The organism is Leptospira haakeii (genome assembly GCF_002812045.1).
GTDB classification, from domain to species: Bacteria; Spirochaetota; Leptospiria; order Leptospirales; family Leptospiraceae; genus Leptospira_B; species Leptospira_B haakeii.
Genome location: NZ_NPEG01000001.1, coordinates 460,722 through 518,392, shown reverse-complemented (window position 1 = coordinate 518,392; position 57,671 = coordinate 460,722). Strand labels below are relative to the sequence as shown.

Annotated in this window: 52 protein-coding genes, 1 tRNA gene and 1 riboswitch (2 of these 54 cut by a window edge); of the genes, 27 read left to right on the top strand and 26 right to left on the bottom strand. The window is 39.3% G+C overall.

The genetic code is table 11. The features are described from left to right. The 5 genes in view from cysD to CH377_RS02510 are tightly spaced (at most 33 nt apart) and all read left to right on the top strand, a layout consistent with a single transcriptional unit that may run on beyond the window. Positions 1–43: the 3' end of a sulfate adenylyltransferase subunit CysD gene (gene cysD / locus CH377_RS02530; RefSeq protein WP_100704992.1), read on the top strand. 866 nt of this gene lie to the left of the window's left edge; only the last 43 of its 909 coding nucleotides appear in the window; its start codon lies beyond the left edge, outside the window; the stop codon is at positions 41–43. After that, complete coding sequence (locus CH377_RS02525; RefSeq protein WP_100722254.1) at positions 43–1,284, top strand: sulfate adenylyltransferase subunit 1; 1,242 nt, start codon at positions 43–45, stop codon at positions 1,282–1,284. Before cysD ends, CH377_RS02525 begins: the two co-directional genes overlap by 1 nt. 9 nt (positions 1,285–1,293) lie before the next feature. Continuing rightward, on the top strand, positions 1,294–2,070 hold the full coding sequence (cobA, locus tag CH377_RS02520; RefSeq protein WP_100722253.1) for a uroporphyrinogen-III C-methyltransferase: 777 nt from the start codon (positions 1,294–1,296) through the stop codon (positions 2,068–2,070). Next, positions 2,067–2,666 (top strand): precorrin-2 dehydrogenase/sirohydrochlorin ferrochelatase family protein, encoded by a 600-nt coding sequence (locus tag CH377_RS02515; protein WP_100722252.1) that lies wholly within the window; start codon positions 2,067–2,069, stop codon positions 2,664–2,666. The genes cobA (CH377_RS02520) and CH377_RS02515 overlap by 4 nt, the downstream gene beginning before the upstream one ends. Before the next feature lie 33 nt (positions 2,667–2,699). Continuing rightward, positions 2,700–4,385 (top strand): NADPH-dependent assimilatory sulfite reductase hemoprotein subunit, encoded by a 1,686-nt coding sequence (locus tag CH377_RS02510; RefSeq protein ID WP_100722251.1) that lies wholly within the window; start codon positions 2,700–2,702, stop codon positions 4,383–4,385. Positions 4,386–4,428: 43 nt separating this feature from the next. Here the strand turns inward: CH377_RS02510 and CH377_RS02505 are convergent, their stop codons facing one another. Both CH377_RS02505 and CH377_RS02500 read right to left on the bottom strand, forming a co-directional pair. Next, positions 4,429–5,526, bottom strand: a complete 1,098-nt coding sequence (locus tag CH377_RS02505) for an SMP-30/gluconolactonase/LRE family protein (RefSeq protein WP_243401936.1) — start codon at positions 5,524–5,526, stop codon at positions 4,429–4,431. Next, the gene (locus CH377_RS02500; protein ID WP_100722249.1) at positions 5,526–6,440 is read right to left on the bottom strand and encodes a M23 family metallopeptidase; all 915 of its coding nucleotides are present in this window, start codon (positions 6,438–6,440) and stop codon (positions 5,526–5,528) included. Before CH377_RS02500 ends, CH377_RS02505 begins: the two co-directional genes overlap by 1 nt. A gap of 79 nt (positions 6,441–6,519) precedes the next feature. Between CH377_RS02500 and CH377_RS02495 the strand changes: the two genes are divergently transcribed. The 7 genes from CH377_RS02495 to CH377_RS02465 all read left to right on the top strand — a co-directional run bounded on the left by CH377_RS02495 (position 6,520) and on the right by CH377_RS02465 (position 17,190). Continuing rightward, positions 6,520–7,380, top strand: a complete 861-nt coding sequence (locus CH377_RS02495; RefSeq protein WP_100722248.1) for a CPBP family intramembrane glutamic endopeptidase — start codon at positions 6,520–6,522, stop codon at positions 7,378–7,380. Further along, positions 7,380–8,174: a hypothetical protein gene (locus CH377_RS02490; protein WP_100722247.1), complete on the top strand. Its 795-nt coding sequence runs from the start codon at positions 7,380–7,382 to the stop codon at positions 8,172–8,174. Before CH377_RS02495 ends, CH377_RS02490 begins: the two co-directional genes overlap by 1 nt. A 9-nt stretch (positions 8,175–8,183) precedes the next feature. Then, positions 8,184–10,034 carry a chloride channel protein gene (locus CH377_RS02485; protein ID WP_100722246.1) on the top strand — a complete coding sequence of 617 codons (1,851 nt, stop codon included), beginning with the start codon at positions 8,184–8,186 and terminating at the stop codon, positions 10,032–10,034. A gap of 270 nt (positions 10,035–10,304) precedes the next feature. Then, complete coding sequence (locus tag CH377_RS02480) at positions 10,305–11,870, top strand: OmpP1/FadL family transporter (RefSeq protein WP_100722245.1); 1,566 nt, start codon at positions 10,305–10,307, stop codon at positions 11,868–11,870. A 136-nt stretch (positions 11,871–12,006) separates the two neighbouring features. Beyond that, positions 12,007–13,299, top strand: a complete 1,293-nt coding sequence (locus CH377_RS02475) for a sterol desaturase family protein (RefSeq protein WP_100722244.1) — start codon at positions 12,007–12,009, stop codon at positions 13,297–13,299. A 118-nt stretch (positions 13,300–13,417) separates the two neighbouring features. Beyond that, positions 13,418–15,523, top strand: a complete 2,106-nt coding sequence (locus CH377_RS02470) for a mucoidy inhibitor MuiA family protein (RefSeq protein WP_100722243.1) — start codon at positions 13,418–13,420, stop codon at positions 15,521–15,523. An 8-nt stretch (positions 15,524–15,531) separates the two neighbouring features. Next, positions 15,532–17,190: a mucoidy inhibitor MuiA family protein gene (locus CH377_RS02465; RefSeq protein WP_100722242.1), complete on the top strand. Its 1,659-nt coding sequence runs from the start codon at positions 15,532–15,534 to the stop codon at positions 17,188–17,190. A gap of 4 nt (positions 17,191–17,194) precedes the next feature. Here CH377_RS02465 and CH377_RS02460 read toward each other — a convergent pair whose 3' ends face one another. The 6 genes from CH377_RS02460 to CH377_RS02435 all read right to left on the bottom strand — a co-directional run bounded on the left by CH377_RS02460 (position 17,195) and on the right by CH377_RS02435 (position 22,378). Continuing rightward, positions 17,195–18,283, bottom strand: a complete 1,089-nt coding sequence (locus CH377_RS02460) for a vWA domain-containing protein (RefSeq protein WP_100722241.1) — start codon at positions 18,281–18,283, stop codon at positions 17,195–17,197. A 94-nt stretch (positions 18,284–18,377) separates the two neighbouring features. Next, on the bottom strand, positions 18,378–19,019 hold the full coding sequence (locus tag CH377_RS02455) for a histidine phosphatase family protein (protein WP_100722240.1): 642 nt from the start codon (positions 19,017–19,019) through the stop codon (positions 18,378–18,380). Further along, complete coding sequence (locus CH377_RS02450) at positions 19,004–19,816, bottom strand: adenosylcobinamide-GDP ribazoletransferase (RefSeq protein ID WP_100722239.1); 813 nt, start codon at positions 19,814–19,816, stop codon at positions 19,004–19,006. The genes CH377_RS02455 and CH377_RS02450 overlap by 16 nt, the downstream gene beginning before the upstream one ends. Positions 19,817–19,871: 55 nt before the next feature. Continuing rightward, entirely contained in the window at positions 19,872–20,915 is a 1,044-nt protein-coding gene (gene cobT / locus CH377_RS02445; RefSeq protein WP_100722238.1) for a nicotinate-nucleotide--dimethylbenzimidazole phosphoribosyltransferase, read from the bottom strand. 67 nt (positions 20,916–20,982) lie between these two features. Then, a complete protein-coding gene (locus CH377_RS02440) occupies positions 20,983–21,822 on the bottom strand; it encodes an LIC_13355 family lipoprotein (protein ID WP_100722237.1) in 840 nt (279 codons plus the stop codon). Positions 21,823–21,856: 34 nt separating this feature from the next. Beyond that, entirely contained in the window at positions 21,857–22,378 is a 522-nt protein-coding gene (locus CH377_RS02435) for a hypothetical protein (RefSeq protein ID WP_100722236.1), read from the bottom strand. Positions 22,379–22,572: 194 nt separating this feature from the next. Next, positions 22,573–22,699, bottom strand: a riboswitch (adenosylcobalamin (AdoCbl) riboswitch). 238 nt (positions 22,700–22,937) lie between these two features. On the opposite strand from CH377_RS02435, the gene CH377_RS02430 reads away from it, so the two are divergent. Next, positions 22,938–24,278, top strand: a complete 1,341-nt coding sequence (locus tag CH377_RS02430) for a flavin monoamine oxidase family protein (RefSeq protein ID WP_100722235.1) — start codon at positions 22,938–22,940, stop codon at positions 24,276–24,278. A 39-nt stretch (positions 24,279–24,317) separates the two neighbouring features. Here CH377_RS02430 and CH377_RS02425 read toward each other — a convergent pair whose 3' ends face one another. The 4 genes from CH377_RS02425 to CH377_RS02410 form a co-directional block, all read right to left on the bottom strand. Next, entirely contained in the window at positions 24,318–25,154 is an 837-nt protein-coding gene (locus tag CH377_RS02425) for an alpha/beta fold hydrolase (protein ID WP_100722234.1), read from the bottom strand. Positions 25,155–25,298: 144 nt separating this feature from the next. Further along, positions 25,299–26,117 (bottom strand): SH3 domain-containing protein, encoded by an 819-nt coding sequence (locus tag CH377_RS02420; RefSeq protein ID WP_100722233.1) that lies wholly within the window; start codon positions 26,115–26,117, stop codon positions 25,299–25,301. A 47-nt stretch (positions 26,118–26,164) separates the two neighbouring features. Then, positions 26,165–28,309 (bottom strand): toprim domain-containing protein, encoded by a 2,145-nt coding sequence (locus CH377_RS02415; RefSeq protein WP_100722789.1) that lies wholly within the window; start codon positions 28,307–28,309, stop codon positions 26,165–26,167. After that, positions 28,306–29,691 carry a DNA gyrase subunit A gene (locus CH377_RS02410; RefSeq protein WP_100722232.1) on the bottom strand — a complete coding sequence of 462 codons (1,386 nt, stop codon included), beginning with the start codon at positions 29,689–29,691 and terminating at the stop codon, positions 28,306–28,308. The genes CH377_RS02415 and CH377_RS02410 overlap by 4 nt, the downstream gene beginning before the upstream one ends. Before the next feature lie 227 nt (positions 29,692–29,918). On the opposite strand from CH377_RS02410, the gene CH377_RS02405 reads away from it, so the two are divergent. From CH377_RS02405 to CH377_RS02365, 9 genes are all read left to right on the top strand, one after another. Next, the gene (locus tag CH377_RS02405; protein WP_100722231.1) at positions 29,919–30,869 is read left to right on the top strand and encodes an LIC_13346 family putative lipoprotein; all 951 of its coding nucleotides are present in this window, start codon (positions 29,919–29,921) and stop codon (positions 30,867–30,869) included. Further along, entirely contained in the window at positions 30,856–32,418 is a 1,563-nt protein-coding gene (gene gltX, locus CH377_RS02400; protein ID WP_100722230.1) for a glutamate--tRNA ligase, read from the top strand. Before CH377_RS02405 ends, gltX begins: the two co-directional genes overlap by 14 nt. A 78-nt stretch (positions 32,419–32,496) precedes the next feature. Further along, complete coding sequence (locus CH377_RS02395; protein ID WP_207797571.1) at positions 32,497–33,078, top strand: ATP-binding protein; 582 nt, start codon at positions 32,497–32,499, stop codon at positions 33,076–33,078. A gap of 2 nt (positions 33,079–33,080) precedes the next feature. Then, the gene (locus CH377_RS02390) at positions 33,081–33,920 is read left to right on the top strand and encodes a DUF455 family protein (RefSeq protein ID WP_100722228.1); all 840 of its coding nucleotides are present in this window, start codon (positions 33,081–33,083) and stop codon (positions 33,918–33,920) included. A gap of 56 nt (positions 33,921–33,976) precedes the next feature. Next, the gene (locus CH377_RS02385) at positions 33,977–35,119 is read left to right on the top strand and encodes an LIC13341 family surface-exposed protein (protein ID WP_100722227.1); all 1,143 of its coding nucleotides are present in this window, start codon (positions 33,977–33,979) and stop codon (positions 35,117–35,119) included. A 15-nt stretch (positions 35,120–35,134) separates the two neighbouring features. Beyond that, positions 35,135–35,797 carry an FFLEELY motif protein gene (locus CH377_RS02380; RefSeq protein ID WP_100722226.1) on the top strand — a complete coding sequence of 221 codons (663 nt, stop codon included), beginning with the start codon at positions 35,135–35,137 and terminating at the stop codon, positions 35,795–35,797. Further along, the gene (locus tag CH377_RS02375; RefSeq protein ID WP_100722225.1) at positions 35,794–36,522 is read left to right on the top strand and encodes a flagellar motor protein MotB; all 729 of its coding nucleotides are present in this window, start codon (positions 35,794–35,796) and stop codon (positions 36,520–36,522) included. Before CH377_RS02380 ends, CH377_RS02375 begins: the two co-directional genes overlap by 4 nt. Before the next feature lie 3 nt (positions 36,523–36,525). Further along, positions 36,526–36,987 carry an LA_2478/LA_2722/LA_4182 family protein gene (locus CH377_RS02370; protein WP_100722224.1) on the top strand — a complete coding sequence of 154 codons (462 nt, stop codon included), beginning with the start codon at positions 36,526–36,528 and terminating at the stop codon, positions 36,985–36,987. 80 nt (positions 36,988–37,067) lie between these two features. Next, positions 37,068–38,063 carry a M14 family zinc carboxypeptidase gene (locus CH377_RS02365; RefSeq protein WP_100722223.1) on the top strand — a complete coding sequence of 332 codons (996 nt, stop codon included), beginning with the start codon at positions 37,068–37,070 and terminating at the stop codon, positions 38,061–38,063. 22 nt (positions 38,064–38,085) lie between these two features. Here CH377_RS02365 and CH377_RS02360 read toward each other — a convergent pair whose 3' ends face one another. Both CH377_RS02360 and CH377_RS02355 read right to left on the bottom strand, forming a co-directional pair. Beyond that, complete coding sequence (locus CH377_RS02360; protein ID WP_100722222.1) at positions 38,086–38,907, bottom strand: RNA polymerase sigma factor; 822 nt, start codon at positions 38,905–38,907, stop codon at positions 38,086–38,088. A 1-nt stretch (position 38,908) separates the two neighbouring features. Next, positions 38,909–39,391 (bottom strand): nuclear transport factor 2 family protein, encoded by a 483-nt coding sequence (locus CH377_RS02355; protein ID WP_100722221.1) that lies wholly within the window; start codon positions 39,389–39,391, stop codon positions 38,909–38,911. A gap of 342 nt (positions 39,392–39,733) precedes the next feature. Here CH377_RS02355 and CH377_RS02350 point away from each other — a divergent pair, with 342 nt between their 5' ends. Next, on the top strand, positions 39,734–41,332 hold the full coding sequence (locus CH377_RS02350; RefSeq protein ID WP_100722220.1) for a 7TM diverse intracellular signaling domain-containing protein: 1,599 nt from the start codon (positions 39,734–39,736) through the stop codon (positions 41,330–41,332). On the opposite strand, the gene CH377_RS02345 is transcribed toward CH377_RS02350, so the two are convergent. The 5 genes from CH377_RS02345 to CH377_RS02325 all read right to left on the bottom strand — a co-directional run bounded on the left by CH377_RS02345 (position 41,327) and on the right by CH377_RS02325 (position 45,067). Continuing rightward, the gene (locus CH377_RS02345) at positions 41,327–42,508 is read right to left on the bottom strand and encodes a pyridoxal phosphate-dependent aminotransferase (RefSeq protein WP_100722219.1); all 1,182 of its coding nucleotides are present in this window, start codon (positions 42,506–42,508) and stop codon (positions 41,327–41,329) included. The two genes, CH377_RS02350 and CH377_RS02345, sit on opposite strands and share 6 nt — an antisense overlap. 9 nt (positions 42,509–42,517) lie before the next feature. Continuing rightward, the gene (locus tag CH377_RS02340; RefSeq protein ID WP_100722218.1) at positions 42,518–42,748 is read right to left on the bottom strand and encodes a DUF2905 domain-containing protein; all 231 of its coding nucleotides are present in this window, start codon (positions 42,746–42,748) and stop codon (positions 42,518–42,520) included. 24 nt (positions 42,749–42,772) lie between these two features. Then, a tRNA-Ser gene (locus CH377_RS02335) sits at positions 42,773–42,862 on the bottom strand. An 80-nt stretch (positions 42,863–42,942) separates the two neighbouring features. Further along, positions 42,943–44,496, bottom strand: coding sequence for an FAD-dependent oxidoreductase (locus tag CH377_RS02330; protein ID WP_100722217.1), 1,554 nt, complete (start codon positions 44,494–44,496; stop codon positions 42,943–42,945). Beyond that, entirely contained in the window at positions 44,486–45,067 is a 582-nt protein-coding gene (locus CH377_RS02325) for a twin-arginine translocation signal domain-containing protein (RefSeq protein ID WP_100722216.1), read from the bottom strand. Before CH377_RS02325 ends, CH377_RS02330 begins: the two co-directional genes overlap by 11 nt. A gap of 103 nt (positions 45,068–45,170) precedes the next feature. Here CH377_RS02325 and CH377_RS02320 point away from each other — a divergent pair, with 103 nt between their 5' ends. From CH377_RS02320 to CH377_RS02310, 3 genes are all read left to right on the top strand, one after another. Beyond that, positions 45,171–45,404 (top strand): ferredoxin, encoded by a 234-nt coding sequence (locus CH377_RS02320; protein ID WP_100722215.1) that lies wholly within the window; start codon positions 45,171–45,173, stop codon positions 45,402–45,404. 330 nt (positions 45,405–45,734) lie between these two features. Then, on the top strand, positions 45,735–47,648 hold the full coding sequence (locus tag CH377_RS02315) for a PAS domain S-box protein (protein WP_100722214.1): 1,914 nt from the start codon (positions 45,735–45,737) through the stop codon (positions 47,646–47,648). Beyond that, on the top strand, positions 47,632–48,042 hold the full coding sequence (locus tag CH377_RS02310; protein ID WP_100722213.1) for a response regulator: 411 nt from the start codon (positions 47,632–47,634) through the stop codon (positions 48,040–48,042). The genes CH377_RS02315 and CH377_RS02310 overlap by 17 nt, the downstream gene beginning before the upstream one ends. 1 nt (position 48,043) lies before the next feature. On the opposite strand, the gene CH377_RS02305 is transcribed toward CH377_RS02310, so the two are convergent. The 7 genes from CH377_RS02305 to CH377_RS02275 form a co-directional block, all read right to left on the bottom strand. Then, complete coding sequence (locus tag CH377_RS02305) at positions 48,044–49,510, bottom strand: NADP-dependent isocitrate dehydrogenase (RefSeq protein ID WP_100722212.1); 1,467 nt, start codon at positions 49,508–49,510, stop codon at positions 48,044–48,046. A gap of 92 nt (positions 49,511–49,602) precedes the next feature. Further along, complete coding sequence (locus tag CH377_RS02300; RefSeq protein WP_100722211.1) at positions 49,603–50,799, bottom strand: molybdopterin molybdotransferase MoeA; 1,197 nt, start codon at positions 50,797–50,799, stop codon at positions 49,603–49,605. After that, positions 50,796–51,710, bottom strand: a complete 915-nt coding sequence (moaCB, locus tag CH377_RS02295) for a bifunctional molybdenum cofactor biosynthesis protein MoaC/MoaB (protein ID WP_100722210.1) — start codon at positions 51,708–51,710, stop codon at positions 50,796–50,798. Before moaCB ends, CH377_RS02300 begins: the two co-directional genes overlap by 4 nt. Positions 51,711–51,753: 43 nt before the next feature. After that, positions 51,754–52,548: a uroporphyrinogen-III C-methyltransferase gene (gene cobA, locus CH377_RS02290; RefSeq protein ID WP_100722209.1), complete on the bottom strand. Its 795-nt coding sequence runs from the start codon at positions 52,546–52,548 to the stop codon at positions 51,754–51,756. A gap of 4 nt (positions 52,549–52,552) precedes the next feature. Beyond that, complete coding sequence (gene nirD, locus CH377_RS02285; RefSeq protein ID WP_100722208.1) at positions 52,553–52,918, bottom strand: nitrite reductase small subunit NirD; 366 nt, start codon at positions 52,916–52,918, stop codon at positions 52,553–52,555. Between the two features lie 9 nt (positions 52,919–52,927). Next, on the bottom strand, positions 52,928–55,441 hold the full coding sequence (nirB, locus tag CH377_RS02280; RefSeq protein ID WP_100722207.1) for a nitrite reductase large subunit NirB: 2,514 nt from the start codon (positions 55,439–55,441) through the stop codon (positions 52,928–52,930). A 34-nt stretch (positions 55,442–55,475) separates the two neighbouring features. Then, positions 55,476–56,690, bottom strand: coding sequence for a nitrate/nitrite transporter (locus CH377_RS02275; protein WP_100722206.1), 1,215 nt, complete (start codon positions 56,688–56,690; stop codon positions 55,476–55,478). Between the two features lie 398 nt (positions 56,691–57,088). Between CH377_RS02275 and CH377_RS02270 the strand changes: the two genes are divergently transcribed. Then, positions 57,089–57,671, top strand: partial view of a molybdopterin-dependent oxidoreductase gene (locus CH377_RS02270; RefSeq protein WP_423789902.1) — the 5' portion only. Its footprint extends 2,870 nt past the window's final position; the window shows 583 of its 3,453 coding nt (coding positions 1–583); its start codon is at positions 57,089–57,091; its stop codon lies beyond the right edge, outside the window.

Below are 57,671 nucleotides of genomic sequence, written 5' to 3'. Positions count from 1 at the left end.
TGAAGCTGCAATGGAAGAACGTAAAAGAGGTGGTTACTTCTGATGGACTTATTACGTTTTATTACTGCGGGAAGTGTAGACGACGGGAAATCCACGTTGATCGGTCGTCTTTTGTACGATAGCAAATCCGTATTCCAAGACCAGTTAGAAGCTATAGAAAAAACAGGCCAAGTGAACGGTCAGATCAATTTGGCTCTTCTTACGGATGGGCTAAAAGCGGAGAGAGAGCAAGGGATCACGATCGACGTTGCTTATAAGTATTTCTCCACACCTAAAAGAAAGTTTATCATTGCGGATGCCCCGGGACATATCCAATACACTCGAAATATGGTAACCGGTGCTTCCAATTCCGAGCTTGCGATCATTTTGATCGATTCTCGTAAGGGAGTGATCGAACAAACTTACAGACATTCTTATATAGCTTCTCTATTAAAAATCCCTCATGTAGTTATCTGCGTGAATAAAATGGACTTAGTGGATTTTTCCAAAGAACGTTTTGAAGAGATTGTAGAAGATTATAAAAACTTCGCTTCTGATCTGGATTTTAAAGGGTTGGAATTCATACCGATTTCCGCTTTAAATGGAGACAATGTTGTAGATGCTTCTCCAAACATGACTTGGTGGAAAGGCAAAACTCTTCTGGGTTATCTAGAGGATCTGGAAATTGAGGTGGATGAGACCAAACATGAGCCTAGATTTCCGGTTCAATATGTGATCCGTCCTCAAACAGAAGAGCACCATGATTACAGGGGATATGCAGGCCAGGTCAGAAGTGGCGTTTTCAAAAAGGGAGACGATATAGTAGTTCTTCCTAGCGGATTACGTTCAAAGATCAAATCGATCAATACATATGAAAGCGAAGTAGAAGAGGCTTTTGCCCCAATGTCCGTTACTATCCTTTTGGAAGACGAAATCGATATTAGTCGCGGGGATATGATCGTAATTGATAAACACCAACCTACCGTTTCCCAAGATCTGGAAGCGGAACTTTGTTGGATGGATGCAAAGTCTTTGGTACCAGGAAATAAATATCTTTTAAGACAAACCACAGGTTCCGTAAAATCCGCAGTTAAGGAAATTTCCTTTAGGATTGATATCCAAACCCACGAAAAATTAGAATCTTCTCAGCTTGCTTTGAATGAGATCGGAAGGATCAAGATCAGAACCGCGAAACCTATCGCATTTGATGGTTATTCCGAAAATCGCGGAACGGGAAGTTTTGTTTTGGTGGATGAGGGTACGAACAATACCGTAGGTGCCGGAATGATCGTAGGAGCTTACTGATCTAATTTGATGAATACCGAAGTGGGAAAAGTATATTTGGTGGGTGCAGGTCCCGGAAACCCGGAACTAATGACTTTAAAAGCCCTGAGAATATTAGAAAAAGCGGAAGTAATTCTGTACGACGCTTTATTAGATTCTTCCTTTTTGGAATTTTTTCCTTCTTCTTCGATCGTTCATTATGTGGGTAAAAGGGCAGGACAACATTCCGCAACCCAAGAAGAGATCCAAGATCTGATCGTTCGATATTCTCTACAAGGTAAAACCGTAGTACGTTTGAAAGGAGGAGATCCTTTCGTATTCGGTAGAGGTGGAGAAGAATTACTCACTTTAAGAAAACATAAAATTCCATATGAAATCATTCCTGGAGTAAGCGCATTAAGTGCCGGGTCTTCAGGTGCAGGTTTTCCTTTAACTCATAGAGGATTGTCCAGACAAGTCCTGATCATGGATGGTCACACTGTCTTACAAGAAGATACTGATTGGAAATGGTTCGCTGAGTTTAAGGGAACAATCGCTCTATTTATGGGAACTTCTTCCATTGTGCAGATCTCTAAAAATTTGATCGATAACGGAGCTTCTTCTCTTGTTCCGGTGGCTCTCGTGGAGAATGCGAGTTTAAAAAATCAGAAGACGACTATAACTAGCCTGGGCAGAATTATAGAAGAAGGTTTATCCAAACAAAGTTCCGGACCTGGGATTATTTATATAGGGCCTGTTGTACATCTGATCGGCGAAAACCCTGAACTAGACTTTCAAGGATTCGCTTCTCAAGGAGAAGGAGTATGAACCAACTTCTTCCAGTTTTTATAAAATTAGAAAATAAAAAAGTGTTAGTAGTAGGCGGGGGAAATGTCGCCCTCGAAAAATTACAACATCTGAAAGATACCGGCTGCGCACTCACAGTTATTTCTAAAGAGTTTAAATCTGAAACTGTTCGTTTGCTTTCGTCCATTAAAGATGCAAAGATAGAAACGAGAGAAGTTCAGATTTCCGATTTAAATGGTTTTGATTTGGTGTATTCTGCTACTAACGATAGGCAGACAAATCGTGATTTGGTTGAATATGCTAAACAAAAAAAGATTTGGATCAATTGTGCGGATGATCCTTCTCTTTGTGATTTTTATTCATCCGCATATTTTGATAGGGGGCCGATCCGTGTGGCGGTTTCCACTCAAGGAGGGTTCGCTGGACTTGCAGGAACCATCCGCACCATTCTAGAAGAAATCCTCCCTAAGGATCATGATCCGGAATTAGAAAATTTATTAGAAATCCGTAATTTAAGTAAGAGTAAACTGGGAGATCCTGAAAAAAGAAAAGCGGCTCTCAAATTTCTTCTTGGAGAGTTCAAAGAAAAATATCTCTCCACAGATGCGAAATCATAGGAAAGCTATAATCCAAAAGGACGAATACGATCGATGTCAGAACAAAAAGAACTTAGCGAAGTCGAGCATATAAAAACCGCCTCTAGGGGACTAAGAGGAAAAATCGGTACTGCTATCGAAACGGGTGCAGATGGATTCGAGGAAGATGATAAACAATTGATCAAATTCCACGGAATGTACCAGCAAAAGGACAGGGATCGTAGAAAAGACGATGCTGGCGAATTTATAGAGAACCCAACTTCTTTTATGATCCGAGGAAGGATTCCGGGTGGAAGACTTACTTCTGACCAATATATGGTTTGGGATGACCTGGCAGATAAATTTGGTGGTGGTGCATTACGTTTAACTACTAGACAATCCATCCAAATGCATACGATCCTTCTTAAGGATCTGAAACCGATCATGCAAGCAGTCCATAAGGTAAATCTTTCCACTATGGGAGCATGCGGTGATGTTGTGCGTAACGTGACTCAAGCCTTGAACCCTTGGGGAAATAAAGAGCTTACTCAGTTGGATCCGATCGCTCAATTATTATCCGATCATTTTAAATACAAGAGTAACGCATACGCAGAACTATGGCTAGGTGAGAACCAACTCAATAAAGAGGATGAGCCAGATCCAATTTACGGAACTACTTATCTTCCTAGAAAGTTCAAGATAGCGGTTACTCTTGCAGGAAATAACTCAGTAGATCTTTATACAAATGATATGGGATTCGCAGCTACTTTAGATGCGAATGGTAAGATAGACGGTTATTTCGCTTTTGCTGGTGGCGGACTCGGAATGACTCATAATAAAGCTGAGACTTATCCTAGAGCCGCTGATTTGCTCGGTTGGATCCCTGAAAAGGATCTGATTCCAGTTGCAGAAGGTATAGTAACTTCTCATAGAGATTTCGGAGATCGTACTAATCGTAAACATGCTCGTTTGAAATATGTTTTAGCGGAGAAGGGTGTAGAATGGTTCCGCTCAGAGGTAGAACGTAGATCTGGTGCAAAATTCGATATTGATCGTAAACTTCCGAAATGGGAAACTCCAAACTATCTTGGCTGGACAGAAAGAGCAGACGGAACTCTTGCATTAGGATTTCACACTCTTTCCGGAAGGATCAAAGATTTCCCTGAAAAGCCGTTAAAGACCGCTTTAAAAGATATCATTTCTGGTTTTAACCTGAACGTGCAGGTAACTGCGGATCAGGACTTAGTTTTGATGGGAATTAAAAAAGAAGATAAAGAGAAGTTAGAAGCTAAATTAAAAGAATATAATATTAATCCTGCTTCTCCTAAACCTTTATATGATCGTGCACTTGCTTGTCCTGCACTTCCTACTTGTGGATTAGCATTAACAGAATCCGAAAGGACTTTCCCTCAACTATTGGAATCCATCCAAAAAGTGATCGATAAACTAGATCTGAACGATAGAGCTCCTATCGTGAGAATGACTGGATGTCCTAACGGTTGTGCAAGACCTTATTCTGCGGAAATTGGTATCGTTGGTCAACAAGCAGGTGGAAAATATTCCTTATTCTTTGGAGGAAATCCGGAAGGAACTAAAGTGGGCGACTATGTTGCTAAGAAGGTTCCATTCGCAGACATTGCTGTCCAACTGGAGAAAGCTTTCGAAGTTTGGAAAAAAGAAGGAAATCCGGACGAAAGGTTCGGAGACTTTGCTGCTCGATATTCCTTAGATAAGTTCAGGGAATTATTGGGAGCAATGTAATTCCCGTCTTTTCAAAAGCGCTCCAATCGGGGCGCTTTTTTGTTTAGAAAAACATTTCTAAAGTTTCAAACTTCCACTTCCATACTTTTTGAGTGGAAAATCCTGCAAGTAAAACTCCCGATCCATATTGCAAAGCAGAAGTAATCGATCCCAATTTATCCGAAGTATTATCGATTAAAGAAAGACTAATATCTCCTTCTTCATTCATGGAAAGGATATAAGCTAATTCTCCTTCTAAAGGTTTAAAGAAGAATGGCAGTGATGCGATTGCCTTTTTTAAAAGTGGAAAGTTTTGTATCTTATCGATCGCTATATGTCTCGGAGAAGATAGAGCGATCCAAAAGTTTCTCTGAGAATCGGAGCTGATCAACGCAGGGCTTCCAGGAAGATGTGTGATAAAGAACTGATCTTTACCGGCCTTCTTCCCTTTTAGCCAAAAACGAGAAACACGATGCCTATACTTTTCTCCAAAAACCAAAAAGTCTTCAGAAGAAGATAAACTGATCCCGGTTGGTTGGTATAGATCTTCTAAAACTGTTTTTACTTCTTGGGTCCTTGGATTATAAGAAAGAATTCTACCGTTCGGTTTGGATTCTAATTCTTCCAAATAGGAATCTTCGTAAGAAAACTTTCTACTAACTTCCGTAAAATAAACGGTTCCATCGGATGCGATATCCAAGCCGTACAGATTTGTTAACGGGTTTCCTTCTGAATCTTCTCTGAGTAGAACATTCTCATTTCCTTTAGAATCATAAAATGCGAGTCCTAGTCCTGAAACACAGGCGACTAAATTTTCTTTTCCATCGAAAGCGATTCCCAATACTCTCCCGGAAGTTTTGGCAAATAATTCCGTTTGTCCATCGGTCTTGATCTTATAAATATTTCCATCTGAAGAACCTGTATAAATGGATCCCCTCGAATCAATTGCAAGACCGAAAGGTTTTTCTATAGGTGATTTTTCGTTTACTACATTAGATATAAATAATATATCTCTTTCTTCTTGGCGAATAATATCATCCGGATCATGTTCTGTAGGGTCGGTTTTGGTCCAACCGAATAGAATAAAGCTCCCGAAAATTAGGAATAGAAAAATGGAAGGAATAAGTATCCTAATACCTGGATTAGAAAGAGATCGGAACATCAGACATGACCCTTAAAAATGGGCCTCTGTCTCAAACTATTTCTCAATACTTCAAAATGTAAATGAAATCCGGTGGCTCTTCCGCTCATTCCGACTTCTCCGATCAATTGTCCTTTTTTGACCCTTGTACCCGGAGAGACCAATAATTTACTTAAATGTCCATACTTGGTTTCGTAACCCAATCCATGTTTTAGAACGATCAGGCTTCCGTATCCACCTCTTGTTCCTGAAAAAGAAACCTCCCCATCTGCAGATGCATATACAGGAGTTCCTTCTTCTGCAGCTAGATCGATTCCGCCATGAAATGTGTCCTTTTTAGTGAAAGGGTCTCTTCTTCTTCCGAACTTGGAACTTAGTCTTCCTTCTTCCGCTAATGGATCTGAGAATACTAATCCATAAAAAAAGTTTTTCTCTTCTTTAGGTAATCCTCTTCCTGGAACGAACCAGGATTTTCTGAGGTCATCATAGTATAAGAATTTGGGAGAGATCCGAAAACGGGCCGCGACTTTTTTGCGCGAGGATTCGTCCGGAGAATGTTCTTCCGAGTCGTAAACTCCTCTCATGTTCGGGATTAAAAGTTCCATCCCAGGAAATATGTCTTGGGGAGAAGCTAATTCGTTCACTGAAGAAAGAGTGTCCAAGTCCATTCCGGTCCTGGCCATGATCTTAAAAAAAGTATCCTTGGCTCCAACTTTGTAGACTAGGAATCTAAGATGGACCAGATCTTTTTGGTCCAAGTTGGAAACTGAAATTTGAAGGTTATATTTTATTTCTTCTCTGACTCGGATGATCTTAGTATCCGAATATTCTAAACTTTTTAAGGGAAGACGATCGTAGACCGCTTGGACCTCGCTCAGAGAGATTAGTGTGAGTGCAGATAACAAAATTATGAGATGTCTTTTGAAGGAAGGCATATCTTTTCTATAGTCGGCAGATTATAAAAAAACAATGACGCAAAAAATCCCTCATAAATGATTGGAAGGGCCCTTTGGAATGGATTTAGAAAAGGAAGATCAAAAACTTGCACCCGGCAGAGACGTTTTGCTTATGGGTCTGATCCAGGTTTTCGTACTGTTCATCGGTATGTATTCCTATATGAGGGTAACCCGCTTCCAAGTGGAGAGCACCTTATCTCTCAAAACTCCTAAACAAAACTTCGTTAAAACAAAAGAAGTAGTAAACACGGTATCTTCCGAAGTGGCTTGGAATGAACCTGCCTCTGCCGAAAAAGCTATTCGAGAATACACAGAGTTTGTAGTTACTAAACGCCCTTGGTTATTGTCCTTGGACAGGATCATCTGGGGATTATGCTTTTTAGTACCTTCTTACTTTTTTATCCGAAAGATCGCAAGGATAGAAACTGCAGAATTCACCGATTCGGCAAATGGAAGAGATATACTTGCGGGTATTGCAACTGGATTTGCCACATTCTGTTTTGTGAATGTAGCAAGTAGTTTGATCTTTTTTATCATAGGCAAACCTCAATCCAATTATTTAGAGATCATTCTCACTAAAAACCTTTACATGAATTGGAAGCTATTAGGATGGACCGTGCTTGCGATCGCTTTCGGGGCCGGGATTTTTGAAGAATTTTTCTTTAGAGGATTTTTATTAAAATACTTTGAGGAAAAAAACATAGGTTCCATCGGACTTATCATTACTTCCGTCATATTCGGAGTGGTACATTTTAATGGAGGATCTTACGTGGCTCCGATCCTTCTTATATTTGTGGGACTTTCATTCGGAATTTCTTATTTAAAAACCGGTAATATATGGGTGCCTGTGACTGCACATATCACTTATAATGCATCCATGCTTTTGGCCGGATTTCTGCTCGGGGATCGGATCTCTTAATGAACATGCAAAAAAGATTTAAACATAAAATCCTAAAGACCTTATTTCTATTTTTCTTTTTGTCTTCTATCTCTTCTACATACGCTGGAGAAGTTTTCGAATTAGAAGGTGATCCAGGGGAAAACGATACAAGGCTTCTATCCGCATTGAATCGACTGACTTATGATAGAGTATTATCTAATCAAAACACGAAAGGTTTTGCATTTAGATATACTTCAAAATGGTATTCTCCCTTGCAGCTGGATGTATTCGTTTTAGGGCTAGCAAAAAGAGAGAAGATGAGTTTAATCCGAATTGAATCTTCTAAAAAGGGGACCGAAAGAATTTTTAGAAATTTTCTACAAGAAGAACTTACTAAAAAAGAATTAACGGGAGGACTTACGAATTATACCGATGTTTCGGAAGACGCAAAGTTCGAACCTTATCGTAAGAGTTATTTTTGGAGTGAGTCCTTGGCGATAGTCCATCCTGCTGCCTCTGTTTTTTATAATTCTTATAAATCTCCGGTCTATGGGGGTTCAGATAGACTCAAAAGTATGTTCGGCTATATCGGATTAGATCTTTTACTTGCAGGTATCGGATATTATTATGCGACCACTACGATGGAAAAGAATAGTGCTCTTGAATCTTATTTCCTTAAGCCTACTGCTTCTGGAAACGTAATGGATTCGCCAGGAGCACCTGTGTTTATAGGTTTATTAATCCTTCCTAGATTATATAGAATGATCGGCGGTTGGCAGGATACTTATACCCACAATCGGATCATGGAAATTTCGGTTTCCAAATCATTTTAAAGATCCTTTATGTTCGGAAATATCTACGCTGAATTCCGGCAAAGGCCAATCTCATCTTATTTCACAATTAAGGGCAGAAGGTCCTTATATTTATATTGTGTTCTGACAGGGATCGTTTCCGGCTTAGGAGCCCTGCTATTTTCTAGGGCGCTTGCCTGGGCGGAATACATTTCTTTAGAATCTATATCAGGTTTACATAATACACATTCAGGTGGAGAGTATTTTGTTTCTCTCGAGCCGATCACGTATATCTTTTTAGGAAGATGGGCACTTCTGGTTCTTCCCATTTTGGGAGGTTTGATCGCAGGTTTAGTTATCTGGAAATTTTCTCCTGATTCAGCCGGCACTGGAACAGATTCGCTGATCGATTCTTTTCATAATAAAGAAGGTAAAGTAGATCCTAAGGTCCCTTTAATCAAGTCAGTCGCGACTATATTCACATTATCTTCCGGAGGAAGCGGAGGTAAAGAAGGTCCTATCTCTCTAATTGGTGCAGGATTCGGTTCCTTGGTCGCAAACTTGACTAAGGCAGGAGCAAGAGCAAGACGCACCTTATTACTCGCGGGAACTGCAGGTGGGCTTGGTGCAATCTTTCATGCTCCTTTAGGAGGTGCGTTAACTTCCGTTGAGATGGTATACAGGGAAGATATAGAAAGTGATACATTGGTTCCATGTATCATTTCTTCCGTGACAGCATTCTTAACATATTCTTCTTTTAATGGGTTCGGTTCCGTGTATAAGGTTCCTGAGATAGGATTTATAGAGTATAAGGAACTTATCTTTTATTTGTTTTTAGGGATTGTTTGTTATTTGAACGGAGCCTTTTTAATTAAGGTATTTCAATTCATACAAGAATGGTCTAAGTCTTTGAAACTTCCAATGTGGCTAAAACCTGCATTAGGTGGAATCCCTGTAGGTATCATCGGTTATTTTCTGCCGGAAGTACTCGGGACTGGAGCAGGCGTTTTACAAGATGTATTGGAAGGCAGTTTTCAATTTCCAAATTACACTTCTTATCTAACTCAGGATTTGCAGATCATAATCTTCTTCCTACTACTCGCTTTTTTAAAAATTATTACTACTTCATTTACGATCGGTAGTGGTGGATCTGCCGGAATGTTCGGTCCTTCTTTATTTATAGGCGGGATGTTAGGAGGAGCTCTTGGAACATTTGCAAAATTAGTCTTGGGCTACCAAGTATCTGTCGCTTCTTTCGTGCTTGTGGGGATGGGGGCATTTTATGCGGGAATAGCGAGTGCTCCAATTGCTGGAATGGTGATGATCTGCGAGATAATAGGGAGTTATTCTCTTCTTCCACCTTTGATGATTGTTTCGATCACCACTTTTGTCCTTTCTCATAAATTGAATTTGTATAAAAGCCAGAAGAACACTCGCTTCCAATCTCCAGCTCATGACTGGGATATGAATCGTGATTTATTAGAAGGTATCCTCATCCAAGATATCCGGGGCAAACTTAGAAATATTGCAGAGGTTAAAACTTCTACCCTCCTTTCTCAGTTGGAAGAAGAAGCGTTGAAGATCAATGCAAGCGACTATATCGTTCTGGAAGAAAATGGAAACTACTTCGGAATGATTTCCTTACGTACAAGCCGCTTATTTTTAGAAGGCAGGGATCTCACTCAGAATCTGATCCTTGTGAAAGATGTGACTGACACATCAATTCTGCCGATTTCCGTTCGAACAAACCTAGCAACTGCATTTAAAACTCTCTTGGATATGGGGATGGATAAGATTCCTGTGGGAGAGAATGGAAAATATTTGGGTTATTTACGTTACGCTGACATTATTTCGATATATTTTGAAAAGACTCGGTCCACTAAGCCGGTTTCAGGCGCTTAAATTGGATTTTTGGTCCTTCTTTAAAACCTAAAAATATATGTAGCGTTCATTCTTTTACAATAATCAATATTTATCTTCTTTTTTTGGCTATTTTTACTATTTTATGGATAAAAATGACCAAGGGCTCTTTTTTTGATTTTAGTGGACAATTTTGACCTTTCCGCTAAGATACGGAAAATTTTTAAAAAATAACTGATGTGTAATAAAGAGATCAGCCAATTCTAGATGGGCTAGGATAAGTTATGGAATTGGTTCAAAGCAGGAAGGAAAATGCGAAACAGAGTTTCTAGTCAAAAAATTATCTCCGGGTCGAGGATTATTCTCGCAGTTTTGGGGATATTAGGAGTCGGCACATCTGAGCTGACTGCCGGTAGTTACGGGGATATTTATGGCGCCCATGCGGGTGCAGCCGGGATGGCGGGTGCAGTTACCGCTACGGTTAATAACTCATCTGCGGTTTTCTATAACGTTGCCGGTTTAGGAAGATTGAACGAAGCAGATTTGTTCATCGCTCAATGGGAACAGAAAGAAAAAGATAAAGAAGCGGCAGCTAACGGAGAAGTTCCTAAGGATGCAAATGGGAATCCTATTCCTCAGGAAGGTCCTTTGCTTAACACAGAGCCTCAAACCGAAGCCGGTGCACCTCCGGATAAATGGTACAAAAGAGCTTGGTTTAATTTCAGAGACGGCTTTGCGAATATGGGAAAGGGGATGTTCACTTATCAACCTCTTCTCCGCCCGAACCGTCCTTATCATGAAGTGTCTTTTTTAGGGACTTACGCGAATCCTACATTAAAGAACAACGCTCCTAAGAACGAGAACACTAAGAACCCTGACGATAGTTATGTTGGTTTGGGTTTTACAATGAACCTAAACGAAATTTTCGATATAGGTAGAACCATCCGTTTCGGATTGAATGCAATCGTTCCTGCTTCCGGAAACTTGATGGTGGTGAACGATCAAAACCCGACAGTTCCTAGATACCTTCAATCAGGAAAAAGTAATGAACGTCCTACCATCATGGCTGGGGTCGGTGTTGAACTTTGGAAAGATCGTCTTTTTGCCGGAGTTGGTATCACTGCACTTGCAGGTGGTTCCGGTGCGATCTTATTAAAAGATGTTCCGATCTCTCCAGATCCTGTACAAGCAAATTCGCAAGTAGTTCTAACTTTAAAACCGATTATTAACCCTACTTATGGACTTCAATTCACTTATGGTAAGTGGAGTGCAGGGGTTTCGTATAAAAGAGAAACATATTTGTCTGCGGACCCGATTCCTGCTCGTGCCCAGACTACTCTTTTAGGGATCCAATTAGATTTCGATCTGGCTTTGTTGGATCAGTACAACCCAAGAGTTTGGTCTTACGGTATCGGATTCAGACCTACAGAAAAACTTTTATTAAACGTGGATGTGAACAGAGAGATTTGGAGTTTATATAAACTTTCTAGAATTAAGGAAAAATATTCCGAGCCTCTAAATTTCAATGATACAACCAACGTTCGTTTGGGAGCAGAGTATGCTTTCCGCCCTTTCTTGAAGTTCAGAGGAGGTATCGGAAAACGACCTAGTCCTGTTCCTCATTACACTGGAGAAAACAACTGGATGGATAATGATCGTATGATCTATTCCGTCGGGGTTTCCTATATCTTCAATGGAAGGAACTTTGCATTCTTGAAAGACAGATTGAAAAATCCGGTAATTTTTGATTTAGCAATCACGAACCAACAGTTGAAAAGTGTGGAGATCAATAAAACTTTCCCTACAGAAAGGAATCCAAGCTATAATTACGGCGGATATATCTGGTCCGTAAACTTCTCCGTAAGCTTATTCTTCTAATCATTTCTCCTTTCTGGGGAAATAAAATAACATCTGTTATCTAATAGCTCCATCTGAGGCGGAATTCAAAAACCGCCTCGGTTCTTTTTCTTGACCGAATGATCGCTACAGAGATAGTCGAAACTCGGTAATAGAGATGGAAAAGAATATAATTGAACTGATCACTCCCGTATTTTTCGTTTTGGTAGTCGTTGAACTACTTTATTCTGTGTTTGGCGACAAACCATTCTATCGTTTTAAGGATTCTATCAATAATCTTTCAGCTGGGATCTTTATGCAGATCTTTACAGTGTTTATCACTCTAGGATTGATGGCAGTGTATTCCTGGGTATATGCAAAATTTGGAATATTGAATATTTCAAACGATTCTTGGGTAGGTTGGGTGTTCTGTTTCGTTCTGGCGGATTTTTTCTATTATTGGTATCATAGATTCGGGCATGAGATCAATATTTTCTGGGCTTCTCATGTGGCTCACCACCAAAGTGAAGATTATAATTTTACAGTGGCTTTAAGACAAGGGGTCACTCAAAATACATTCTCCCTTCCTTTTTATCTTCCTTTAGCATTGATGGGGTTTCCACCTATCATGTTCCTACTTTGTATCCAGATCAATTTTGCTTATCAGTTCTGGCTTCATACTAGGGCGATCCCTAAATTGGGAATTTTCGAATGGGTGTTCAACACTCCTTCTCAACATAGAGTACACCACGGAAGAGATCCTAAATATATAGATAAAAATTACGCAGGAACATTTGCGATCTGGGACAGAATGTTCGGCTCCTATAAAGAGGAAGAAGAAGAGCCTATTTTCGGGATTGTAAAACCTATGCAAACTTGGAGTCCAGTTTGGACACAGTTCCATTATTTCGAAGAGTTATTTCAACTTTCTTGGAAAACCAAAAATTGGAAGGATAAATTTTTAGTTTGGATAAAACCTCCAGGTTGGAAGCCAAAAGATCTGGGAGAATCAGTAGTTCCTCCGGAGATAGATCGCGCTACTTATCAAAAATTTAATACACATATTCCTTATACATTATTAGCATATTCCATCACTCAGTTCTTCTTCGGGTTGGGAGCTTCTATGGTTTATCTAGAATTCAAAAAAGAATTACCTTTATTCGAAATGTGTGTCTTAGGTTTTTATGTGCTTTGGACTCTTTGGAATATAGGTGCCATTTTCGAACTAAAAACTTCAGGGATTGTTTCTGAGCTGATTCGTCTGGCTTCTATCGCTACGCTGACCTATGTGTATCCTTTCGATTTTACTCATGTGGAAAAATTGACTGCTGTTCTTCCTGTAGCGACTTTACAATATCTTCCTGAGCTAATGAAGCAGGTTGCATTGATCTCATTCTTTGTGTTGGGAGGCTTTTTGGTTTCTCAAAAAAGGTTTTTTAGCATCAAAGGATACACGCCTAAAACAGTTTAGTTCCGGATTTTTGAGCTAGTTTTTAGAGCCAAAAGCGCCTTTTCAACGAAGGCGCTTTTTTTATGGCCGTGAAAATAAATTGACGAACTATGTTTCGGCAAGTATCCACATAGAACCTATGATTTCCCGTTTTTCTTCCTCGGTTCTTGCAGCATCTTTTCTGATTTTGCTGGGGACTAATTTTTACGCCCAAGAATCCGACCCTTCTGCAAGTGATACTCCTACAGCCATTACGGAAGAGGAGAGGGCCTCTAAATCCCCTGTCTCCGTCTCTTATGCAAGAATTGATTCCGTTCTATTGTATTCTGATCTGGTTTACGTTACAAGGCAATCGGAGGTCAAACTTCCCGCAGGAGTTTCGGAAGTTTTACTAGGAGAAGTTCCAATCGCTTCTTTGGACAAGAGTGTGATCATCACATTTACTGATCCGAATAAAAAATTTAAGATCAAAGGGATACGTGTCTCGGAAAAAGCTTCTAGAAGAAAAAAATCCCAAGAAGCAGAAGAGTTAGAAAAAAGGAAAGAAGGTCTGCTCTTAGCTTTAAGTACAAAGTCTAGAGAAGTTCAGGACCTTTTGGATTGGGAAGCTTCTATCAAGTCCATTAAACCTGCGATCAGAGAGCAAGACGGAGTAGTGGAGAAGATCGATTCAGAAAATTTTTCTTCTTTCCGTAAAACATATGCTGAACTAGCGGAAGACAATACAAAACTTAGATTAGCAAAATTAGAAGAGTTAGATCGTATCCGAGAAGAATTTTATATAGTTACCACTAAGATCTCTCATCTTGCAGAGGGTGATACACTCCGCAGGAAAGAAATTCGATTAGATGTGGAATCGGATTCTCCGAATATTTTTCCTTTTGAATATAAATATCTGATTCGAGGCGCAAACTGGTTTCCTCGTTATACATTAGAATTGAATTCGAACGGACAAGAGGCAGAGTTAGGTTGGCATGCATTAGTCCGGAATGAAACGGGAGAAGATTGGAAAAACGTTCGATTAGAATTTTCCACAGCCAATCCAAACCAAGATATAGATTTACCTGAATATAGAGAATACAGGATCGCTTCTAAAGAAGTAGCGGTATATTCCGAAGACGAGGATTATTCTCCAGCTGATAAGGAATATAACGCTCCTTCTAAACCTTCTGCAAACGCTGGCGCTATGATTCAGACTAAAAAGGAATCCAAGAAAAAAGCGCCTGCGCCTAAGATATCTCAGAGAAGTAAAGCGGAAGAGAGAATCGACGATGTCCAATACCAAGAAAAGAATGATAGTCCTTTGCTACAATCTCGGCAATTGATAGAAGGAAATTATAAAGATAGATCCAATTCACTTCGTGTAGAAGAGAATATGAACAGACTGCAAGGAGAACTTGCGAGCCAAAAATATTCTTTCGACCAAGGATCTTACGAAGAATCTATTCGATATGGTAAGGAAGCACTTCGTAGATTTTCGGGTCTAAGAGAAAGTTCCAGAAAAGAACTAAAAGATCTAGAAAACGAAGTGCAAAATCTTTTAAATAGATCTTCTCAATTAAGTTCGGACAAAAAATATTCCAACCAATTGATTGCTCCAGGAATTTCTTCCGAAGGATTTGATTTCAGATATATTGCTCAGTCTAGAGAAAAAATTCCCTCTGATCGCACATTGAATCGAGTCTTTCTTCGCAAAAGGAATATCACTGTTCGCCCAGGCTACGAAACTTCTCCGCTTACAAACGATGGGGTTTTTCTAAATGTGGTTTCTTCGAATACGGAAAGGGAACCTTTGCTTGCAGGTCCTCTGGAAATTTACTCTGGGGAAAATCTTCTTGGAACAACTACTGTCTCCACTCTGAAACCTGGACAAGAAATCAAAATGGAACTCGGACCAGATCGGGATATCAAGGTGGAAAGAAAGCAAGAAAAACTGGATGATAAGTCCGGGATCATTTCGCGCAAAAAAAATATCCGTTATAGAGTAACGATCTCTATCAAAAACAATAAGCGTAGAGCAGTTCCTGTCCGCCTGATCGATCGTATTCCTTACACAAACGATGATAGTGTAAAAGTGGAATGGTCCGTGGGTGCTGATACGCCAAAATCCAAAACAGACGATGGAATTTTGACTTACGAGTTTGAGATCGGTGCAAACTCACGTAAAACAGTTCAATTCGAATACACTGTCTCTTACCCTGCAGACAATATCCTAAGAGAAACTTCAGGTTCTGATTCTTATTGAGGTTTATTATGAAAAATTATAAAAATTTAATGTATTCATCAGTCGCGAAATTCGCATTTATTTTTCTTTTGGCTTCTTTTCCAATATTAGGAAAAGAATTTAGTCTTCCTATTAAAGAGGTGACTGTCCATCAGGGAACGGCTCAAATTTTGAGATCCGGAAGAATACAATTAGAACCTGGAACGAATAAGATCGAAATCTCCTACCTTCCGGTTTCTCTTTTAGAAGAAACCTTAACGGCAGCGGTAACCTCTCCTCAAGTAGAGGTCACAGGTTCTAGGACTTGGAAAGAAGAAGGTACTGCCGCTTCTAATCCGGAGGTTGCGCAACTCCAGAAAAAAGTGCAACAGCTAGAGAAGGAGCAGGAAAGTATATTAGCCAAAGAGAATGATCTAAAAGCAGAAAAGGACCTATTATCCGAGATGCGAAAAAAGGTCTCGGATGTTGTGGGCCGTAACCTTTTATACGGAAGGGTAGAAGGAGATGGAAAAAATTGGGGAACGTATCTTAAAAAAACCAGAGATGAGGCTGTTTCTATTTTTGCTTCTTGGGAGAAATTAGAAAAGTCAAAACGTAAGGTCCAAACCGAGTTGGAAGAAGCAAGAGCGCAACTTTCACTCTTATTATCCCAAGCGGAAAAAAGTACGCGCACAACTTGGGTCCAGATCGTAAACACAAGTTCAGAGGCTAAAAGTGTAGAACTTCGTTTGAGTTATTTGGTTCCAAGCGCTGATTGGAAACCTACTTATATTTTAACTGCGGATGATTCTTTGAGTAAAGCAAAGTTGGAATATATAGTAGAGATCCGACAAGAATCTGGAGAAGATTGGAAGGGAGTGCAACTTTTACTTTCTACCACCAGACCGGATCTATCTCTTAGGAGAGACAGGCTTCGTCCATTAAGATTATTTGATGTAGAAGTGGACTCCAAGCAGGAAATCCTCACTAACCAGACTCAAGCGGTCGGCGCCGCTCAAATGCCTAATGAGGAATCCAATATCCCTGCCACGGAAGAGCCTTCTCCTTCTAGCGAAAGAGGAAGCGGATTTTTGTTCAGGCTTCCTAAAACGATTACTTTAGCTTCACAAAAAGAATCCAGAAAATTCGAAATGTTATCGTTTAATGCGCCTATCCAAGTGAAAACTGTGGCTTCTCCTAGATACAAACCATTTCCTTTGCTGGAAGCCGAATTTCAAAACATGGGAGAATTTCCGATTCTTCCTGGGGAAGTTTCTTTGTTCAGAAGTTCAGGGCTTGTAGGAAGAACGAAAGTTTCTTATGTTTCTCCGAAAGAAAATCTTTCTGTCTCTCTTGGAACAGAGGGCAGTTTAAGACTTTCTTATAGAAAGGATTGGAACCAAACAAAAGAAGGACTTATCTCTACTCAAAAAGTGATGGAGAAGAAAGTTTATCTAAGTTTGGAAAATTTCGGCAAAGAAAGTAAAACCGTGATCGTAAGAGAGCAGATCCCTATTTCCGAATCGGCAAGCGTAAAGGTAGAAGTGAATCAGGAGACAAGTACTCCAGGTTCCAAGGAATATCGTGCTAACTCTGGGATTATTGAATGGAACTTAGTGATCCCGCCTTCCGGGAAAAAAGAGATCAAGTTAGAATATAAGGTAACTTATCCGAATCACCAAAACTTGGATTTTCTAAGATCCTTTTAAGATTTTAGTCGGTTAGATTTTTTTCTCCACTCTTGTCTACTGGACTTGGGATACTTTTTGTGTCCCAAAGTTCCAGTTCCAAGTTTAACGGAAGATGTGCTGGAGCATAGATCTGAAATTCTCCTTCTCCCTTTCTAGTTTGGAAACAGATTTGTTCTGTTCGTTCAACTCTTTCCGGTTCAGAAGCTCTTTGGGGATTCCAGTTTTGTATTTTAGAAGAACTAGAACTTTTTCTTTTCAAGTTTAAGAGTACACATTGATTATCAGAATCTGAGTTCTCAAAAACAAACTTTACTCTATAAAAATTCTCTTCGGAATCTGTTTGATTTTTTTCGATTCCTATGATCCTAATCTTAGGTTTGCGCTTTTCTTGCTCTGGTTCTATTCTTTTAGGCAGAGGTTCTTGTTTTAAAAGATCTTCCATCGCGAGAAAGAAATCACTATCTTCTCCTACGTTATAATACTTTCCATTTCCTGTTTTGGCCAAAGATTGCATGACTCTTTTTTCTTCGGGTTTCAATCCCAGACCGAAGATGTGCATTTTGAAATTTATACCTTTTTGTTGAAGAACCTGGAGCTCTTTTTCCGGATTTCCGTAACAGCTTTCTATCCCATCAGTCACTAAGATCAAATCAGTTGGAGATTTTCTACGAACAATATAATCTCCAGCAATCCTGATAGATTCTGCAAGCGGGGTGGCGCCGGAAGGAGTCAGACCAAAAAGTTTATTTTGAAAACCGGGACGATTTCCTTTTTCTAATGGCTGATAAAGCCTGGAAGATTGGCAACCAGGGAGGCGATTTCCATAAGCGATAAAACCTACTTCAGTTTCCTCCGGAAGTTTATCCACATAATGACGAACATACTTTTTTGCCAGATGAACCTTTTGATAAATTCCAAGATATTCGTTCATGGAACCACTTGCATCTAGAATGAATAGTTTTGCTGTTTCAGGCTGCCCTGGTACTGCGAGCTCAGGCGATGTGTCAGAAATAAGAAAAGAAGGACCGAGGAGTAAAGATATGATAAGAATATACTTTAATATTTCATTATAAAGAATGGATCTGTATCTGAAATTTCTGAAAATGAACATGAGAGATTCGAATACTATATTCCTTATCGGATAAAAATAAAAACACCTTAGTGATCTAGCTACTTAGTTTATGTCTTATTAGTTCTAAGAGGGTTTACTTCTTATTCCAATAAACAAGCTGGGGATAAGATTCGATTTCTCCAAATCGTATCTTGATACAAGAAACGGATCCATATTCTAAAACTAATCGGAACGAATTCTCTAGGGGAAAACCTAACACGATAGATGACAAACATCGGATTGGTCCGCCGTGGCTGACCCAGATTGTTTTATATTCGGATGATTCCCCTTCTTCCTTTTTCAGATTTTCCCAAGACCTTGCTTCTTGAAGACATTCTTCCCAAGATTTTAAGATTCTGGTCTTTAATTCAGAGTAGGTCTCTCCTCCTGGAGGTCTTCTGTTTACAAAATCTTCCATCCATGAATCGGTTTCCGATCTTGGTAAGTCTTCCCATAAACGTCCTTCCCAATCGCCAAAATCTAATTCTTGGATGTTCGAGTCCACTTTCCAAGCGGGATTGTTCGATTTTGATTCCAGATGTTTGCTTATATACTCTGCCAGACTATAACATCTGAATAAAGGACTTGTTCGGATTGAATGTACTTTTTCGGGAAGAAGTTTCAAAACATTCTCCGCTTCTTTTTCAAAACTGAAAGGAAGTCCTAGATCCGATTTACCGTAACAAGTTCCTGGCTCTACTTCAGGAGTGGTATGTCTGACTAAAAAGATTTCCATGCGGCGACGATCCCAATCAGATATAATAGTTCGGTAACCTGTTGGACTGCACCCAAACAATCTCCAGTATATCCCCCCAACCATTTTTTGTAAAAACTTCTGAGATATACATATCCGAATGTTTGTAAAAGGAAGGGGTATAATAAAAACCCAAAAACTCTATCCGAAGGAAGATACTCGTTATGAAAGAATGCGAGCCAAGGAGCTAATCCCCAAATTCCGGCAATAATTACATTAGAAGTTTTTAAAGTTTGGATAATAGGTTTTGCTTTCGAGAGTTGGTCTTCTCTTACATAAGAAAGAGTTTTTGCGGTGAATAATGCCCAAAACCTACTGGAAGAATGCGAGGATAGTATGGTGATGAATAATACCTCTATAGAAAATTCTTCTAAAGATTTATAACATACAAATTTAAGAAGAAGAACGAGTATGATTCCGATCGTTCCGAAGGCACCGATCCTACTGTCCTTCATGATCTCTAGGATCTTCTCCTTAGTCCATCCTCCGCCGAATCCGTCGCATACGTCAGTAAATCCGTCTTCATGAAAGGCCCCGGTAACTAAAACGGAAACTGCCATTGCTAAAACGATGCTAATCTCCCAGGTCAAAGAAAGATCGGCGACCCATAGAACGAACCATGTTGTAGCTCCAACAATCCATCCTACTAAAGGAAAATATCTGGAAGAAGAATTGAGATATTCGTCCGAATGTTCCACCCAAGACGGAACAATGATACGAGTATTATAACGTACGGAGGAAAGAAAAATGATCAGTTCTTTGCGGATAAATCCAAACATACAAAGACGAACTTATTCATTCCTCCGAATCAGGCAGCGAGAATTTGATCCGCGATTAGTCTTTTTTTTCGGAAACACCTGCGGATTCAAAACTTGCCATTTCTCTTAAAAATGCTAATGCGGATTCTAAGATAGGATAAGCGAGCGCACATCCAGTCCCTTCTCCTAATCGAAGCCCAAGATCTAAGATAGGATTTGCGTCAAAAAATTCTAGGATCAATCTATGACCTTGTTCGGAAGATTTATGAGCAAAGACAGCATTGCGAACAATTTTAGGTTCAATTCTAGAAGCGGTTAAGAATGCAGAACTTGCTATAAAACCATCAACCAGGATCAAACGATTTTCTTTATAAGAAGAAAGCATTGCTCCGCAGATCATCGCAATCTCGAAACCTCCAAACTTGGAGAGAACTTCAATAGGATCTTTTGGATTTACTTGGTGTTTTGCTCTACATTCGGCCAGGATCTTTTTCTTACGTTCTAAAGACTGGTCATCTAAGCCCGTTCCTCTTCCTGTAAGATCTTCTGCGGAACGATCCAAAAATACGGAAGCGAGTAGAGAGGCACTGGAAGTATTTCCGATCCCCATCTCTCCAAATCCGATTATATTACAATCTTTTGGGACTTTGGTAGTTCCAATCTCTTCACCGATACGAATCGCTTCTTCACATTCTTCTCTTGTCATTGCCGGTTCGTTCAGAATGTTTCTAGTTCCGGCAGCTATTTTTGCAGATATAAAATCCGGATGAGACTGTTCAAAGTCGCCGGAAACTCCTGAATCTATAACCAGCAATTTGATCCCATGTTGTTTACAGAACACATTGATTGCCGCTCCTCCATTCAAAAAGTTTAATACCATTTGGTAAGTAACTTCTTTCGGAAATGCGGAAACTCCTGAATCTGCGAGTCCATGGTCCCCAGCGAATACTAATAAATGAGGATTGGATAATACGGGATCTACTGTGTTTTGGATCGTGCCGATTCGATAGGCAAGATCTTCTAATTTTCCCAAGGCGCCTAATGGCTTGGTTTTGGTATCAATTTTATTACGTAATAATTTATCTAAGTTCAATTGGTGTACATCTTTTGGGCGGATCATTTGTTTTCACTTGTTAAAATTTTAATATTAAACTGAAAAAGACCAGAAGATCCCGTTCAGTTTTAGGTCAAGGAGTTACGGATTTTGCAATGACTCCGTCGATATCGGGGCCTCCGTCAAAACTTCCTGTAGGAGTAGGAAAGGTTGATTGTCCTTTCGCATTCAATAGTTTAATAAATTTGAACCCATTTGTTTGTATATTGGAAAGCACTGTAGAATCGCATCCGTTTGCAAATCGAGCATCCACTGCTAGATCATCCAGGTCGAACGAGTCTCCACCTGCGGTTGCAACGAACGGATCTGGAAAAATTTCTTCAGGAGTGAGGGGATTCGTAAGCATATTCCAGAGTACAGGATTTGCTCCTCCGAATCGTATCCAATCCGCAGGGTTTAAACTAGCAGGGCTTGCGGCTCCGGTATATTGAGGATTGAATCCGCAATAATCTGTCCCGTCCAAACTCACTTCTACAATTATCGGTTCTATAAAATAATTGATCGAAGCTTGTTGTTGGAAACCATTTTCGAAAACAATAAAGTCTACGCCTGCACCGTTAGTCACGGTTGCTCCATTCCAAGAAAGGATCAGAAAATTATTCGGATCGGTCGAACCTATTGTATAAACATCTATACCACCTGAGTTCTGTCCTCCTCCACAAACGCCGTTGATCGCTTTTTCAGGATCTTTATATCGAATGCTAGGATTACTACCAGGAGCATTAACCACAGTATTTGCTAAAAGATATCCCGGGTCTATTGTTCCTGGTGGACAACTTTCTGAATTCGAGATCGAATTTTGACCGGTCAATAATAATCCAGTTAGATCAGTGCTACTTCCGGAGCCGTCACAGCTAATGAGAAAGAATAAAATAGGCATTCCAAAAAACGCAAATTTACTTATTTGTTTCATACGCTGTGACTCTCCTTTAGTTATCAAGATCTGATTATGGAATCATATAATTATAGCCGAATCCGTTGCAACCGTTCGTCTTAATTGCAGAAGGATTGCTTGTAGCCGGGTCACTTTTTGCCTCTGCTAAAGTATTTTTTCCATAAACGATTTGGCAATATTCGAAACAGCGACTTGCACTCGAAGGACAAGAATTGCTATGAATGGCAGTCCAGTCTATTCTTCCGTATTTGCTAGGGTTGGAAGAATCGTCAGCTGATGCTTGATAATAAAGTTTTCTATTAGCATTATCTATCTCAACGATAGTTAATTTCTGCATTCCCTGCTCGATCCAAGACTGAGCCGTTATAGCAGCAGTACCGAAAACTCCTCCATCAGATCCACCAGAATAATAGCCTATTTGCCAAGAACCACCGACTTCGATGTAATTTGCTTGGATCAATGCAGCGATGATCGCACTATTATCGGACTCTGATTTTTCCGTTTCGAAACAAGCTGTGTTGATTAATGATAAAGCGAATAGTAGGATTATCGCTTTTGTCCTGAATTTTCTCATTTTTCTCTCCTGATGTCTGCCGGATATCGCAGAAAAAGAAAACAATAGCAAAACAACGTTAGTCGATCATCGACCATAAAAAGATCAGAACGATTTCGTATTTGCAGTGGTTTTCTTTTTCCGTTCGAGAGCCCCGACATTTTAGCTTTCGGGGCCCCATCGCAGAAAGCGCGGATGCGCTAAAGAGCGAGATTTACGATACCCCCCAACCTCGAGGTTAAAGTATCGCGGGGAAGATCTGGCTTATTCCGTTTAAAACGGACATCACAGTTGCGGGTCAGCGCGGGAATTTCACCCGACTTCCTCCCTGAAAGCGTAATTCCAGGTTTTGGTTTAGCACTTCCGCTGGCAAGGGAAAAACTATAAGGATACGGAGACCGTCTATTCTTTGCATTATTAGGATAAATCGACTATATTCAAAGTATAAGAACGATTAGAAAGGATTCGATACATAATTTCACATCGATGAGATATTCTAGTCCGCAAAAAATTCGGGAAAGATCTTTCATAAACCGAAAATAGAAGAGAGAGTTCTAATAAAACTTCCAAGAGGAATCCAATGAAAATTACCCGATCCACTTTTCTGAAAGCCGGAATTTTAACTACCGCAGCTTTGTTGGGAAGTCGTAAGGGAAATTTATCCGCTCAGAATACAAACTCTGGAAAAAAAGTAATCATACTTGGCGGCGGGCTCTCCGGACTTTATTCTGCATACATCCTAGGAAAAACGGGAAGTAAGGTAACTCTGATAGAAGCCACAGATAGAGTAGGAGGAAGAGTTAGATCCATACAAGATCCTTCCGGCCATGTTGTGGACTTAGGAGCTGAATGGGTTTCTTCCGAAGATAAAACTGTTCGCAGTTTAGTTAGAGAATTAGGATTAAAATTACAACCTTCTCCTTTGGTTCCGGATCTATTTTTAGGAATTTATAAGAAGGCCGGCAGCTGGGAACTTTCTTCTAAATCCCAAGAGATCTTAAGCAAATTAGTATCACAAAATTCTAAATTAGATACTGCACAGCAGCAGGCATTAGATCGTATTAGCATTTATAATTATTTGGCGTATCAAGGAGTTAGCCAGGAAGACCTGACTCTACTCGGTCATAAACTTTCTCTTCATTATGGAGATAGTATCCGAGTTCTATCTGCTGAAAAAGTTTTGAGCGATCTTGCACAATTCCCTCAAAGGAATAGCAAAATAGAAGGTGGAATGGAAAACATCGCCAAAACCTTGGTGATGAATATAGAAAACACAGAGTTTGTTTTTTCAGATCCGGTTCTTTCTGTAGACCAAGATTCTACTGGAGTTACTGTAACTACTGCTTCTGGAAGAAAATTTAACGGTTCTACTTGTATCTGCACTTTACCTGCAAACCAAATCTCTAATGTAAAATGGAATCCGGGTCTGGATAAAGAAAAACTTCTGGCAGCATTAAGAGTTCGTTATTCTCAAATTTATAAATTGTTTTTGGTATTAAAAGAATCCCCTTGGGAATCTTCTCCTTTTGCAGTTCACTCCGATGCAGCGGCTCAATTTTTATATGATGCAGGTACCAAGCCTGATACTTCAGATAAGGTTTTAGGAGTGATCGCGAGCGGGGACAGATTTTCCGTATTCGATTCTGCCAATCAAGACCAAAAGGTAGAATATATTCGTCTTACTCTGGAACGTCTTGGTTTGAAGAAGGATTTGCAAATCCAAAGATTCTATTTTACGGAACCTAAAAAAGATTACGTTCCGAATGGGGTTGCAGAATTTCCACCAGGAAGTTTTGGATCGGAGATCATCCTAAGAAAACCATTTGATCGTATCTTCTTTGCGGGAGAACATACCGGAGAAATTACCGGCACAGTAGAAGCCGCATTGAGTTCTGCGATTAAGGCTGTAAATTTAGTATAGTAAGAAAGTTTTCCGAATTTTAATCATTTACTGTCTGTTCTAACTTTTCCTAGGCATTTGTGTTTCCTCTTGGACCCAACTGGTTGCATCGAGTAGAATTTTTTCGATTCCGTCTTCCGTAATAGCCCAATGAGAAAGCTTCGGATAAAGTTTCAGTTTAGAATTAGAATATTTAGATGCGATCTTACGACCAATCTTCGGCGGGGTAACTCTATCTTTTCCTGTAGTTGCTACAAATACTGGGCATTGGACTTTCTTGAAATCCATCCAGGTAGGTCTAGACAAGGTAAGAAACGGTAAAAATGTTTGGAATGCTATCTTTCCTGACTCGGAAACGTAACTTGGATACAGATCGTTTTGTTTTGATTCACTTAAAGTATTATAAATTCCGTATGCAAATTTATTTTTACTTAAAAGATTCGTTCTTCTCCAAAAGAAAGGAGTTCTTAGAATTTCCCAAACCGTTTTTAGACCCGTCCAGGATAGTCCGCTAATTTGTCCTGGTTGTACTGGTGTGATCAATATTAAAGCTTTTGTTTTGATTCGAGTCGCTAGAAGTTGTGCGAGTAATCCTCCTAAAGAATGACCTAATAAAATAGGCTCTTTCCAACCTAATCGATTTACGGTATTCTCTAGATAATCTATATAATCTGAAATTCCTAATTTGGAAAGTTTTCGCAAATCCGCATTCGATTCGTGTAAAGGTAAATCTATAGATTTGCAAGTATAACCTTCTTTTTCTAAGATCTCTTGCACTTGCGATAAATGTAATCCTCTACACCACATTCCGTGTATAAGAAGTACGTTTCCTTTGGACTTAAGAGTTTCGGATAAGTTGGCTTGTAGCAAATTTGTATCTTCTATCTTCTGTGACATTTTCTTTCTCCTAAGAAAGAAATATAACTGAGAAGTGAAGAGGGCTCGACCCGATTCTTGCGATTTAAATCTATTTTTTTGTAGAGGCTGTTCTGCGATCAAGGCAGGCGATAGTTAAAATTTTCGCAGGGAAAAGATTATTGTTCATAAAGAATGTTCCGTAAAACAAAAATAACCCTCAGATTCTAAAATTAATTTTTCAGAATATTTACATTCGGAGTATTTTTCAAAAGAACATTTGGATTTATTGATTTTCCATCCATTAGAAGTCATATCTTGAGCGAAATTTTCAGTTACGAAACCATCTAAGACCGGATCATAATACAATATTAAATCTCCTTTTATTTTAGAGATAGTTAATAAACGTTTCTCTAACTCTTGAATGCTAGTCTTATTGTCATCAAAAGAAGGGCAGTGATCTTTTAAGCCCATTCCTTTTAGACCTGAGATTACCAATGCATTTTGTCGGAAAGTATATTTTCCTCTTAGTAAGCCGGTAGAGCAGCTGCCACCTTCTTCTTGCTGATCGATATATAGATCGACTGTATTTGCATACAATGTCATTCTTTGTTTGTTATATAATGCACATCTATCCCCGTAAAATTTGTACAAAACCGCTTTTTTCTTTCCCAAAGCGGGTTCCGTTTCCGATAAAAAATCGCTGAACACATATCCGTTTATTTCCGGAAAATAGTACCAATAGATTTTTGCTCCATTTTGTATTTCGAAGGTTTGAGCTCTCTCTACTTGTATTTTACTACCGAACGGAAGAATTCCGATTTTATCTGATTTTTTATCTGGGCGAATCCTAACGTTTAGAACATCTGCTGTTACGAATAAAGTTTGTAATTTTCTTTCTGGTTCAGATGAGACAGGGTAATGCGTTATAAAAAAGTAAAATAATAAAGCAATTGCAAGAGGCTTAGGTAATCTTACATGAAAAAACCCGGAAATCATTTTCATTCTAAAATAATATCCGGGTTTTTCGAGGAAAAGACAATTATTGTAAATTAATCTTCGATAACGCTCATTGCATATTCGGAGATCGCATCCCTTCTTTGTTCTGCAAAGTCTTTGTGAAACCAAAGGTTTTGGATCTTAGAAGCTTCTTTTTTATTGCCGATGGTAATCTTCGTCATACACTCATCTACCGCAAACTTCATTGCTTCTTTTCCGGTCTCTCCAAGTCCTTTATTCCTTTTTTTACGGACGATCTGACCGCCGGATTTTTCCACTCGTTTAACAAGAGCATCATAATCTTTATCGTCTATACAGAATATAGTCTCTGTCTTTTTGGAATCTCCACCTTTAATATCCACCTCATAAAGCGGAGCGCTGGATATATGAATAAGTCCTAATTCAAAAAGTTCAGGCCAATACTCGTAAAAGAAGGAAAGCATCAGGGAACGAATTGCGTATCCGTCAAAGTCTGCATCTGTAATGATACTTACTTTATCATAATTCAATTCTTCGATAGATTTTACTTTTTGATCTAACGGTAGACCGAGTATCGCAACGATGTTTTTTAACTCTTCGTTTGCGATTGCTTTCGCAAGAGAAACTCCCTTACAGTTCATAGGTTTTCCTCTTAAAGGGAACAAACCGTGAAGTTTAGGATTTCTTGCAGGGCGAAGACCCGCGATCGCAGAGTCTCCTTCTGCAACAAATAATACTCTGCCCGGATCGTTTGGTTTTCCGGTCGGAGGCATGAGTTTAGGAATATTCATCTTACTTGCTTTTTTAAGTCCGCGTTGTGCGTCTTCAAAAGCTTTTAGCTGAGTTCTTTTCTCCATTTGGAGTTTCACTTCTTCTAATAAGCCGGTTTTTTTAATAAACTTATCTAAGTGTTTGTCTACCGCATTACGAATGTCTTCATTCAAATCATTGATCAGATAAGACTTATCCTGAGATTTAAAACGAGGATTTAATAACCTCATGTTCACATACATGTGAAAGCAGTTTCTTACGTCGTTACGAGTACAGCTTGTTTTGAGTTTTTTCTCTAAAGAAACAATCTGGCTTTTTTTACGGACTTCGTCGCAAAGCCTGTTTTCCAGATACTCAATAGCGGAACCACCTTGAGGAGCAAAGATTGAGTTTACCCAAGTTAGGTTTTTGTTCTGACCGATTACTAAGTAAGCTTCCAGATGTAATTGGGATCCGGCAGCAGGAGCATTATAATCCATTTTATAATAAGTCAGATCTGAATGGGAGAATATCTCATCCAAACCTTTTTTGAACTTATATTTTTCCTTCTTACCCTTATGAACAAACTGAACTTCCAATCCAGGATTGGTCATTGCGATATCCTGCAGATACTGTTTCATCAGATCTACATTGAAGGAAGTATCCAAGTTATTAAAATATTTTGGATTGAGTTCGAATTCGACGGCGGTTCCATGATCTTCTTTAGGAGCTTTTTCGATCGCTTCTATCATGTTTGTTTTTTTGCTGATCGGAACTAACTTTTCGATCTGATCTTTTGTCAGAAGAGGACAATCGTCGAATTTTCCATGCTCATCGAAATATAAGAAAGCTCTTTCGGTATCTTCTTTAGAAAGTTTATAAGAACGGATTTGTTTCTTTGCGTCTTCGTGAATAGTGAATAGTTTTTTGAAAGTGCTACCATCGTTAGTAGTTTTTACTTTAAAATAAGAAGAAACCATTCTTACTAAAGAAATACCCACACCATTCTGACCCGCAACGTGATCTTGTTTTACGTGGTCGTCAAAGTTCTCTCCATACATTAAATGCAGATATACACCTTCCGCATTTTTTGCAGGGATTCCTCTTCCATTATCAGCAACTGTTACGGTCTTTTTGTCGGAAGAAAGTTGGATGATCAGTTTGGACATCTTATCCTTTTCAGGAATGGCCTTGTCCTTTTGGTTTTTGCGGTACTCATCTACCGCGTTCATACAAGCCTCGTCCAGACATTTCAATTTAGCAGGAACATCCTCTAATTCTTCGTGTACGATCTCGTATAAATTGCCGCTGTTCTTACGGAAAAAATGCTGCTCGAATGTGGACGCAGAGTTTTGCCCCAACCACATTCCGGTCCTCATCCTTACGTGTTCTACGTTGGAGAGTTTTTTGAAGTTCCGTTCCCCTCCGGTCGCGGGCTTCTTTTCGGTTTTGGTTTTAGCAGTGCTCATTCCTTGTCCCATTTATCCTTCAGCTCGGCTAATTCTCCGACCATGAATTCTGTTAATTTTTTATCTTCTTTCACAAGCCCTTGGTATCTGGAAAGGGCGGTTTTTGCTTCTACGATTGCTTCTTCACATTTGCGAACTTCTTCCAAAGTCATTCTATAGATTGGAATAGAAGCTAACCATTCGTAGTACACGAATTTCGATTTTTGAAGTTTATCTTCGAAATCCTTTTTGGATTTGATGCCGATTACTTTTTCGTTCCACTTTTCCTTGATGAAACGGATCAATTCAGAGTTTCTTTCGATCTTCTCTTGTTCCAAACCTGCAAGACGTTTGAATCTTCGGATCAAGTGGGTCTTTCTAAAATCACAGAAACGTTTGATGATCTCTTCAGGTCCGAAATTTTTAAGACGACCGTCATAAGTGATCACGTTGTTTGCTAGAGTCTGAGTATCTTCTTTGGAGATTACTGCTGAGATCTCTTTCGCGCTAGGTTTTTCACCTTTTTTATAATTCAGCTCTATACGGAATGTTTGGCTGGAATGATCCACATAGTCTTTCAGCCAAGAATCTTTTCTTTCTAGAATATCATCTAAAAGATTGATTACCTTCTCTCTATTCCAGTTCATTGGAGCGTCTGTAAGATAGAGAGTGTCTCCTTCCCAAGTAAAACCGAAGGTAGTGGTCATTGTGATATTGCCCGCTTCGGTCTTAGCCATTTTCACTTCACCTTTGTAATCCTTGTACCAAGGTTTTAAAGGAAGAGGCTTTTTGGTTTTGAGATAATTGATCTGCGAGTTGATGATTGCAGAAAGTTTATGGCCTGGGATAAAACAACGGAAACCGGTTGCAATTCCCATAATATTGTTCAGAAGAACGATAGGAACTTTTCCTACGAAGTGAATTGGTTCGTCTTCTGTTTCGTCATAATTTTTAACATAATCTATATCAGGTAAACTTTCGAAAAATCCTAGATCTTTTACGAAGTCAGAAAGTTTTACCTCAGTGTATCGAGGAGAAGCGATTGCACTCGGATCCAAAACGTCTCCGAAAGTACCTTCTCCTGAAACTAAAGGTCGGTTGTTTGCGAATGTAAAATCTTGGGCCATCTGAGAAAGGGCATCTTGGATGGATCTATCTCCATGAGGGTGATATCCCATCGCAAGTCCCGCTACTTTTACAGTCTTAGTGTAACGGTTACGAGCGTCTGAATTCCACATTGCCCAAAGAATTCTTCTCTGGACGGGCTTTAAACCATCGATTTCGTGAGGAATTGCCCGGGAGTCGCAGACATATCGAGAGTATTTTCTCTGATCGTCATTAACTTGGTCCTCAAATGGTACTTTAGGGAAGTTTTCTTTGCCTGATTTATTGGAATCTTTCATGGGACTTTTATTGCCAAAGGATTTTAGGACGGTTTTACTGTCAACCTTTTAACGTACTACCTGAATTCGTACATACTTTTTAGGAAGAAATCGACTTAAGTTGCAGTAATTCTTACTTTCTCGTTGGGAAACACCGATAAGGAAAGAAAATTTCCCGGTTTTTCCTTGAAGATTCGGATGAAAACGGGAAGTTTTTCAAGAAATCCTCTTTTTCCGGCTGTATTTTTTTGGAACCGAAGTCTCGATCTTATCTCACAGCAACATTCTTCTCACTAGGTCTGACCTATTTGTTTTTTTTAATGTCCTGTTCTCTTTTGACGGAATGGACGGAAGAAAAACCGTTAGTTTCTGATCTTCCCGGTATTCGGATCTATACTAATATCAGTTCGATCCCTGCAAGTTCTGAATCTTTTCGGAACCAACCCGGCCATCTCAGATATCTAGTACTGCAGACTCAATCTTCTAAGGAAAAAATTTGGACTGGAGAAGTGGATCTTTGGGAAACGAAAGAAGATTTTCATATTACTCTTCCTAAAGGAATCGTTTTTCCTAAATTGAGTTTTAAGGCTTCCTTATTCTCAGGTTCAGCTAGATTAGAAGAAGGAGAGTCTTCTAATCCTAAACATATTTCCTTTCATCCGCAAGGTGTTCTTTCATGGAATTGGGAAGGAGAAGGTTTTAAATCCGGTATACAGATTCCTCCTCCTAAACAACTCAGTGTTTCCGATTGGGGTATCCTATATAATTTTTCCCAATCAGGGATCGTATGGGTTGCTAAAGAATACAGAAGTTTAGGCAAGAATGTAGAATTACATTGGGAGAATGTTCGCAATAGTCGTACTAGTTTGAGCACTGATTATACGAGCCCGGGTGGAAGAAGTTTTCCTTACGCAGACTACGATTATAAGAACCAAATATTCCAACACATAAACATGGTAGAAGGTAGACTTCCGGTTTGGACATTCCGAGAAGAAGGTGAATATCGTTGGGCTTGGGGAATTCTTCCCGAAGATCTATTATCTTCAAAGAACGTATCCCAATGGAAACAAAAGAGAAAGGAAGAATTCGTATCCTTACATTTTTATGATGCTGCGAATAATATTCCGTTTACTGCTTCGGCCGATTTGAAGAACTATCCAATCATCCTCTTAAAAGATTACGACAATGCCAGAAAATAAGGAAGTTAGAACCAGGTTTGCACCGTCACCTACCGGTTTCCTTCATGTGGGCGGAGCTAGAACCGCTTTATTCAATTACTTATACGCCAAAGCCCAAGGCGGAAAATTTTTATTAAGGGTAGAAGATACGGATCAAGCCAGATCCACCGAAGAATCTTTTAAAACCATCCTTGAATCATTAAAATGGTTAGGGATAGAATGGGATGAAGGTCCTCATGTAGGGGGCCCTTACGGTCCTTACGTACAATCCGAAAGGATCTCTATTTATAAAGAATATACTGAAAAGTTGATCTCCGAAGGAAAAGCTTACCGCTGCTTCTGCACTCAAGAAGAATTAGAAGCAAAGAAAAAACAGGCGGAGGCAATGGGAGTTCCATACGTTTATGATGGACTTCATGCGAACATGAGTGAAGCAGAAGTTCAGGAAAAACTGAAAGCAGGAACTCCTTATTCAGTTCGTTTCAAAACTCCTTCTAAAACTCTGATCTTTGACGATATCATCCAGGGAAAAGTGAAGTTCGAAACAAAACTGATCGGTGACTTCATCATCGTAAAATCAGATGGTTTTCCTTCTTATAATTACGCCGTGGTTGTGGATGACGGACTCATGAAAATTTCTCATGTGATCCGTGGAGTGGGGCACCTTTCTAATACACCTCGTCAGATCCTGATCTATGAGGCATTGGGTTTCCCGGTTCCTGAGTTTGCTCATGCTTCCGAAATCGTAGGAATGGACGGTAAAAAATTGTCCAAACGTGCTGGAGCTACTTCTATATTAGCATTTCGTGATTTAGGATATTTACCTGAGACATTCCTGAATTATATGGCTTTGCTTGGTTGGACCTCGCCTGATGGTCAGGAATATCTACCTGGGGATATTCTTCCTAAAACATTCGATGTACATCGTTGTTCCAAATCACCTTCTACCTTTGACGTATTCAAAAAGCCGAAAGGTGGAGATGAAGAAGTTGCGACTAATTTCTCCAGTCTGGACCAGATCGCAGAAGCGATGAACCCGAAATCTAAATTGAATTGGCTTTCTAATAAATATATTAGAGAACTTCCGATCCAAAAGGTGGCGGATAGTCTGGCTCCATTTTTAGAAAACAGAACGGATATTCCGGCGGAATATAGAGATCCAAAAAACAAAGAATTACATTCTCTAGTAGATAGCGTTAGAGTGTATCTGGATAATTTACGCCAGGCACCTGATTATATTGCGGAATTTTTCGTATCCGACCTGAAAGTTGAGGATGGAGAAGCGAAAGAAATTCTTTCCCAAGAATTTTCTCCGAAAGTTGTCTCAACATTCTACGAATTATTAAAAAAATCGGATCCTAAAACCGATGAGGATTATAAGGCTTTAATGACCCAAACGGGAGAGCAGACCGGCCAAAAGGGAAAGACCCTATTCATGCCGATCCGAGTCTCCGCTACAGGAAAAGCTCACGGACTGGAGTTACCTATCCTATTTCCCCTCTTAGGGAAGGAAAAGCTACTCAAACGAATAGAGAAAATCTCGGTACAAGTAGGAATTTCTTTACCTTAGGATTTTTTCGGGGGATTTTTGTTGCAAAACCCCCCTTTCGGTCTGTATTAATATACAAGAGGACTTCTCAGACAAGAAATGAGGGATACGGCCGATTCACTTTTGGTTAGGCATCATTCGGGTTCGTACGTTATGTTCCTGCCTCCTGACTTAGCTAGCATTCGGGAGTTCAGAAGAGCACTTCGTCAATCCTTAGAAGAGAATACTTTTATCTCTAAAGATATCCAGCAGATTGAGCTCGCAGCGGATGAGGCACTTACCAACTCAATCTCAGCAAATTATAACTCTAGTTCGGAAGAAACGATCATTTGTAGATGGATCGTAGATAATTCTAAATTCACTTTATGGATTGTGGACTATGGTTCCGGTCTTAAAAAAGAAAAGATAGAAGAGCAGGTGATGGAAGCTAAACCTTCTTCTCTCCAAGAGTTCTTAAAAAAAGTAAAAACTTACCAAGAAGGAAAATGTGAGGTGCTTCCTAATAGAGGAAAGCTTACCCAACATAGAAACTTAGGTAAAGGTTTACTTATCATGCAATCCTTAATGGACTCCGTAAAGATCATGTATCATTGTAAAGAAGGAAGAATTTCCTCAGACCCAACTGATTCCAGTATTCGTGGGTCCATTATCGAATTAGCATTCGATTCCAAAAAACACTGACTTTGACCCTTAACGAATACGCTCAATTTCTTTTAAGTTCCCCCAATTTAGAGGATAAGTTATATTCTCCGAACAAAATGCCGGAAGATGTTCTTTGGCTAAATTTTGTTCCGAAAGATAGACCGGAAAGATCATCTAAAATAATTTTCTCAGACAAAAAATCAAAAATGCCTCGGGTAGAACATTTGAATTCCGAGGAGAACAGAATACTTTCTCTTCATCATTTTGCAAATCATGAACTGATGGCTGTAGAGATATTCGCATGGGCCATATTAAAATTTCAGAATGCTCCTTCTTCTGTTCGTAAAAGTTTGTACAAAACAATTTTGGAAGAACAAAAACATCTGAAACTTTATTTAAATTCGATCCGAGAATGGGGAATGGATCTGGGAGATCGTCCTCTTAATTATATCTTCTGGAAACAAACCCCTAATATGCAATCATTGCAAAAGTTCTTTGCGATCATGGCTCTTTCTTTCGAAGGAGCCAATTTAGATTTTTCTATGATCTACCAAAAGGCTTTCGAAAAATTTGGGGACCAAAAGAGAGCAGATATCATGCAGATCGTTCATGATGATGAGATCAGACATGTCAAGAGGGGAGTCAAGGTAGTGTTTTCGGATGGAATTTCTGAAGACCAACAATGGGAGAAATATCTGGACCTTTTGACTCATCCATTCACTCCCAGAAGGGCAAAGGGATTTTTATATTTTCCGGAGCTAAGGACCAAGGCGGGATTATCGACTGAGTTTGCTGAGGCTTTAGGAGCTTATACGGACGAATACGACGGCACTACAAATGCTAGGATCGTGAAAAATGTATTCGGTATGGGGGCTGGTTAGAACCCAGGAAATCGATAGACATCTGCTTTTCTTGGAAAGAAGCTGTAGTTCAGAATATGTTTCGTTTCATTTCTTTTTTCCGAGTACTGATCCTTTTTTCAGTATTCATTTTTCTCATTGCTTGTAATTCAAAAACACCATCTGATTCCAAGATCATTTCCCTAACCATTCCAGAGTCCGAAGAAAAAAGCCCTGATGTGGTACTCAAAAAATTAGGAAACCTGGACGAGGATCCTGATCTAGAAGTCTTTTCTTTGGTTCGTAATGGAACCGAAGAGATTCTTGCAGTTTTCAAAAAAGAAAACGGAGAATGGGCTCTTAAATCTAAGATAGGTTTTAATCTTCTAAATATAGGCCCTTTTGTCCATGATCCCAAAACTTCTACTTGGAAAGCGGGAGAAGATGAGAATACAAAAGAATCCGGCTATGTAGTTAAAAGAATTCTAATGGAAGAACTTCCCGGAGATTCTTTCAATTCTCTCTTTTTAGAAGTTTTAAGTGAAGAACCTCCTTTAGGTCTTTTTTCAGTTCCTTATGTGATCCGTAAGGGTGAGAAAATTTTGGACGGACTCGCTTCTTTAAAAGATCATCAATTTTTAGCAAAATCAAAACGTATCGATTTCTCTTATAATAAAGAAGAGAAGAATCTTACCATTTTTCCGAACAATCGCACTTATGCTCAGAATTTTAATTTTAATGGATGGGAATTAGTTCCTGATGTTCCGAGTGTAGCTGCTCCAGGCCTATTAAGTATCGAAGCTCCCGCCGAATGGAAAAAGGATGTAGCATCCGAAGTAGTGATCTGGTTCAAGAACAGAGGATCTTATTCGGGAACTACATATATTAGTCTTTCATTTCCTCAAGGTGGAAAAGTAGAGATTGATTCCGGTAAAGAAGGGTTGAGATATTATTCTCCCGGATCTTCCGTATATTCTTTCGAAAAAAAATATATCAATTCTAAGTTTCCTTTATTAGAAATTACGAAAGAAGGTTGGGCAAGGAACCATAAGTACGGAGTTCGTTTCAAATACACTCCTGCAGAAGATGGTGTTCCGAATTTATTGATTCGCTCAAGTTCCAAGTCTTATAGAGATACGATCAATCTTCCAACAGATTTCAGTTCTGTAAAAACGGAGATAGACCAGCAAGGTTTTAAAAGTTATCCTCTACCTTTGGTATCTAGAGGAAAGTCCAAATAATAGCCGGATAGTATCGTGAGTAGTTTCGAAGAACATAAATTTAAACATGCCAAGGTAGAAGTGGTTCGGGCTCAGGTGGAAAGATTCCGCAAATTTTATTCGGATTATTTTCATTTAGAAGAAACGATCTCCATGGTGGAGTATTTTTTTGAAACTATCTATAACCTAGATGGCAAAGAAGCTTGGATGCATCTTGCCTTAGATACATACCAAAAAGTAAAGGGTATGATGAAGGAGACCACCAGGGCTAATCTAGAAACTCTGATCGAATTAAATAATCTAACGGATCATTTAGATTCTGAAATGGCTCAGTTACTCATCCAAAGAGATTGGGACGGCAAAAAACTTTCTAGAGAAGAATACGACGACCTATACAAAGCTTATGGTCATAAAGAAGAAAGAGAAAAGCAGTTAGAGATCGTTCTGCACAATCTTAGGACATTCTACGAATTAGCACATAAACCCATCTCGGCATATTTAATACGACCTGCTAGATTTATGGCAGGTTTGTTAGGAGTTTCTCTTTTATTCGATTCAGTGGAGAAGGCATATAATGCAGTTTTACCGGTGTCTCCTGAAATTTTTGTTTCTTTTATTGAGCAAGTAGAGAGAAGAGAGTCGGAATATCTAGAGGCTGCTTTCTTAAATGGAAAGCAACCTAAGGAGCCGCCTGCTTGAACGGAAGATCACGTTTTTCGAGATACAGAAAGCCTGTCGAAGCCGGAGATGAGAACCGAGACAGATGGCTTTTGACGTACGCGGATATGATCACACTCCTTCTTGGACTTTTTATTATTTTATATTCTATTTCCCAAGTAGACCAAAACAAATTAAAACAAGTTGCCGACTTGGTCAGAGGTGGATTTGGTTTAGGAGAATCTTTTTTTGAAGGTTCTAATATAACATTAGAAGAGGATCCTTTATTACAACCGAGAACCCAAATGTATCGCTTTTGGGAAAGGATCTCTTACGCATTAAAAAAGCTAAAAGAGAAAACGAAACTGTTCATCGGCATCAACGAAACGGAAGAGATCCGCATCCAAGTATTTGCACCATCCTTGGGCGAAGGTGAATTTCATCCTGATGAGGACACCGACTTCACGTTCAAAAAAGTAGCAGAGGTCGCGCAAGGTATGGATGTGGACATCACTTTAAGAGTCCAAGTCCCTTATGCAGAACAAGCCGGCCAAGGATTCAGAAATATCTGGGAGTATAATGCTCATCGTGCAGGTTTGATCGCAGAAACATTATCAGAAAAATACGGAATCTCTAGAGAAAGACTTTCTGTACAAGCGTATCACGGATTTAGAAAATTAGGTCCGGAAGAAGGTCCTAGCCCGGAAGTAAAAGCTTCCCAAGAAAGAATAGAAATCATCATTCGTAAACGAGGTAAGGAAGAATAAGGAATGATCTCTAAAATAAATAAAACTGTAATTCCTTTTGGATTGGTCCTCGTATTATTGGGAGTTGCCTTCTCATTTGGTTGTTCCAAAAAGAAAAAAGTTCCGGCTGCAGTAGAATCGGTTTGGAAAGCGGATCAGGAAGGAATGGAGAACTCCAATGGATTCGCATGGGTCTCCAAATATTGTGAAAAGGTCAGACAATGTGCGGATAGGGACATGAAAACCTTGGACCAAGACTCCGAAGCGATTCTGGAAAAAAGATTAAGAAAGGATTTTTGTTTAGAAAAATTTAAAGAATCCAAAGTGTATACATTAGCTGCGCAAGAACCTAAATTGGTTATAAATAGGACTATATCCTGTTTGAAAGTAGCAACGGAAGCAGATTGCTCTTTGATAAAAAAAGGAGTTTCTGAACTTTCTGAAGATTGTAAATGGTTACAAACTCTTCAAAACTCTAAAGAGTAAAAAAATATAAAGGTCAAAAGACCCGGGTTATAAACCCAACCGTGGACTAAAGATACGATCTGAATTTTCGGAGGCAAACCTTGCTCAGAGGTATCAAAAGACTGAATCGATACGAGAAAAGATTACTCAGGATCGCAAAACTGGGTGGCAAACTCGTAAAAATCAACCAGGCGGGTTTTTCCAGAAGGACCGACGAAGGTTTCCGATTTCCGATCTATAGTTTGGAGATAGGAACTAAAGAAGGTTTGGAAAAACATCCTGTTGGGATCACGGCAGGTGTACATGGATTGGAAACGATCGGCATCCAGATCCTGATCGATTTTTTAGAATATATTATTAGCCCTAAATCCACTGGTTTCCTTCCTGAATTAAAAAAAGGTAAATTAGGATTAATTGTTATTCCTATCGTGAATCCAGGGGGAGTGGCAGCAAAGACCAGATCAAATCCGGGCGGAGTTGATCTGATGAGAAACTCCGGGATAGATGCAGAGAAACCACTTCCTTTTTTTGGAGGCCAAAAGTTCTCTAATAAACTTCCTTATTTTAGAGGACATGGATTAGAGCCCGAGTCCAGAACACTTTCCAGAACTGTATTCGAAAAATTTTTCCATGTGCAGGATTCAATTCTACCTGTTTTAGATCTACACTCAGGTTTTGGAACAGTGGATAATGTTTGGTGGCCTTATGCGTATACTCATAGGGCTTGCACGGATACTGCTTTGTACGAAAAGATTGCTTCTCACTTTAAAGACCATTGTGGGCATATCAATTTTGCTTATGGTCCTCAAAGTGCGAGTTATACAACTCATGGAGATCTTTGGGATAAGTTTTACGATCATTACCAAGAATTGTATTCGGAACAAGAGAGTTGGAGTTCCAAATTTCTTCCATTAACATTGGAAGTAGGGACTTGGTCGGATATTAAAGAAGAGCCTATGAAGTTATTCTCCAAAAAAGGGATATTTAGACCCGCCGAGCATAATAAGAGTGAAATTTTGACTAGATACAGAGGTTTTTTAAGAGACTTTGTACGATTAGCTTTAACAAAACCAAAGGATTGGACTGAAACTCAATAATCTTTTTAGTAATTTAAGGATGTTAAGAAGAAGGTTCCAGTTTTTCTAAAATCTCCTTGGGAGTTTCATAAATTCCTTGGCTTTTATAGATCCAAGCAAGTCGATCCAGTTCTTTTAAATGTTCTAATACTTTAGAATCTTCTAAAGTAGGAGTTTTCCTTTTTAGTTTTTTGAGTTCCGTAAAAAAGGAAACATTATCCCTGTTCCGATTTAAAAGATGTCCTGATAATCCTATACAAGGACAAGCTTTATTATTATCGATCCACATCCCACATTCTTTTGATAAAAACTCGGACAGTTTCTTTTTGGAACGAGAAAGTTTTTGGCGGAAGTTTTCAGAACTGATACTTAAAATTTCGGCTCCTTCTTCGCTACTCATACCGTAGACTGAAGATAGAACGAATACTATCCTATCCGCAGAATTTAATTTTAATAAAACTGCATGTACACAACCGAAGCGGATCTCTTCTTCTAGAATTTTATCTTCTACCTGATCTTCCAAAGAGATAGAGTTCGGTTTAGATAAATATTCTTGGCGTATTCTACTCAAATATACGATGTTCTTTGGTCTTTTGATAGTCAGAAGATGATTGCTGGCGATAGAATATACCCAGGTAGTAAATTTACTCTCGAACCTAAATCCTGAAAGTTTATTGGAAATTTTAAATAAAATCTCTTGGGTCGCGTCCTCTGCTTCTTGGGGATCCCATAACATTCTTAAGGAAAGATTAAAGATATAGTCTTGTATCTTTTCCAAAAGAATTTCCATCGCTCTAGGTCTTCCCTCTAGAGCGATTCGGATTGTATCCGTAAACTCGTCTTGTATCGTTACGGATTTTTCCATTCTAAGCTTTGATCCCTTTTTTCCTAAGATAATGTTCCAGATTTCTGGCGGCTTCCGATCTTACCTTTCCTTGGACTAAAGGTGACCATCCCAAAAGAACTCCAGGAGCGCCTAAAGCCATTCTGGTCCATTTCCAGAGAGGAAATCTATCCTTTTGTTTAACCACTTTTCCGTTTTTAAATTGGAATTCCGATCTGATATGGTTTTGGACCTTTCTTCCTGTTTTTGAAAATAGATAAGTTGCTACCCAGTAAGCAGTTCCTGTTTCAGCGCCGGCGTTTGCTTCTACCAATTCTATTGTCGCATTTGGATCCATTCTTTCTAAGAGCATTGACCACATTCCGGTCACTGCTCCACCTTTTAATTTAGGAAAAACAGGATCTGAAAATTCAACGTCTTGTGAATAGAAGTCTGCAATACTTGCAGAGTTTCTAGAATGAAAACTTTTATAAAAGTCTCTGATTTTGGCTTCGTTTGGATGCATATAGGTATCCTTTTTTGATTTCGCGTAATAGGATCGAATTTGCAGATCTACTGTGACTGGATTTTGGAAGAATTTTTAGAAAAAGATAAAAAAAGGCCCGCAGATGCGGGCCTGAAAATTATTCGGACAAGCGGATTAAACTCGTCCGAGGCAAGGCGAATAGAAAACGCCAGAATGGCGTTGGTTTAAACTCCAGTTAACGTATATGAGTTAAGTAATAACTCATTCTGGAGAGTAACAATTCGATAATATACTAAATAGAATCGAAAATCGTTCGGAATTATATACACGAACGTTTTTTGTTTGCACCTAATTGAATTACGAAAAAAGGTTTTTTAACACATGATCCGAATTTCGTTTTTTCTTCTCGTTCTTATTTCGAGTTTCGGTTCCATCCTTGCTAAAGAACTTCCGTTCACCCTAAAAACAAACGAACATAATAAAAACATTACGCCCGAACTTTATCTTTGGGAAAAAACCTATACCGAAAATATTCCTCCTCCATCGAATCAAAACGATGGTTGGAAAAAAATTAGATCAAACGCTCTAAATTTCAATTTTTCCAAAAGATCGTATTGGTTAAAATTCAGAATTCGATTTCGCGAAGAAATTCGCGAAAATCTTTACTTCGTAATTCGTTGGAAGGCTCACGATTTAGCTGAATTATATACCCCAAATGGGGTAACTCCTATACAAAGAGTTGGAGATACATTATCAAAAAGTAATTGGCCAGTTAAAAATGTTCTCTATCCAACCTTACTCTTACAAGGAGAGCCTGGAGAAGAAAAAGAATTTATCGTTCGGATCAAATCAGAATCCATTATGTCATTTCCTATCGATATCATGGATGAAGCTGGTGTCCGGGCCAATCTAGCTATTGAAACTGGAGTATTTTCACTTTCTGCCTGCTTATACGGGATGCTTATCCTTGTCGCTTTATTATACTATAGAGCAACAGAATATAAGGAATTTCTACTATATACTTGCTATGCTTTCTGTATGGGAGCTTCCTACGACGTAAATTACGGAAATGCAATAGAGTTTTTTTGGGAAGATTCCCCTCTTTGGGCCGAAAAAGTGAATTACTTTTTCTTTAATTTGGGTGGAATTTTCGGATTCCAATTCATTCGAAAGTTTTTGGAAACAGAGACATTTTTACCGTGGGTGGATCGGACCCTATTCTTTTTTTCCGTTATTCTGGGTCTGACACTTCCACTTATTTTTACAATGGATAGGATTGTATATCTTACCACGACCATTGTGATTATATATTCTATTTCTATTCCTTTAATAATGATCTCAGGGATTTATTTGAGAGGACGAGGAAATCGGAAATTAAATCTGTTCTTGGTTTCCTGGGGAATATACCTCACTTTCGGATATATCAGTATTTTTTACTATATGGGATTTTTGGAATACGGGTTTTTTACGGTGTATTCAGTGCCCCTTTTCTTTCCAGCGGACCTTCTCATTCTTCTTTATAATATTATTCAAAAATATTCCCAAAATCTGGAGGAGAAGAATAGTCTTCTTGAGACATTGAGAGGTTTTATAAATAAGCCAAGATATGCACGTTCTAAGATTGCTGGTCTGGATGTGGATGAATCCCTGAGTGCTTTGGAATATCTGATGAGCACAGAGAAATTATTCGCAGAGGAAGAAGTTACCATCCAGATGCTGGCTTCTAAGATAGGATTAAGTACTCATCAATTGTCAGAGCTTCTGAATTCCAGGCTTGGGATGGGATTTGCCGCTTATTTGAATTCCAAAAGGATAGAAGAAGCTAAACTTCTTCTAAAAAACGATACTGAGGACAATATTTTGAACATCGCGTTTGCAGTAGGATTTGGCTCTAAAACTTCTTTTAATGTTGAGTTTAAGAAGGCGACAGGTCTTACTCCGAAACAGTATAAAAGTTTCGTGCAGAAAGCTGTTTCATAAGAGCGTTGATATTCTTTCAAGTCCTGACTGAAACAATTCTGTTTCATAGATCAAGCTGATCACTATACTTCCTGAATCTTCTTCGAATCCGAACATAGAACCCGGGTGAACCAGCACTTTTTCTTTTTCTAATAATCTATAGGAGAATTCTTCATCGTTTAAGAAGGACTTGGATTGTAATACTGCGTACCATCCGCCTTGAGGAGATGTATAAACAATTCCAGGATGAGAAGAATGAAAACTTTCCAGAACCTGAAGATTTCTGCTTATTCTTCTAAGCACCTGGCTCTGGATCATATTTCTCCATTGGAATAGTTCTGGAAGAGCAAGTTGGATTGGAGTTCCTACAGAAAGATAAGTATCTGCAATGATCTCTAATCTTTCCTTACATTCTTTTTTCCAGTTTGTGGGACCTCCTACATGGATCCAGGAAAGTTTCATTTGGGGAAGCGCAAGTATCTTAGAAACTCCATTTACTACAAACACAGGAAAATCAGTATGAAAGAAATCGATTTGGTTCGGATTTTTTTCATGTAAATAATCAGAGAAAACCTCATCTAAAACCAAGGCTATCTTTTTGGTTTTAGAAATGGCTTTTAGTTTTTCAAATTCTTCCGAAGTAAGCGAATTTCCTGTCGGATTATTCGGAGATACTAAGAATAAGATCTTAGTCTTAGTTGTGATCTTAGAATTTAAATCTTCAAAATCTATTTTCCAATTTTCTTTTTGATCTAACTTATAAGAATTAAATTCTACTCCGTCCAGTAAGGATAAAAATTCGAAGAGTGGATACCCAGGAGAAGGGATGAGAACCTCCTCTCCCGGATTACATAATAATTTTATTAAATAAGAATATGCTTCGGAGGAAGAAGATGTTAAAAATAGATCTTCTTCGGATATATTATGACCTTTTTCTTTATAATAGCCAGTGATGGATTTTCTGGCATTCGGAGTCCCTTTAGGATTCGGATCATATTCTATACTTTCTTGTTTTTCCAGAGAATGTAGTATGGCTTCTCTTGGATAAACAAGTCCTACTTTTGTAGGGTTAGAAATTGTGAGGTCGATCCAATCCTCTCCTGATTTTTTAAAAGATTCCAAAAGGGAATATAGATCATTCTCTCCCGAGATGAATTCAAATCTATCGCTAAAACGAGGAGTGTTTTCCTGATCCATGCAGTTTATTTAATGTATAATTCTGTTCCAAAGATACAGAAGCAGTGAAAGTCCGATACTAATCAGAATGGAAGTTGCGAAAGGAAAGTAGAATCTGAAATTTTCTCTTTCGATCTTGAAGTCTCCCGGTAAATTTCCGAGAGAAGAGATAAATGGAAGTTTGGAGCCGAAAACGATTATGGCCCCAATAATCAGGAAGAATGCCCCGATCCAAAGAAATGTTTTACCTAGCGGTTCCATATTAGATCCACTGGAAACAAGAACTGGCGGAGAGGGGGGGATTCGAACCCCCGGTAGGTGTTACCCTACGCTTGCTTTCCAAGCAAGTACCATAAACCGCTCGGACACCTCTCCGGTTCTTGGTTGCGATTACGATGTTTTTCCAAGGAGCGGTCCGGTCAAGGAGATTCGATCCAAAAGTTCCAAGCGGATATTCAAGACTTCTTCTCAGAAATAAATTGGGCGGCTCTTTTGGAGAATGCCATAATCGTATAGCTCGGATCCACAGAAACCGCAGTAGGGAACACACTGGAATCACTCACATACAAATTCGAAATTCCATGCACCTTATGTTTCCAATCTACGACTGAAGTTTTTGGATCCAATCCCATTCTACATCCACCTGCAGGATGAGGAGCGGCCATAGCCATAGATGCAGGAGTTAATGGAAGCGAACCCACAACACCTATTTCTTCAGGTTTAGTTAAGACTGTTCTTTTTAGATCCGGAAGGATGACCTTGTATGCACCTGCTTTAAAGTTTAGGATGACTTGTTTACGAATACAATCTTTAAGTATCTCTTTAGTGAGTGGTCCGAAACTGTATTGAACTTCTCTTTTCCCACCTGATTTGATCTCTATTCTTCCTAACTCTGAATCCGGATCGTCAATCCAACCTATTGTCCCTCCGAGTCTAGGAAGCTCTTTCATGATCTCGAAATGTTCTTCTCCGAATCCTGGAACAAGAGCGCCTATCGCTCCAGGTTGTAATTGATTCGCCATAATGAGATAGCCACCTTCTCTATAGGCACCGCCTGCATAACGTGCCAATCTGAATTCTTCCACCCCGTACGCAGACGGAATGTTTCTCCATTGTATGATCGATTCTTTGTAAAGTGCATGAACGAACGGAGAAGGATTGATCGCTAAAAATTCTCCTAATGCAGGTAACTTTTTCTTAAGACCGTTTTTTAGAAGAAGTGTAGAACTTCCGAATCCTCCTGCTGCGACAACAATTGTATCGGCTTTAAAACGTAATTTCACTTCAGACTCTTTTTGAGAAGGTCTGTCGATCACAACTGCTTCTAATCCTACTATTTTATCTCCTTCAAATTCCAGTTCTAACGCTTTAGTATCTGCATAAAGATCCGCGCCTAAAGCCATTGCCATCGGAATATGAGTGATTAATTGACTTTGTTTTGCTCCGAACATACAACCTTGCATGCAGTGTCCGGATTTTTGGCAGTTTTTACGCGCTTGTGGAACAGGATTTCCTTCCCATCCTAATTCTTTGGAGGCTTTGCGAACCAGTTGGTTCATTCTATTATAATTTTCTTCTTTGGCAGGATGGACATTCAGTGTGTCGTCTAACTCTTTCCAGAAAGGTTCTAGATCCTCCGGACTGTGACCTAATACTCCGAATTTATCTTTCCATAGTTCTAGTCTGTCTTTAGGAGTTCTATAACTGTCAGCCCAATAATGAACTGAGGCGCCTCCTACGTTCTTCCCATAAACTATATTCACTGTTCCATCTGCGGTTGTAGCCATATTTCTTTCCGCAGAAACTTTGCCGGCCATGTTCAATTCATGATTGTCGAATGATCCAGTATGGTAGTAACCTCCTTCTTCAATTAAGGTTACCTTCTTTCCTGCCTTTGCTAGTTCGTAAGCAACAGTTGCACCGCCACAACCGGTTCCTATCACTAAAACTTCAGTGCGGATCTCTTTGGATTCGCCCAAATTTTTCCATTCGTAAATTTTACCCGACATCGGAACCTCCTACTAGTTTGCGATAATAGATCCTGGATTCGCTTAATTTCTCAGGAGGGTTTAGAAAAGGTCCGTCATACGAAATTGTTTTGAAAGTGGATTCATGCCCATAGTACATTAGAAAAATCGGCATTCGTAAATTTGCCCAAACAGCTCTTACGGTGTCTGAGTCCGAATGATTTAATTCTGATAAAAACTTTTTTCTGGATTCTAAAGAAAGTTTGGAGAATCTAGAAAACTTCCAGTGAAAGAAGGGAAGATATTCTAAAACCATTATTAAGGTTTTGAAGTCGTCGGATAAAAATGGATCTACGAAATAAAATTCTTCATCTAATCTTTCTAAGACTTTTGCTTCTTTATAAGTAGGAACATTAGCAGCTTCAGGTAAGATAGCTTCTGATAATGCAGCTAGGGTTTCTAATTCTGATTCGGTGAAGAACAGTACCTTAGGTAATTGTCTGGAAGATCTGTTTAAGATACAGATGGATCCCCCAAGTACTAAAGCTCCCGAACCGGCGAGTCCCAGTCTCAAGAATGTTCTGCGGGAAAAACGCGGGGCTGAATTTGCCATTGCAGTGTTTTCCTTCGATTCTTGGACTTGTCAATCCTATCCTACCCGTTTCTATATAGAAAACCAACTTGACGTTCCAAACGTTCGATAATCCTTAGTATTCATGGCAGATAAGAATGACAAAGTTCCGGAAAATGTTCCGGGCAAATTCTATATTGATAATAGCTGTGTGCCTTGTAATGACTGCTTGGAAGAGGCTCCTCAACTTTTGAAATATACCGACGATGAGTCTAAGGTGTATTTCCACAAACAGCCTGCCAGTCCGGAAGAAGCGATTGCCGCTCGCAAAGCTATGGAAATCTGTCCAGTGGAAGCGATCGGAGACGATGGAGAATAATTAGGCCAGAAGTTTTCGGTTTTATTCGGGTTCGAAAACTTCTCCTAAAAATCAAATTACGTATTTCTAATTTACTTTCCCTCTTTTTGATTCTTCCAAAAGAGATAAATTCACGCGAAAAATGGTTCTTTCTTCGGAACCGATCCTCAAAAGCAGATCACTCGTTCTAGGCAAAAAGTTTAGCTCCGAGTGAAATTTGAAATCTTAGAGCAGTTTATTTTGCCGCAATAAATCCCTTAGATTTTGGGATTTTACCCCTTTTTTGTTCGCAATGTACTCGTCTAAGTCGTCTTTATATGTATTAGCTAATAGAGCAAGTTCTTACAATTTATGGAAGAAAGAACAGGTCAGGAAAAAATCAAATTGGATCAAAACCAAGATTTGTACCAGATCTTGATCGAAACAAGCCGAGAACTAATCTGCCTACATGACCCGGAAGGGATCTATCTTTATGTAAACCCCATCATCGAAACTCTTACCGGTTTTAAACCGGAAGAAATGTTGGGTCGTAACCCTTATGATTTTATACATCCCGATGATAGGGAACGCATTCTCATTGATTCCCATAATCCCGCGAAAGAAGGAAAACCTACAGTTGCTACTCAATATCGGTTTTTAAAGAAGGATGGGGACTATGTTTGGTTTCAAACCTTGACCCAACCGATTAAAAATAAAGAAGGTAAGGTCACTTATTTAAATACAACTTCTAGAGATGTTACGGATCAAGTGCAACTAACGGAGAGTTTGCAGCAGGAAAAAAAATTTTCTTCTATTATGGCCGAACTCGCAAAAGTGGGGGCATGGGAATCCAATATAGAAACAGGCGATCTGTATTGGTCTTCCGAAGTATATAAAATCCTGGAAAGGGATCCTTCTCTCGGTATAGATAGAGATACCGTATACAAAAAATATTCTTATCCGGAAGATATGGAAAAGTTAAGAGAGAATAACTTAAGAGTATATCAAAAAGGTGAGACTTACTCTGTAGAACATCGAATGATCACTGAGACTGGAAGAGTCATTTGGGTACGCACCCAGGGGAAACCTGCATATTCTGATGGAAGAATCGTCGGTGTATACGGTGCGATGCAAGATATCACTCTTTCTAAATTGGTAGAAGAAGAAATCCGATTGAGTGAGAAAAAATTTTCGGAAGCATTTCATAGTTCAGGTAACGGGATCATTCTACTGGATAAGAACGGACATTTTTTGGAACTCAATCAATCCTTTGCTAAAATGATAGGATATGAACCTGACGAACTTCTTTTCAAATCATTCCAAGATATTACTCATCCCGAAGACCTGGCTATAGGTGGAGAAGCATTTCGTAAAATTATCAAGGGAGAAAGAAACGGGGCTCAATTTGCAAAAAGATACCTCCATAAAAAAGGACATATAGTCTGGGTGTTTATCACTGGAGTTGCAGTTAGAAAGGATTCAGGAGAACTGATGTTCATCGTTGCTCAGATCCAGGACATCTCCCGCAAACGGATCTTAGAAAATATCCTTAGAGAAAAAAATGCAAGACTTAGATCTGTAGGAACTCACTTAAAAGAAAGAATCTCTCAGTTAGAAGAATTTAACCAGATAGTGTCTCATAACATGAGATCTCCGATCGGAAATATCTCCACACTAGTAAAGTTTTTAGAAGAAGCGGAAACGGAAGAAGAGAAGGTCGAATATATGGACTATCTCAAGACCACCTCTGACCAATTACTTACTACATTAAACGAAATCGTAGAAGTAATTAAAATAAGACAAAGTCCAAAGATTGTTTCAGAAGAAATACTTTTCGAATCGGTATTTTCCAGAGTAAAGGCAATGTTTTTGGGCCAAATATTAGAATATGAAGCCGAAATCATCGCTGATTTTTCGGATTCCCCTTCTATAGTCTACCCTCCGGTCTATTTAGAGAGTATATTCTTAAATCTACTTTCCAATTCATTAAAATATAGATGTGAATCCCCTCATCCGGTGATCCGATTTAAGACATATTGGTCGCACGGAAATCATATTTTAGAAGTGCAGGATAACGGTTTAGGAATTGACTTAAATAAACATGGGGATCAGATTTTTAAATTACACAAAAGATTTCACCGAAACACGGACGGAAGAGGTTTAGGTCTGTTTATGACCAAAAACCAAATCGAATCCTTAGGGGGAGAAATCCATGTGGAGAGTACCCCCGGACAGGGCACAAAATTTATAATCCAACTTTCTAAAGCAAATGAATTCGCTATCTAAAAAACAGAAACTATTACTTGTGGATGATGATGCGATCTTTGTTGAGATCGCTAAAAGAACCATTGAAAAGACAGGCGCAGTCGAAAGTTTAAAAGTATTTTTAGACGGAGAAGGTGCGATCAGTTTTTTGAAAGAACACCAGAGTGAGCCTGATATCATTCCTGATTTTATATTTTTAGATATTAATATGCCTTTTATGGACGGCTGGCAATTTTTGGACGAGTATGCAAACTTTGTAAACTTACTCAGCAAAAAACCTGAAATTTATATGGTCAGCTCTTCCGTAGATGATTCGGATCTAAGAAGAGCTAAAGAAATTCCATTAGTAAAAGATTATATAATTAAGCCTGTGTCTTTGGATTCTTTTAAAAAAATCCTAACGAACCAAGCTTAATTTACTCTCCTCCACCTAAGGAGAATGCTCTTTTTCCTTGGAACTTATACAAATTATCCGTTTGGATACTGTCCAATCCAGCTTCTGAAATTCTTAGTAACAATTTTGCGATTTGCTCAGATTGTATTTTTATAAAACCGTCTCCTGATTCTGTGTCTGGAGTTTCAGGGTTAACGAATCTACATCTCCAATGATCCGTTAAAAAAGTTTCAGGAGCACCATTCGGATAAACTTTAACTCCTCTATTAGTGATCATTCTGAGTTTTAAGTCTCCGGAGATTGCACTTAGTTTTTTAGCAAGCTCCTCCGAAGTTCCAGGTTCCCAATCTAAGAATACGTCTACACCTACTAGTTCTTTTTGTAAGGTTTTTCTTTTGTATTCCGGAATATGGATCGCCTTTGCTTTTCCGAAAGAAATAGGTTTAAATTTTTCAGGAAGATGTCCTAGGTTCCCTATGACTGCTTCTCCGAATTCCTTTGTGCCAACTTTGATACGGCTTACACCTGCTTTGTAAATATCTCCGGTGTGAATTCCTTCTTCGATGGTGAGTAACCAAGCGTTTTGGATTTTTGCCGCAATATCTGGTTGTCCTAAGTGAACTAACATCATTACAGCTGCGTTGATAAGTCCGCTTGGGTTTGCGATATTTTTTCCTGCTATGTCAGGAGCAGATCCGTGGATAGCTTCAAACATAGAGACAACCTCTCCGATGTTTGAAGATCCTGCCATACCCACCGAGCCTGCGACCTGAGCTACTATATCTGAAATAATATCTCCGTATAAGTTTAAGGTAACCACTACATCGTAAGTCTGAGGTCTTTCTGCTAAGTGAGCGGCACCAATATCGATGATCTCGCTTGCTGCTTCAATATCAGGATATTCTATTGCGATTTCTTTGAACACATCATGGAACAATCCATCAGACTGTTTCATGATATTGTCTTTGACCATTGCGGTTACTTTTTTTCTTCCATATGCTTTGGCGTATTCGAAAGCATAACGGATGATCTTTTCCGATCCTGGTCTTGAGATCAATTTTAAACATTGGACAGTATCCGAAGTTTGTTTGTGTTCTATTCCGGTATAAAGATCTTCTTCGTTCTCTCTTACGATAACTACATCCAATTTAGGATGTTTTGTATCTACATAAGGATAAAGTGAAATACAAGGTCTAACGTTAGCAAAAAGTCCTAAGGTGGTTCGAACGGTTACATTCAAACTTTTGTAACCGCCTCCTTGAGGAGTAGTGATTGGAGCTTTAAAAAATACTTTTGTGTCGCGGAGAATGTCCCAAGACGCAGGTTCGATTCCTGCGCTATGGCCTTTTTTATAGACTTGTTCTCCGATATCTATAAAGACCGGTTCGATGCTCGCACCCGCCGCTTCTAAGATTTTAAGAGTGGCGTCCATAATTTCCGGACCGATTCCATCTCCCTTAGCAACGGCGATTTTTTTCTTCGAGCTCATACTGACCCTCCGATGTAGGAGTCCCTACAAAACGTTTTTGAGATAATTTACAGTCTTATTTCAATCGATGAGCTACCCTGCGTCAATCTGGATTAGGCCCAAGGATAGAATTCCAACAAATCTCCTTCATGCAGATTCTCTGTTTCCGAAAATTGGACTCCTAGTCCGTCTGAAAAAATTCCCGCTCGAATATCTCCGCTTCCGTTAAACTTCTTTTCAGATAAAAAAGTTTGGACTTTGGTCTCATAAGAAACCGGGAAGAACTCGGTCAGTTTGTTTTTCTTTTTTCTTTCTCCAGCAAAAGGCAGATAGATAGCTTTCTCTGAAGAAAGTCCTAAAAACTTTCGTATATATGCTTCTACAAAAATCCGGAAACAAACCTGGACGCTGAACGGATTCCCAGGTAGACCAAAGACTGCCTGTTCATTCTTCTTACCAAACCAAATCGGTTTTCCAGGTTTGATCCTGACTTTATGAAAGATTTCTTTTATACCGGAAGCATCCAGAATTTTAGGAACCAGATCTAGATTCCCCATAGAAACTCCACCGGAGAGAATGAGAAGATCGGAATCCAAACCTTCCAATACCGCTTTTTCTAAAATAATTGGATCGTCGCCCGCTCGAGTAACAGACAACGGAGTTATACCATATTTTTGTAATAAAGATCGGATAGAATAAGAATTGGAATCCCTGATCTGCCAAGGTTTTGGAATTTCTCCAGGGCCTACGATTTCATTTCCAGTGGAGATCACTCTTACTCTAGGCAGTTTAGAAGTTTGAACCGAATATTTTCCCAAAGAAGAAAGTAAAGAAAGAACAGAAGCGCTGATTAAAGTTCCTTCATTTAAGATTTCTTGATTTTCTTTTAGATCTTCTCCTTGGATTGCTATATTGGAGAAGGAACCGGATTTTTCGGTACGAAATCGAACCTGTTTCTTTCCATTGGAGATGCCTAAATCTTCGGAATCTTCTATCTTGATGACTAGGTCGAAACCTTCTGGGACTGGGGCGCCTGTCATGATGCGGATGGCTTCTTCTCCGCTTTCTAATTGGAAAGATTCTCCTGCATGTAATTCTCTTGTGTAAGAATAAATTCGATCTTCAGAAAAACCTTCCGATTTCAATGCAAATCCATCCATAGTTGCCCTATGAAAAGGGGGATAATCTCTATCCGCATAGATCTTTTCTCTCAGCACTCTACCAAGAGAATTTTCCAAATTCGTATTTTCGGGAGAAGATTCGCTCGCAGAAGATTCTACGAGTTTTAGCGCCTCTTGGACGGAGATCAATGTCCTTCTCCTCTCATCATTTTTTTAGCGTGAAATACCGCAGGAAGAATGGCCTGTAAACTTTCGGTAGCACCATTCGTACTTCCTGGAACAGATACCACTAACGTTTTGCCAATCCTACCTGCTATAGATCTGGATAACATCGCAAAAGGAGTTCTATCTTGGCCGAAAGATCTCATTGCTTCTGCGATGCCTGGGATTTCTTGTTCTAAAATTTCTTTAATCGCTTCGGGAGTATTGTCTCTTGGGCCGAGTCCTGTTCCGCCAGTGGTGACAATTAGATCCAACCCTAGTTTAGACCATTCTAATATTGTATTTCGTATTTGTTCAGGTTCGTCAGGAAGAATTTCCGATTTAATAGTTTCTACATCATGTTCTTTTAATAGATTTAATATAGCCTTTCCTGAACCATCTTCTCTTTTTCCTTGGAAAGTTGAATCAGAGCAAACCAGGATTCCGGCTTTGGAACCTGCCGCAAACTTCGTAATCTGAGAATCTGTTTTTCCACCCTTCTTCTCCAAAAGGCGAATAGAGGAAATTTCCAGTTCTTTATCTATAGGTTTTAATAAATCATAAATCACTAATGAAGCTACGCTTACACCAGTTAAAGCTTCCATTTCTATGCCTGTTTTTCCGATGGATTTGGCGGTTGTTAAGATCCTGACAGCGTTTTTGTCGGAAAGAACTTCGAATTCTATTTGGAATGAATCAATGGAAACAGGATGGCAATGAGGTATAAGTTCCGAAGTTTTTTTAGAGCCTAGAAGAGCGGCTGCTTTTGCCACTCCGAAAAGGTCCCCCTTAGGAAGAGTATTTTCTTTGATCCTAATAATGGTTTCCGGTTTGCAAAATACAAAACCTTCTGCTTGGGCAGTTCTGAGAGTTGTTTTCTTTCCGGTAATATCGTTCATGCTTCCTCTTAGCGGGAATCCGCAGGAATCAATATAATTCCGCTTAAGAAAACTGCGAGTAAATTAACTGTTTGTCGGAGATCCTACCTTCTACTTTTAAACTTTGCAATTCCGTATAAAAACTCACGATTTCCCCAAAGATCAATAATGCTGGCGTCTTGATCTGAAACTCTTCTGCTTTATCCAAACAGGTATCCAGATTTGCTAGCACTAATCTTTGGTTGGGAAGAGTGGCGTTTTCTATGAATGCCATCGGAGTAGAGCCGGAGTTTCCGGATTCTAACAAATTTTCTCGGATACTTTCCAAACTGTTCAGCCCCATATAAACCAAAACAGTTTTACCTTCTAAATTCAGATCCTCGAAACTTTCCGGATTTTTACCTGTTTTTTTATGACCTGATAAGAAAAGTATCTCTCTCGCATACTCTCTATGAGTGAGTGGAATTCCCAAGCTAGAAGCGGCTCCGGAAGCAGTTGTAACTCCCGCTAAAATTTCACAATCAATTCCTAAGGAAGCAAGATATTCAATTTCTTCTCCAGCTCTTCCGTAAATCGAAGGATCACCACCTTTCAAACGAACTATATTAGAATATTGTTTAGCATACTCTCCTAATTTTCGATTAATCTCGGTTTGAGGGCAACTATGTTGCCCGATCCTTTTACCCACGTATTCTAGGACAGCAGACTTTTTGCAATATTTTAAAACTCCTGCGGAAACCAGATCATCGTATAAAACGATATCTGCTTTTCTTAAAAGTTTTACTGCACGAATTGTAAGAAGGTCCGGATTTCCCGGACCAGCACCTACCAAATATACTTTTCCCACGGAAGAATTCATGATCTTAACCCTGAGTCCCTGGAGTTTCTATCCCGATATAAACGGTTCCATCCTCAATATGAACTGGATATGTTTTTATGGAATATTCATCTCCGCTAATACAAGCACCGCTCCTAAGAGAGAAAGATTTTTTATGCATAGGACATGCAACCTTAGGTTCTCCCTGAGAATCACCAATCATTCCTCTTGCTAAAACCATGTCTCCAGTATGAGGGCATTTATTCTCACATGCGAACCATTCGTTTCTAGAACTGAAATGAAAGATCGCGATTTGTTCTCCGTAAACTTTGGCGCAGACTCCACCATCTTCCGGAAATTCACTTACTGTGCTAACAGGTATCCAAACAGGTTCTTTTGCGGCTGTGTTCATTTTTATCTCCTAGTTCGAAACCAATTCTTTTTTAGGCCAATCAACTGGACGTTTTTGTCCTCTTTCTTCGATGAAACGAACCGTAGGATCGGCATCTTCGCTGTTTACGAAATGTTTATATTTCTTTTGTTTTTCAGGATCATCTACTACGTCTTTCCATTCACAAACATAGGTTCCAACAAGATGGTTCATCTCTTCTTCCAAGTCTTTGTTGATGCCAAGTCTATCGTTAATGATTACATCTTTCAGATATTCTATTCCACCTTCTAATTGTTCTAACCAGGCGGAAGTTCTAACAAGTTTGTCAGCGGTTCTGATATAGAACATCATGAACCTGTCTATGTATTTAACGCAGGTCTCTTCGTCTAAATCGGCTGCGAGAAGGATTGCATGTTTAGGATTCACTCCTCCGTTTCCACCGACATAAAGGTTCCAGCCTTTTTCAGTGGCGATGATACCAAAGTCTTTACCTCTTGCTTCTGCACATTCTCTGATACAACCTGAGACTGCTGATTTCAATTTATGAGGAGCTCTGATGCCTCTATATCTTTCTTCGATACGGATTGCGAACGCAGTACTGTCCTGTACTCCGTATCTACACCAAGTAGAACCCACGCAACTTTTAACGGTTCGCATCGCTTTGCCGTATGCATGTCCGCTTTCGAAACCTTCTTCCACTAGATCTTTCCAGATGTCGGGAAGTTGTTCCATTCTTGCACCGAGTAGATCGATCCTTTGGCCACCTGTGATCTTACAGTAAAGATCATACTTCTTTGCGATCTGACCGATCACGATCAATTTATCAGGAGTGATTTCTCCACCAGGAATACGAGGAACAACGGAATAAGTTCCACCTCTTTGGATGTTTGCAAGATACTTATCGTTGGTATCTTGGATCTCTCTATACTTTTGGATCGGTTCGTTGTAAATACTTGCGATGATAGAAGCCACAGCAGGTTTACAAACTTCGCAACCGTTTCCCATTCCATGAGTACGGATCATTTCTTCGAAGCTGCGGATCCCTTTTACTTTTGCGATCTGGAACAACTCTTGTCTTGAATACTTAAAATGTTCACATACATGTTCAGTGACTACTTTACCTTGTGCGCGAAGTTCTTCCTTCAAGATAGAATTCATCTGAGGAATACAACCACCACAGCCTGTTCCAGACTTAGTACATTCTTTCAAACCTTTAAGATCAGAACAAGCACCTGAACGTATCGCCCCTAAAAGATCTCCTTTAGAAACGTTATTACAAGAACAGATTTTTGCATCGTCTGGAAGAGAGCCGAATGCGGAACCTTCTTCTGATGGAGTTCCAACAATTAAGGATTCAGGTTCTGCAGGAAGTTCTACGTTATTTAAGTAGAGAGTCAGAAGATTAGAATATGCATCCGCATCTCCTACAAGTATTCCTCCTTTCAGTTTTTTACCGTCAGTAGATAGTACTAATTTTTTATACACACCTGTACGAGGATTTGTATAAGCGATGGGAAGATGTTCAGTTTGGCCTAAAGCATCTCCGAAAGAAGCGACATCCACTCCGATCAGTTTTAGTTTTGTAGAAAGATCGGAACCTGCATAGGATTTCGTTTTTTGTCCAGGACTGCAAAGATTATAAGCTAGTATCTCTGCCATTTCATAACCTGGAGCCACAAGTCCGTAGATCATTCCTTTATGAAGTGCCACTTCTCCGATTGCATAAACTCCGTAGACATTAGTTCTTAACTCATCGTCTACGATGATCCCGCCTCTTTGTCCGACCTCTATTCCAGAATTTTTTGCCAGTTCATCTCTGGGCCGGATACCAGCGGATACGATCAACATCTCCACTTCTAAAACGGAACCATCTACGAATTCCAGTCCTTGAAAACTAGATTCACCTAATGCTTGTTTGGTTTCTTTATTTAAATGAATACGAACGCCCAAGGATTCGATCTTGGATTTTAGAACGGAAGAAGCTGCTTCATCTAATTGTCTAGGCATCAAACGAGATGCGAATTCGACTACATGGCTTTCTTTTCCCATGTCTAAAACTGCTTTAGCTGCTTCTAAACCTAATAAACCGCCGCCAAGTACCGCTACTTTGGAAACTTGTTTAGCATAAGACATGATCTTTTCTAGATCTTCAATTGTGCGATAAACGAAAACTCCTTGTTTATCTACACCTTCGAAATTCGGAACAAAAGCAGAAGAACCTGTTGCGACTACCAATTCATCAAAAGGTAATTCTGTTCCGGCAGAAGTAGTTATCTTTCTGGAAACTGTATCCACTGAGATAGCAGGCTCGGAAAGTAATAAGCGGATCCCGTTGGCTCTATACCAATCGGAAGGAGAAAGATAAAGTGAATCCGCGGATCTATTTGTAAAGTATTCGGAAAGATGAACTCGATCGTAGGCTCTTCTAGGTTCTTCACCTAAAATTGTTACTTCAAATTTTTCCGTTCCACCGTACTCGGCAATTTTTTCGGCGAATCTATGACCCACCATCCCATTTCCAAGAATAACTAACTTCCGTTTCATTTTATCTATCTCCTTTCCCTTTTAAGGAGCCGGCTTAAGCCGACTCCAATTCTAAGGATTCGTTTTTTCTATTTTTTTCCCAAACGTAAGTGTTCATTAGGAATAGAAGGAAGGCGGATAAAGCTACTACTACAGATAACACTACAAAACCGACAGAGAAGGTTCCAGAGATCGCTTTCAAACTTCCTAATAGATTCGGAACGAAGAATCCTCCCAAACCTCCAAATGCTCCGATAAACCCAGTGATGATCCCGATCTCTTTGCTGAATCTCACAGGAACGAGTTGGAATACGGAGCCATTCCCTAAGCCTAAGAAGATCATTAAAGTGATGAATGTAGGAAGAATGATCCCTACGGAAGGCAACCAAGAAACCGCGACCAGACAAGAAGCAACTCCAGCGAATACTCCAAGTAGAACCGTTACTCCGCCAAATTTGTCGGAAAGATATCCGCCGATTGGGCGAACTAAACTTGCACCTAATATACAATAAGATGTATAAAATCCAGTGGTGACTTTATCTACACCGTATTGATCATGGAAGAAGATAGGAAGGAAGCTTGCTATACCTACGAATCCTCCGAACGTTACGCTATATAATAAACAGAAGAATAAAGCGTCTCTTGATTTGATAGGTACCAAATATTGTTTTAAAGGTTTTTTAGAAATTGTTCCAGGACAATCTTTAGCAAAGAATAAGAAGAATACGAAAGCGAAAGCTAAAGGAATAAGAGCAAGACCGAAAACTGCATGCCATCCGAAGTTTCTTGCAAGATCAGGAGCGAAGAATGTTGCGATTACTGATCCGCTGTTTCCAGCACCTGCGATTCCCATTACTAAGCCTTGGTATTCTTTAGGATACCATCTACTCGCTAAAGGAAGGGCAACTGCAAAGCTTGCTCCTGCGGTTCCTAATAATAAGCCTACAAGGATCACTTCAGGAAGAGTATGGGCAAATTTCCAACCCAGTAATAGGGTTAACATTGTAACTCCCATTCCGCAAAGACCGACAATCTTAGATCCGTAACGATCTGAAAGTAAACCTAAAGGGATCCTTAATAATGTTCCTCCTAGTAAAGGAACAGAAACCAGCATACCCTTTTGAGCAGGGCCTAATTTGAATTCTTCTGAAATAAAGACGCCTAAAGCGGCAAGCAGCATCCATACCATGAAGCTGAAGTCAAAGTATAGAAATGAGCTCACGAGTGATGGAAAGTGACCTATGGATAGAAATTCACGAAATTTTTTCATTTAAAGCTCTCCGTTAACGAGCAGAAACGCTCACATAGAGCTTATAGCAAAAGTCGTGCCAAGTTTTTGGATGAGTTTTTGAAAAATCTTATATTATGATAGAATGATATAAAAATTTAGATTAAGACCTTCTTTTTAGAACATATACATAAATTCTATTGCGGACGAATCTAATAATATAGGATAAAATTGCTAGAAATTACGCATATTTTGTACATGATGCTTAATTTAAATGCGCATAAATTGGAATCGCTCATTTTCTATTCGGAAATGCTACAAGTATAGAGGGATCGATTATAAAATTTATTAGTTGGCATGAAAATTGCTGTAAATCGTTTGTGAATACAGAAAATGGATTTCGAAGTACCTGTTCCTATTGTGGGGTCGGATGCGGTGTATTGATTCAAAAAGAGAGTGAGACTAGTTTTACTGTCCAAGGGGATCCGGATCATCCTGCGAATAAAGGAATGCTCTGCTCCAAAGGAATGAATCTACATCATACTGTTTTGGATAAAAGCGACAGGCTTTTACATCCGATGGTAAGAAGTCCTAAAACAGGAGAATTACAAAAGACAGACTGGGATTCTGCACTGGGAGAAATTGCTTCTCGTTTTAAAAATCTGATCAAAGAATACGGACCCGATTCAGTAGGATTTTATGTTTCCGGACAATTATTGACGGAAGAATATTATGTGGTGAACAAACTCACCAAAGGTTTTTTAAATACGAATAATATAGATACTAACTCCAGGCTATGTATGAGTTCTGCAGTTGTAGGTTATAAAATGTCCTTGGGTGAGGACAGTGTTCCTGTCTCTTATGATGATATTGAAATTGCAGATTGTTTTTTGATTGCGGGCGCTAATCCGGCTTGGTGTCATCCGATTCTTTTTAGAAGAATAGAAGACAGAAAAAATTCGGACCCAAACGTTAAGATCATCGTGGTTGATCCTAGGAAAACCGAGAGTTGTGAGAATGCAG

What these genes read in the sequence shown, in the direction of transcription:
- CH377_RS02525 (WP_100722254.1), top strand. Translation starts at nt 43, where the DNA reads ATGGACTTATTACGTTTTATTACTGCGGGAAGTGTAGACGACGGGAAA.
- cobA (WP_100722253.1), top strand. Translation starts at nt 1,294, where the DNA reads ATGAATACCGAAGTGGGAAAAGTATATTTGGTGGGTGCAGGTCCCGGA.
- CH377_RS02515 (WP_100722252.1), top strand. Translation starts at nt 2,067, where the DNA reads ATGAACCAACTTCTTCCAGTTTTTATAAAATTAGAAAATAAAAAAGTG.
- CH377_RS02510 (WP_100722251.1), top strand. Translation starts at nt 2,700, where the DNA reads ATGTCAGAACAAAAAGAACTTAGCGAAGTCGAGCATATAAAAACCGCC.
- CH377_RS02505 (WP_243401936.1), bottom strand. Translation starts at nt 5,526, where the DNA reads ATGTTCCGATCTCTTTCTAATCCAGGTATTAGGATACTTATTCCTTCC.
- CH377_RS02500 (WP_100722249.1), bottom strand. Translation starts at nt 6,440, where the DNA reads ATGCCTTCCTTCAAAAGACATCTCATAATTTTGTTATCTGCACTCACA.
- CH377_RS02495 (WP_100722248.1), top strand. Translation starts at nt 6,520, where the DNA reads ATGGATTTAGAAAAGGAAGATCAAAAACTTGCACCCGGCAGAGACGTT.
- CH377_RS02490 (WP_100722247.1), top strand. Translation starts at nt 7,380, where the DNA reads ATGAACATGCAAAAAAGATTTAAACATAAAATCCTAAAGACCTTATTT.
- CH377_RS02485 (WP_100722246.1), top strand. Translation starts at nt 8,184, where the DNA reads ATGTTCGGAAATATCTACGCTGAATTCCGGCAAAGGCCAATCTCATCT.
- CH377_RS02480 (WP_100722245.1), top strand. Translation starts at nt 10,305, where the DNA reads ATGCGAAACAGAGTTTCTAGTCAAAAAATTATCTCCGGGTCGAGGATT.
- CH377_RS02475 (WP_100722244.1), top strand. Translation starts at nt 12,007, where the DNA reads ATGGAAAAGAATATAATTGAACTGATCACTCCCGTATTTTTCGTTTTG.
- CH377_RS02470 (WP_100722243.1), top strand. Translation starts at nt 13,418, where the DNA reads ATGATTTCCCGTTTTTCTTCCTCGGTTCTTGCAGCATCTTTTCTGATT.
- CH377_RS02465 (WP_100722242.1), top strand. Translation starts at nt 15,532, where the DNA reads ATGAAAAATTATAAAAATTTAATGTATTCATCAGTCGCGAAATTCGCA.
- CH377_RS02460 (WP_100722241.1), bottom strand. Translation starts at nt 18,283, where the DNA reads ATGTTCATTTTCAGAAATTTCAGATACAGATCCATTCTTTATAATGAA.
- CH377_RS02455 (WP_100722240.1), bottom strand. Translation starts at nt 19,019, where the DNA reads ATGGAAATCTTTTTAGTCAGACATACCACTCCTGAAGTAGAGCCAGGA.
- CH377_RS02450 (WP_100722239.1), bottom strand. Translation starts at nt 19,816, where the DNA reads ATGTTTGGATTTATCCGCAAAGAACTGATCATTTTTCTTTCCTCCGTA.
- cobT (WP_100722238.1), bottom strand. Translation starts at nt 20,915, where the DNA reads ATGATCCGCCCAAAAGATGTACACCAATTGAACTTAGATAAATTATTA.
- CH377_RS02440 (WP_100722237.1), bottom strand. Translation starts at nt 21,822, where the DNA reads ATGAAACAAATAAGTAAATTTGCGTTTTTTGGAATGCCTATTTTATTC.
- CH377_RS02435 (WP_100722236.1), bottom strand. Translation starts at nt 22,378, where the DNA reads ATGAGAAAATTCAGGACAAAAGCGATAATCCTACTATTCGCTTTATCA.
- CH377_RS02430 (WP_100722235.1), top strand. Translation starts at nt 22,938, where the DNA reads ATGAAAATTACCCGATCCACTTTTCTGAAAGCCGGAATTTTAACTACC.
- CH377_RS02425 (WP_100722234.1), bottom strand. Translation starts at nt 25,154, where the DNA reads ATGTCACAGAAGATAGAAGATACAAATTTGCTACAAGCCAACTTATCC.
- CH377_RS02420 (WP_100722233.1), bottom strand. Translation starts at nt 26,117, where the DNA reads ATGAAAATGATTTCCGGGTTTTTTCATGTAAGATTACCTAAGCCTCTT.
- CH377_RS02415 (WP_100722789.1), bottom strand. Translation starts at nt 28,309, where the DNA reads ATGAGCACTGCTAAAACCAAAACCGAAAAGAAGCCCGCGACCGGAGGG.
- CH377_RS02410 (WP_100722232.1), bottom strand. Translation starts at nt 29,691, where the DNA reads ATGAAAGATTCCAATAAATCAGGCAAAGAAAACTTCCCTAAAGTACCA.
- gltX (WP_100722230.1), top strand. Translation starts at nt 30,856, where the DNA reads ATGCCAGAAAATAAGGAAGTTAGAACCAGGTTTGCACCGTCACCTACC.
- CH377_RS02395 (WP_207797571.1), top strand. Translation starts at nt 32,497, where the DNA reads ATGAGGGATACGGCCGATTCACTTTTGGTTAGGCATCATTCGGGTTCG.
- CH377_RS02385 (WP_100722227.1), top strand. Translation starts at nt 33,977, where the DNA reads ATGTTTCGTTTCATTTCTTTTTTCCGAGTACTGATCCTTTTTTCAGTA.
- CH377_RS02370 (WP_100722224.1), top strand. Translation starts at nt 36,526, where the DNA reads ATGATCTCTAAAATAAATAAAACTGTAATTCCTTTTGGATTGGTCCTC.
- CH377_RS02360 (WP_100722222.1), bottom strand. Translation starts at nt 38,907, where the DNA reads ATGGAAAAATCCGTAACGATACAAGACGAGTTTACGGATACAATCCGA.
- CH377_RS02355 (WP_100722221.1), bottom strand. Translation starts at nt 39,391, where the DNA reads ATGCATCCAAACGAAGCCAAAATCAGAGACTTTTATAAAAGTTTTCAT.
- CH377_RS02350 (WP_100722220.1), top strand. Translation starts at nt 39,734, where the DNA reads ATGATCCGAATTTCGTTTTTTCTTCTCGTTCTTATTTCGAGTTTCGGT.
- CH377_RS02345 (WP_100722219.1), bottom strand. Translation starts at nt 42,508, where the DNA reads ATGGATCAGGAAAACACTCCTCGTTTTAGCGATAGATTTGAATTCATC.
- CH377_RS02340 (WP_100722218.1), bottom strand. Translation starts at nt 42,748, where the DNA reads ATGGAACCGCTAGGTAAAACATTTCTTTGGATCGGGGCATTCTTCCTG.
- CH377_RS02330 (WP_100722217.1), bottom strand. Translation starts at nt 44,496, where the DNA reads ATGTCGGGTAAAATTTACGAATGGAAAAATTTGGGCGAATCCAAAGAG.
- CH377_RS02325 (WP_100722216.1), bottom strand. Translation starts at nt 45,067, where the DNA reads ATGGCAAATTCAGCCCCGCGTTTTTCCCGCAGAACATTCTTGAGACTG.
- CH377_RS02320 (WP_100722215.1), top strand. Translation starts at nt 45,171, where the DNA reads ATGGCAGATAAGAATGACAAAGTTCCGGAAAATGTTCCGGGCAAATTC.
- CH377_RS02315 (WP_100722214.1), top strand. Translation starts at nt 45,735, where the DNA reads ATGGAAGAAAGAACAGGTCAGGAAAAAATCAAATTGGATCAAAACCAA.
- CH377_RS02310 (WP_100722213.1), top strand. Translation starts at nt 47,632, where the DNA reads ATGAATTCGCTATCTAAAAAACAGAAACTATTACTTGTGGATGATGAT.
- CH377_RS02305 (WP_100722212.1), bottom strand. Translation starts at nt 49,510, where the DNA reads ATGAGCTCGAAGAAAAAAATCGCCGTTGCTAAGGGAGATGGAATCGGT.
- moaCB (WP_100722210.1), bottom strand. Translation starts at nt 51,710, where the DNA reads ATGAACGATATTACCGGAAAGAAAACAACTCTCAGAACTGCCCAAGCA.
- cobA (WP_100722209.1), bottom strand. Translation starts at nt 52,548, where the DNA reads ATGAATTCTTCCGTGGGAAAAGTATATTTGGTAGGTGCTGGTCCGGGA.
- nirD (WP_100722208.1), bottom strand. Translation starts at nt 52,918, where the DNA reads ATGAACACAGCCGCAAAAGAACCTGTTTGGATACCTGTTAGCACAGTA.
- nirB (WP_100722207.1), bottom strand. Translation starts at nt 55,441, where the DNA reads ATGAAACGGAAGTTAGTTATTCTTGGAAATGGGATGGTGGGTCATAGA.
- CH377_RS02275 (WP_100722206.1), bottom strand. Translation starts at nt 56,690, where the DNA reads ATGAAAAAATTTCGTGAATTTCTATCCATAGGTCACTTTCCATCACTC.